We start from the raw sequence: 57,671 nt of genomic DNA, 5'->3' as shown, positions 1-57,671 counted from the left end.
CAGTGATTGTTACTACATTGGTGATAAATACCGTTACTATGTCGAGCTGAATTGAATAAGCAAAAAACGGGAAACTTTTCTGGTAATAAGCCTTACATTTCATCAGTTTTACCAGAAAAGTATACCGGAAATTAACAAATAGCAAGCATGATTATTTTTTAGAAATAAAAAATAGTTTGTAATGTCATAACATAATAACAATAGAGGAGTTGGAGAAAATGGCAATATCATTTATTAGAGTAGACGATCGAATTATTCATGGACAAGTGGTAACAAGATGGATGAGTGAAAGAAAATGTGACGGTGTCATCGCGGTCGATGATCCTTCAGCAAATAATCCAGTTTTATCTAAAGTACTGAAAGCAGCAGTCCCAAAACCGTTAAAAGGATTTGTCATGACTGTTGATAAAACAGGACAGAAATGGGAAGAGATCGCAAAAAGCAAGAAAAACTATTTCCTGATCGTCAAAACACCAGAAACACTTGTAAAACTTTATGAAAACGGTTCAGATTTTATTTCTCTTTGTCCACAGTTGAATGTTGGTCCAATGAGTGCCCGAGAAAATGCGCAAAAAATTGGTCCCAATGCAGCAGTGACGCCAGAAGAAATTGCTGCCTTTGAGAAATTAGATTCTTTAGGTATGGAAATTGAATTTAAGCTAGTCCCAGATTCAAAAGGAACATCATGGAAAGAAGTAAGTAAAGAAATAAACTAATAAATTTTGTAAACAGGGGGGAGAAATATGTTATTTTTTCAAGCATCAATGATTGCGATCCTATGTTATTTGGGCGCTTTGAGTACACCTTGGCTGTTCGGTGTTACCGGTGGTTGGTATACGTTGACACGACCATTGGTTTCAGGTTTCTTAGTTGGAATGATTTTAGGAGATGTTAAACAAGGAATTATTATTGGTATTGCTGTTCAAGCTGTTTATATCGCATTGGTTACACCAGGTGGGCAAATGCCAGCTGATTTAAATTTCGTGGCTTATCCAGCCATTGCGTTAGCGATTTTATCACGTTCTTCGACAGAAGTAGCAGTGACAATGGCAACCACAATTGGTGTAATTGGAACGATCGTTTTCAATTTTTATCAAGTAGCAAACTCTTTTTGGAACCACAGAGCGGAAAAAGCGATAGAAGAAAAAGATAATCGGGGCTTTTTTGTCAATACGGTTGTCGGACCACAAATTCTCAACTTTGCATTGCGAGCAATCCCATGTTTCTTAGTGGTTTACTTTGGTTCTTCCTTTGCTTCCCAACTGTTGGCAAGTATGCCACAATATTTGATCGATGTGATGAGTGTTCTAGGCGGAGCGCTACCAGCGATTGGGATCGTAATGCTTTTGACAGCTGTTGTAAAAGAAAACATCTTATTACTCTTCTTTGTATTCGGTTTCATCTGTGTTGTGTTTTTGAAATTGAATATGATTGCTTTGGCAGTGGTTGCGGGTGTCGTAGCGTATATCTATTATCAAGCAATTTCAAACAATAATGGCAGTGAAGCCATGGCAGCGGATGGCGGATATGAAGAGGAGGAATTTTAAATGGAAAAGCAGACCTATCAATTATTAGATAAAAAAACACTAAACAAAGCCTATGTAAGATGGATGATGTACAATCTGGTCGCAATGAGTTTCGAATTTCTGGCAGCTTTCGGGTTTGCTTATTCGATGGAGCCTATTGCAGAAAAACTATACAAAAATCATCCTGAAGAAAAGAAAGCATTACTTAAAAGACACTCTGCTTTTTATAATACAGAACCACAAGTAGGCGCATTGATCAATGGTGTGGTGTGTGGATTAGAGGAACAACGAGCGTTGGGAGCAGAAGAAATCGATGATGGATTTATTAACGGCTTGAAAGTCGGTTTGATGGGACCAGTCGCAGGTATTGGAGATTCCATGATTCCAGGAATGCTGATTCCCATTTTATTATCAATAGGAATGGGGCTAGGCGCTGGCGGAAATATCCTTGGTCCGATTTTCTACATTGTTTCTTTCAATGCAATTATTATCGCAGGAACACGCTTTTTATTTTTTAAAGGCTATGAATTAGGGGCCGAATCTGTCGATGTATTCGTAGGAAAAAAAGCCCAACAGATCACTCAAGCATTTTCTGTTCTTGGCGTAATCGTGATCGGTGGTGTTGCGGCTAGTTATGTGAAATTAGAGTTGCCGATCGTCATCAAAATGAGTGAAGCGTCTATTGACATTCAAAGTTTGATTGATGGGATCTTCCCAAGTCTGCTTCCATTATTACTAGTTATTCTTTCTTGGTTTTTGATGGCTAAAAAAGGAGTATCGCCACTGAAACTGATTGGCTTATACTTTTTAGTTTCTTTTATCGGCGTAGGCATCGCACAATTCTTTTAATACTTGGTAAAGGGATGATGAAATGAAAATCAATGTTTTATTAGTTAGCCATTCTGGACTTGCGGAAGGAATGAAAAAAGCAACCGAATTTATTGCGGGTGAACAAGCAAACTTTTATGCTGTGGAATTAAATGCAGATGGGATCGAGAATTACCGTAAATTAATCAAGAAGACAATCCATCAAGCAAAGAAAACAACAGAATGGATCATCATTAGTGATATACCTTCTGGATCGCCTGGAGCAAATGCATTAGACATTGCCGTGTCTGAAAATTTATTGTTCAAGATGTACTCTGGGATGAATTTAGCAATGGTTCTAGATACAATTTTGTCTAGGGAAAATAAAACCAGCGAAGAACTCGCTCAGGATGCGATCAAAACGGGGCAAGAAAGTATTGTCGATATGTTGGTCGAGGAAGAGAATGAGGAAGAGTTTTTCTGATTTAATGTTATGACAATATGACAAAAAGGAGAGACAACATGGCTTATAATTTGAAACCAGAAACAACGATTAAAAATTATTCAGACACTTGGGAAGGCTATGAGTCAATTTTTAAACAATTGCGAAAAAACAGTACAGACAATACAGAGCAACGGATAGTTATCGAGTGCTATCCAGGAGTTGATCTTGATGAAATAGAAGACGCTCTTAGAAAAGAATGTCATGATTATTTGCTGATCCGATCAGATGACTATGCTTATGATGCAGAAACAGTGACGGAAATGATTCAAAAGACATTAACTGAGGATCGCGTTTTTGGCGTGATGTCCCATGCAGAATTGACCGAGTTTTTCCCGAGCTATGAACGGGAAAAATTACAAAAAAAGATAGCAAACACAAAACAACCTGTGATTGTATATGGAACAGGAGCTTCTCTTTTAGTAGAAGAACCAACAACTTTAGTTTATGCAGATTTAACTAGATGGGAGATCCAACTGCGTTTCAGAAAAGGGATGCCCAACTGGCGAGGAGCCAATGAAGAAGAGGATGCATTGAGAAAATTCAAACGGGGTTATTTTTTTGAATGGAGAATGGCAGATCGGTTGAAACAAAAATTATACAATGATATTGATTTTCTTTTAGATACCAATAAAAAAAATGAACCAAAAATGGTTTCAGGAAAAGATTATCGTCAAGCCTTATCTGAGGTAGTCTCCCAGCCATTTCGGTTAGTTCCTTATTTTGATGCGAGCGTTTGGGGTGGCCAGTGGATGAAAGAGCAGTTTAATCTGGATCCTTCCGCTGAGAATTATGGATGGGCGTTTGACGGCGTTCCAGAAGAAAACAGTTTACTTTTGCGTTTTGGGGCTACGGTAATCGAGATACCTGCGATCAATGCAGTTCACCAATTTCCAGACGAATTGCTTGGGAAAAAGGTGCGGGCCCGTTTTGGAAAAGAATTTCCAATCCGCTTTGACTATCTAGATACTGTGGGTGGAGGAAATCTCAGTCTGCAAGTTCATCCAATGGTCGAGTACATCCAAGAAAAATTTGGAATGCATTATACTCAAAATGAAAGCTATTATATACTTGATGCCAATGAACGATCAACGATTTATTTAGGTGTCAAAGAAGGGATCAGTAAAAATGAATTATTTGCAGATCTTAAAAAAGCAGCAACAGGTGATTTTCGCTTTCCAGATGAAAAATATATCAATTGTTTCCCAGTAAAAAAACATGACCATTATTCGATTCCTTCTGGGACGATTCATTGTGGCGGACCAGAGACAGTTGTATTAGAAATTAGCCAAACACCCTATATCTTTACCTTTAAATTATGGGATTGGGAACGTGTCGGACTAGATGGGATACCACGTCCTGTCCATTTAAAACACGGGGAAAAAAATGTCCAAATTGATTATGACACTAATTGGGTAAAAGAAAACTTGATCAATCAAATCGAAGTGATCGAAGAAACCGACAATAGCATAATCGAAAAGACTGGGTTGAACGAGCTGGAATTGATTGAGACGCGAAGATATTGGTTTTCAGATATGGTAGAAGTTAAAACCAAGGAAAGTGTTAATATGCTGAACTTAGTGGAGGGAGAAAAAATTACCGTTGAAAGTCTGACGGGAGCCTTTGAACCTTTCAATGTCAATTATGGAGAAACATTTATTGTTCCAGAACAACTAAAAGAATACAAACTGGTCAATCAAGGAGACCCTACTAAAAAAGTGGCTGTGATCCAAGCATTTATCCGAGGATTATAAGAGGTGTTTTATGGAAAAACATGAGTTGAATGTCTTTTTTGATCAAAAAAAGAAACGTTTTGTTTACAGCGAGGACATGTTTGGACCAGTGGAAGTAGAACACAGATATTTAGCAGATATTCGTCATAGTTTATTGAATGATCATGTTTCCGGACCAGAAATCGTTTATACGATCGCAATGGATATAGGAAAAAAGAAAGATCAACATGCCCTTCAACAAAAAGGTTTGTTATATGGCATAGTCGAATATGCTGCTGGTAAACTTGGAAATGAACCGATCAAAAGTCAGGGACACCGACATGCAATTTCGAAAATAAGTCACATGTCCACCCCAGAAGTATTCGAGATCTTAGAGGGACAGGCTCTGATCTATATGCAAGAAAACCTCGAAAAAAACGCTGGAAAATGTTACGCCGTTGAAGCAAGAAAAGGGGACATCGTCATTGTTCCACCAGGATGGGGACACTGTACGATCAATGCTTCGACAGAACTAACTATGTGTTTCGGTGCTTGGTGTGTCCGAGATTATGCCTTCGATTATACAGATCTAAAAAAGCAACAAGGATTCGCTTTTGTGCCTATTTTTGACCATAGAAACAACCTGGTTTGGAAGAAAAATGATCATTACACTTCTGCGGAATGGCTCATCAAAAAGCCCAGAGAATATCACGAATTTGGTCTTAAAAAAAGGATACCCATCTATTATCAATATGAACAGAATCCAGATCTTTTCAACTTTGTTAGCCATCCAGAAAACTACAAACAACAGTGGGAAGACTTTATTCCATGAGCTAAATATCTGTTACTTTTTGGTGAAAACTATATATAGGCATTTATAGGGTTAGCGATTGTAGACTGATTCATTCATAAAATGTGCAAAGTAACAAAAATGGATGCGACTCCAAATAAAATAGCTTGAGTAAAACTCTTTTCGATAAATTGCTACGTGGTGACCAACTACATAGTAGATTGAAAAGAGTTTTTTGTCGAAGGACGATAAAAGTTTATACATAAGAGCTGGAACCGTAAGTAATCCATTGTTTTATACTGAGTCCATCTATTTAATGAAAAAGTCCTATTAAAGAAAATAGGAATCTTCTCTCTCGATCATTTTTAAAATAGGAAGTCAAAAAGAGAAACCTTACTGATGACTTTATCTATAGTCCCCAATCTACATATAGGTTGATGAATGAAAAAAAACTCATGCATAAAAATCATTTTTTTGTTAAGATAAATGTCAGCAAAGGATAATGGAGGAAAAAACATGATTTTTGCTTATAATAAAGCGTACGTGGGAGATACCTTGATGGTCATCGTCTCAAATGACAATGGAACCGAAAATACGGTCATCCGTAAATGGAATGTTGCTCAAATCAAAGATGAAACAGGACAAATCGTTGGCTGGAATTTTTTCCATATCTCCGACCATCTTACGATCGAAGGTAACGGACAAGTCAAACTAACAGAAGAACAAATTGCACAGTTGAACCGCTTGATCAAAGAAGCTGGTTTTGAAGAAACGTTAACAGAAGAAAATGAACCAAAAATCGTTGTTGGCTACGTCAAAACTTGCGTACCACATCCTGATTCTGATCACTTATCGATCACTGAAACACAAGTAGGTAAAGAGGAAGTCTTACAAATCGTTTGTGGCGCTCCGAACATTGAAGCAGGACAAAAAGTCGTTGTTGCCAAACCAGGAGCTATGATGCCTGATGGAATGATGATTTGGCCAGGAACATTACGTGGGGTTGAAAGTCACGGAATGATTTGTTCGGCAAAAGAATTACAATTACCAGATGCACCGAAAGAAAAAGGGATCCTTGTTTTACCAGAAGATGCAGTGATTGGCGAAGCATTTCCAAAATAAGCAAAAAACAGCACAGTTGCCGAGCAACCGTGCTGTTTTTGTATAGGAAATTAGTTATTAGTTACCAGAGTTCTCTGATTGGCTTTGTTTTAATGCGGATTGATCAATTGTTAATTGAATTGTTGTTGTTTTCTTTTCTTTTCCGCGATAGTAAGTGACCTTCACTGAATCGCCGACTTTTTTCTGATACAAGACAGATTGTAATTCTACACCAGAAGAAACATCAGTATCATCGATTTTTGTAATGACATCATATTGTTTCAAGCCAGCTTTTTCTGCAGGTGTCGCCGGTTGAACGCTGGTAACAATCACACCATTTGTCACAGATTCAGGAATTTTCAAGATTTGTTCTTGTTGTTGGGTTGAAACGGCTGAAAGGTCAACCATTGTGATCCCTAGAGCAGGACGGGTTACTTTTCCATCTTTTTCAAGTTGGTTGATAATATTTACTACATCGTTACTTGGGATCGCAAAGCCCATTCCTTCCACGCTTACACCTGATGAAGAAGCAGAAGTACTTGCAATTTTACTTGAATTGATCCCGATCACTTGACCTTCAATATTAACTAATGGACCACCAGAATTACCAGGGTTGATCGCAGCATCTGTTTGGATCGCATTGATATTGACCGTTTGATTTGACTCGTTCGTGCTGGTTACTTGGCGATTCAATGAAGAGATGATCCCCGAAGTCACAGAGTTGGCATATTCAGAACCTAGAGGAGAACCAATTGCGATCGCAGGTTCACCTACTTTCAATGAATTAGAGTCACCAAATGAAGCAACTTTGTTCACTTTATCTGCACTGATTTTCAAAACGGCTAAGTCAGAATAAGCATCCGTCCCGACTAATTCAGCTTTGACTTTTGTTCCATCTTTTAATAAAACTTCTAATCCTTGTTGTCCTTCCACTACGTGATTATTCGTTACGATATAAGCGGAATTACCACTTTTTTTGTAGATGACACCACTACCTTCACTAGAAGCCTCTAGATTGCTATCATCAGAACTTTCTTGTTGTTGTTGGCCAAACAGTTGCCCGAAGCCGTTGGTCCCTTGATTTTGGCTTTGAAGATTGATAACAGATACCACCGCATCTTGGACTTTATCGACCGCATTCGTAATATCTGAATCGACATTGACTTTGACATTCTCAACGACAGTTTCGCCCGCTGAATTTTGATGACCACCCGAATTTGATGCTGCGTTTCCAGAACCCATGACAGCATAAAAAATACCAGCCGTTACCAAGCCCCCAATAATTCCACCGACTAAGCCTAGACCCAGCTTACGCCAGATTCCATTATTCTTTTTCATTTTTGGTGTCACATCTTTTCTCTCCATGTGATCTGCCTCCATTTATCATTTTCTTCTATCTCTAAGTATAGACTTATTTGTTAAGATTAGTCTACTTGGAGACTATGAACTTTTTATGAAAAACTTTAGGAAAAATCATTGCGTTCAGATGAAAAAATAAGAAAAAAGTTTTCCACAAATCCTGTGTAGAAATCAGCGGAAAACTCGCAGAAAAACAATACCCTTTTTTATCCACAAGATGTGGACAACGTGGATAAATCGGTGCAAAACATATGTTTGCTTAAGAAATACTTATAAAATAAGCCAGAATCATCGTCTTTTCTGTGGATAAACCTGTGGATGATGTGTATAACTATGTGGGAATCTTTAAATAAATAAAAAATAACTCGCTTTTTCTTTTAGCAAACATTTCGTTATAATAGAAAAGAAGGAAATACGAACAACGAACAATGAAGAGGAAAAATGAAGGAGTAAAGCAATTGAATATCAAAATCATTTCAGTCGGTAAACTAAAAGAGAAATACTTGATCCAAGGAATCAATGAATACGTCAAAAGGCTGCAAGCATACGCTAAAATCGAACGAATCGAAGTCCCCGATGAAAAAGCACCTGAGAACTTGAGTGAAGCTCAAATGCGCCAAGTCAAAGAAAAAGAAGGCGAGCGGATCTTGAGCAAAATCAAAGAACAAGAATACGTCTACGCACTAGCGATCGAAGGGAAAAATCCAACCAGTGAAGCTTTCGCCAAAGAAATCGACCAACTAGGAATCCAAGGGAAAAGCCAGATCACTTTTGTCATCGGTGGCTCACTCGGCTTAAGTGAAGCCGTCATGAAACGCAGCAACGCCCAAATCTCATTTGGTAAAATGACCTACCCCCACCAACTCATGCGCTTGATCCTCGTCGAACAAATCTACCGTGCTTTTCGAATCAATGCGGGTGCGCCTTATCATAAGTGAGGAGATATTTAAAAGGAAAAATCACTAGTGAAATTAGCTTATATTTTCATAAATTTATTCGAGATAGAGGTATATAATATGTTCATCGGAAATAGAAACTGAATCTGATATACAAAGATATGTTTATCTAAGAACTGTTTATAAATGAGAGGAAGGAATAGGTTTGGAAAATAATGAAAGTTTGGCATTAAGAGTAGTAAATGAATCGCTAAAATTGCCTATCGTAAAAGTGAATCGTTCAGAATTTTTAGTTAAAGTATTTGGTGACAAGGTAGAAGATGTTAATCAATTAATTGAAGAGGGCCCACAAGCATTTTTATCTATAGATGATTTAGATCGAGCTGCAAATAATCGAATCTATTCTATCGTTGCCCAATCTAGTACATTGTCATTTGCTACAGGATTACCTGGAGGAATAGCTATGGCAGCAACAATACCAGCAGATATCACACAGTTTTACGGATATTCTTTAAAATTGGCACAAGAAGTTTCTTACATCTATGGTTATGAAGATATTTGGAATCAACAAGGTGAATTGACTAAAGAAGCTAAGGAAACGCTGATTTTATATCTAGGTATCATGTTAGGCGTATCAACTGCTAGCTCTGCTGTTAGGGTATTATCAGGAAAACTATCTGTACAGGCTTTGAAAAAGATCCCGCAAAAAGCATTAACAAAAACCATCTATTATCCAGTAATAAAGAAAGTACTTGCAGTATTTGGGACCAAACTAACAAAAGCAACATTTGCAAAAGGTGTTTCCAAAATGGTGCCTGTTGTAGGTGGTGTAGTATCAGGAGGTTTGAACTATTTTTCAATGAAACCAATGGCTACAAAACTAAAAAATGAATTGAGAAAAGGCATCAATTATTCTGAAGAAAATTTGAAACAAGATTTGAAAATTCTAAACGTTGAAGACATCATCGTCAATGAATCTAATTCATCAGAAAATAGCATGAAAGGTGAATTTGTCATCAAACAAATAGAAAAGGCACATAGTCTATTGGAACAAAAAATTATTACTGAAGAAGAATTTATATCACTTAAACAAAACATACTTTCGAAATAGGATTAATTGTATGTCACAGAAAAGTATTTAGCACTCAATAAATTTCAGAAAATAAGCACGGTATCTTTAATTTATTAGTTATAAAAGTAATAAATTTAATAGATTATATTCGTAAAGCCCAATCATTTTGATACAGATGAATGGGCTATTTTTGTGTTAGAGACATCCCTCACGTGTCCTATTAACAAGAACAAGATTATTCCTTTATTTTTTGGGTTTTCTAAAAGCGAGTATGCTAAAATAGGAGGGTATATAGCTATAGTATAGATACTTTAATCAAGAGATAGGAGTGTATCTTTTTGGGTGCAGAATTAAATCAAAAATTATTTAGTGCGGCAGATAATCTCCGCAGCAAAATGGATGCGTCAGAATATAAAAATTATTTGTTGGGGTTGATTTTCTATAAATATTTATCCGATCGTTTGTTGGAGCAAGTAGTCCTTTTAGCAGATGAATCCTTAAAAGAATATGACACCGTAACCAAACAAACCAAGTTGTACCGTGAGTTACTCTCAGATGAGGAGTCAAAGGAAGATTTGATCGCTACGATCGTGGATATTTTAGGTTACGCGATCTCACCAGAGTATCTTTTCAATGTGTTAGCAGATCAAGCAAAACAAGCAATTTTTCAATTGAATGATTTAAATAAAGCATTCGTACAACTTTCAACGACCTATGACCAATTCAATGGGTTATTTGATGATGTGGATCTCCAATCAAAAAAACTAGGAACAGATGAGCAACAACGAAACGTGACGATTACCGAAGTCATTAAGAAATTGAATGACGTGGAAGTTTTAGGTCACGATGGGGACGTGATCGGGGATGCGTATGAATTTCTGATCAGTCAATTTGCTTCAGAAGCAGGGAAGAAAGCCGGAGAATTTTACACGCCTCATATGGTTTCTGATATGATGGCACAAATTGTGACGTTGGACCAAAAAGAACGACGATTCTTTAGTGTTTTTGATCCAACGATGGGTTCAGGTTCATTGATGTTAAACGTACGTAACTACTTAACTCACCAAGATAACGTTAAATATCATGGGCAAGAATTAAATACAACGACATACAATCTAGCAAAAATGAACTTGATTTTACATGGGGTAGATGGCGAAGATATGAATCTCCGCAATGGGGATACGTTGAATAAGGACTGGCCAACAGATGAACCTTACACATTTGATGCAGTAGTAATGAACCCACCTTATTCGGCTAACTGGTCAGCAGATACGACCTTCTTAGATGATTCTCGGTTTAATCGCTATGGGAAATTAGCGCCAAAATCCAAAGCAGATTTTGCGTTTCTTCTTCATGGTTTCTATCATTTGAAGGAAACAGGGACTATGGCCATCGTCTTGCCACACGGAGTTTTATTCCGTGGCGCTGCAGAAGGGGTCATTCGTCAAAAATTATTAGAAGACGGCAGTATTTATGCTGTGATCGGTATGCCTGCGAACTTGTTCTTTGGTACATCGATTCCAACGACGGTGATTGTATTGAAGAAGAATCGTCAAACTCGAGATGTATTATTCATTGATGCTAGTCGTGAATTTGTTAAAGGGAAAAATCAGAATAAATTATCGGAAGAAAACATTCAAAAAATCCTCGAAACCTACGCTGAAAGAAAAGATGTCGAGAAATACGCTCATTTGGCAACCTTTGATGAAATCAAAGAAAATGACTATAACTTAAATATCCCACGCTATGTAGATACGTTTGAAGAAGAAGAACCAATTGATATGGTTCATGTCGGAAATGACATCAAGAAGATACGACAAGAACAGCAAGTGCTAGAAAAAGAACTTTTGGAAGCTATCTCTTCCCTGCAAACAACACCTGAAAATGAAGCGTGGTTACAAGGCGCGTTGGAGGTGTTCAAACATGAGCAATAATAGACAACCAGAAATTCGGTTTCCAGGATTTATGGAAGATTGGGAAGAGCGTAAGTTAGATGAATTGGTGGAGCAAATTATTAGAGAAGTTCCTAAACCTAATAAACCTTATTACAGAATGTCTGTAAGGTCTCATGCTAAAGGCACTTTTAGACAATTTGTAGATAACCCAGATAACGTTGCTATGGATAAATTATTTATTGTAAAAAAAGATGACCTAGTCGTAAATATTACATTTGCATGGGAACACGCAATAGCAGTGGTAAAGGAAGAAAATGATGGTTTATTAGTATCGCATAGATTCCCAACCTATAGAGCGGATGGAAAATCAGATATAAAATTTTTAAACTATGTAGTATCTAAAGAAGATTTTAGAAGGAAATTAGAATTTATATCTCCAGGAGGCGCGGGAAGAAATAGAGTTCTTAATAAAAAAGACTTTTTAAAATTAAAAATCTTTGTTCCAAAAATTGAAGAACAGCAAAAAATCGGTAACTTCTTCAAACAACTCGACGATACTATCGCTCTTCATCAACGTAAGCTAGATTTATTAAAGGAAACGAAAAAAGGCTTCTTACAAAAAATGTTCCCTAAAAACGGAGCAAAAGTGCCAGAAATTCGGTTTCCTGGATTTACGGGAGATTGGGAACAGCGTAAGTTAGAAAATCTAACCAATTTTTTCTCTGGGTTAACTTATTCACCTAATAATGTTCAAAATAATGGAACTCTCGTTTTACGATCATCAAACGTCAAAAATAACGTAATAGTTTCAGCTGACAACGTTTATGTTAGCAACGAGGTAGCAACCTCTGAACATGTTCAAGTTGGCGATGTAATTGTTGTTGTTCGAAATGGATCACGTTCTCTGATTGGAAAACATGCCTATATCAAACATGAAATGATAAACACAGTTATTGGAGCTTTCATGACTGGACTTCGTTCCCCATCACCAAAGTTTTTGAATGCACTACTTGATACACAACAATTCAATGTAGAAATTCAGAAAAATCTTGGAGCGACAATAAATCAAATTACAACTGGCGAATTTAAGAAGATGCAATTCACAGTACCAACAGATGAAGACGAAAAGGAAAAAATTGGTAGTTTTTTCCAAGAACTCGACGACACCATCGCTCTTCACCAGCGCAAATTAGATTTACTAAAAGAAACGAAAAAAGGCTTCTTGCAAAAGATGTTTGTTTAGGAGGGAAGAAAAATGAAAATTAGTCACCGTGAGGAAGCGGAAGTCGAAGAACAGTTGATTCGTGTACTTGGAGAAGGGCATAATCAGTGGGCGTATCGTCCAGATCTAAAATCAGAAGCGGATCTGTGGCAGAATCTTCGAGAAAAAATTGTTTTTAACAATCAAGCAGAGTTGAATGATTTTCCTTTGACCGATCGGGAATTTCAAACGATCAAAACGGAATTATTACTACGAACGCAAACACCTTTTGATGCTGCCAAATGGTTGAAAGGTGAAAATGGCATGGCACGAATCACGATTGAACGGGAAGATTCGCAGTTAGGCTCTATCTCACTGGTTCTTTATTCGAACCAAGATATTGGTGGGGGGATCTCTACCTATGAAGTGGTGCATCAAATTGCGAAACAAGGAAGTAGTGCAGATGCACGGGATCGCCGTTTTGATGTCACGCTACTGATCAATGGCTTGCCGATCGTACAAGTTGAGTTGAAGCAAGTGACCGCTAAAGATGGCGTTTATCAGGCATTTAACCAAATCAAAAAATATGCAGAAGAAGGAATGTTTCGGAACAATATCTTTTCGACTTTACAGTTGTTCGTTGTGTCAAATGAACAAACGACTCGTTATTTTGCGAATGCATTACCGAAAGACTTACATCGTAAGTTTTTATTTAGTTGGCGAACGAAAGATAATGAAAAAGTAGAGAACTTGTATGAATTTTGTAAGCAAGTATTAAATATTCCAGATGCTCATCGGTTGATTGCGGATTACACGATCGTTAGTGAAGATCAAGACAATAAAACGCTCATGGTGTTACATCCTTATCAAGTCCATGCGATCCAAGCATTGTTTATTGCTGCAAATAAACATCAATCAGGTTATGTTTGGCATGCGACTGGTTCAGGAAAGACATTGACTAGCTTTGTATCTACTAAGCTTTTAGCACGAAAATCGGGGATTGATCGGACGATTATGTTAGTGGACCGCAAAGATTTAGATAATCAAACCACCACAGAGTTTACAAAATTTGCTTCCGAATTTAATACGGGGATTTCTTCGGGAAATGCCAAAGCGAATAGCTTGATTGTAGGAACGGGGAGCGCCAAAGAATTAAGTGAGACGTTACTAGCAGATGCCAATGCGAATGTCGTGATCATTACCACTCGTCAAAAACTGGATGCGGCATTGAAATATGCGAAGAAACAAGAAGAGAAAAAAGGAACCAATCGCTTCCAAAAATTGATGAGTCAACACATCGTTTTTGTGGTCGATGAGTGCCATCGGGCGTTAAGTGCTGAAAATATGGAAGAAATCAAAAAAATGTTTCCGAACTCTACTTGGTTTGGATTTACAGGTACGCCAATTTTTCCTGAAAATCGGAAGCAAGCCAAAGGGCAGCTGGCACGTACGACCCATGACCAATATGGAGAAGTGCTGCATACTTACACCATCAAGAATGCTCTAGAAGATGGTTCCGTTTTAGGATTTCAAGTAGAGCATGAAGATACAGTTGAGCCAACTTCGCTAGCGAATAAAATTTACCGTAAATTAAAAGAAGTAGATAAATATGTGGACTATTCACCAGAACAGATCAATCAGATGATTGATCAAATGGAACCTATCAAGAAAGAAAGTTACTTGGAACCAGCTACTTTTGAAGTAGAGGAACATATCCAGAAAGTGATCCATAAAATATTTCGTCCAGATAACGCCTATACGAAATTCGATTTTCGAAATGGTCGTCCGACAAAGTCTGCAATCTTAACCACAAGCTCTATTGACATGGCTAAAAAATATTATCGAGCGATCAAAGAAATGACGAAAGAACCTGACTGGTTAACAAAAGAATTTCCAGATCAGCCCATTCGTGAAGGACGAACGATGGAAGATCTTGATTTTCCACGTATCGCTATTACGTATTCTTTAGAGGAAAATAACCAAGATTCTAGTGCGCAACAAAAGGAAATGCAGAAAATTATCGAGGAATACAATCAGTATTACCATACCGCATGGTCATTAGCGGATATTGAACGTTATAACGGGGATATCAATAATCGTTTAGCAAGAAAAAGAGCGGAGTTCAAACAATTTGGGAAACAAATTGATTTAGTGATCGTGGTAGATCGGTTACTGACGGGATTTGATGCGCCAACGATTCAAACATTATTTGTGGATCGTAATTTAGAGTATGCTGGATTGATTCAAGCCTTTTCGCGTACTAACCGTACGTACCCGGAAAAAACAAAAGGATTAATCGTTACATTCCGCAAGCCAGCGACAATGGAGAAGAATGTCGCAGATGCAACAAAATTGTATTCAGAAGCAAAAGAAGAATCAGGCTTGATTTATCCAAATTATCAAGAATCGAAAAAAAGATTTAAAAAAGCGTATAGTAAGTTAAAAGAATTTTCGCCGATTGAATCAATTGATGAGCATTCGCCGATTGAAACACGTGTAGAATATGTCAAAGCATTTCAGGAATTAAATCGAGCCTATGAAGCATTAGTAACCTATGATGATTACAATGATGATATGGCAACCTCTCCGACTTTGAATAATCAGACCCAACTCTTAGAAGAACAAATCGGTGTATACGAGACTATAAAGGGCTCTTTAATGGAAGAAAAGGTAGTACCTGATGGCAAGGACCAAGATTTTTCTACGATTGAATTCTATAATGAACATACGATTAAGTTGTACGATATTGATTCTACTTATATTGATCAATTGCTAGGGACTTACGCAGCAAACAGCACCGATGCCAGGGAAGAAATTGAGAAAGCTTTGACGAAATTGAATAAAACTGAAGGTGTGAAAGAAGTTTATCGTCAAATTTTAAATGCGTTTGACCTAGGAACATTAGATAGTAAAGATGATATTTTTGTTATCAAACGTCACTACTTTACACAAGCGAGAGATCAGTTGATTCATACTTTCTCTAATGAATGGTTCGTTTCAGAGAAAGAGTTACATGCTTCGAATATGCAATATATGATTGGGGAGACTAAAATACCTAATATGAAAGCAATTATCAACAGTATGAATTACGAAGGATACAAAGCTAATCACCCAGAAGCGAAGCCTTTTAAATATCCACAAGAAATGAAACGAGCATGGCGTAAAATGTTAGATGATGAATTGATTCCTCTTGAGAATGAGTTGAGGTAAAAGGAAAGAGTAAAAGAAACTGGATGACAACAAATAGATGTTATGATGAAAGTTGTTAAAATTTCAACTAAAAAATATAATAAACTAAAGCGAAGCTATTGATGATGAGGTGAATGCATTGACACAACAGAATAACTTGCTTGAAGAAGTAAATTTAGATAATTTCTCTAAATGGTATCTTGAGAATAAAGAAGAATTATTGAAAAACGCCGAATCATGGAAAAAAAAGAATGATGTGTTAGCAAATGAGTTCCTCAATGAATGGCCACTTGAAAGACTTAGCACGATGACTCTTGATGAATATGTAAGTGGGAAAGGGCCTCAAAACAAATCACTATGTTATGAGTTAGAGCATGGAAAATATGCGAAGCTCTACCTTGGAATAAAAGGTGGAAGTGCGGGGAAATTCGGTATTTATTGGAGTAAAAAAAATCAAGCATATTGTGACCAGAATAAGGAAATTATTTTGGCAGATGTTCTTGATGATAAATTTGCCAAGTTAAAAAATGATTTAATTACAATAATAAAAGCAGGAATAGCAAGATCTTTTGATGATGATGCGTTTACCTATAATAATTCTTTTTATAGTAGACCATCTATGGTAATGAAACTATTATGTGCTTACTCAAAGGGTCCGATTTTTTCTGGTATCAATATGAATAAGGACAAGAAAGAAGTTTGGGAGAAGCTTGTCTCATCAGAACAAAATGGTGGTGCATATAAACGAAACTTTGATATTACTACTATGATCTCAAATAAGCATCCTGAACTAGATGGAGATTTGTTAAGTACTATTCTTTGGAGTTATAGAAATGTAGTAATGGATGACGCTAAACTTCCATCACATTCTAAAGAAGGCGTTAGAAGGATGAGTACTTATCAAAACCATTATTCTAATCAATTGGTAATGGCTAAAAACCTTATTCTACGTGGAGCTCCTGGAACAGGGAAAACATTCCTTGCAAATGAAATGGCAGCTGATGTTGTTTCAAATGGTAGAACGACACAAATCAATGAATTAAGTATCGATGAAAAAAGTCAAATTGGGTTTGTCCAGTTTCATCCTAGTTATGATTATACGGATTTTATTGAAGGGTTACGTCCCACAACTTCAGATGATGGCGTTGTCAGTTTTACTTTAAAAGATGGAAGCTTTAAAAGTTTTGTTGAAAAAGCAAAGAAAACAAAGAGCGTAAATGGACAAGATAATTTTGAAGAAGCTTGGGCTAATTTTTTTGATGCAGTGATGGAAGCTAGTATAGAGGGAGAGGGATATAATAAACTTGAAACATTGTCTGGTAAACCGGTACGTAATCTACTAGCTTATGAAAGAAATGCAATTCAAGGAGTTTATCCTGCTAAAACTACTATTTATTTAAACCATGACCAAATATATAATGTTTATCGTGGATTACCGGGTACGCCAAAAGGTGGATTTGATGCATATCGAAAAGCGATTGTAAAACACTTAAAAGAAGAATTTGGCTTAAAAAACTATACGGCATCAACGGTAGATTCTACGAATAACCAAAACTATGTGTTTATCATCGACGAAATCAATCGAGGTGAAATTTCCAAGATTTTTGGTGAACTATTTTTCTCAATTGATCCAAGTTATCGTGGATATGAAGAAGGTGTTTACACACAGTATGCGAATCTCCATGCAAATCCTGAAGAAAAGTTCTATATTCCTAACAATGTTTATATTATTGGAACGATGAATGATATTGATCGTTCTGTTGATACGTTTGATTTTGCTATGCGCCGGCGATTTACTTTCTTAGAAATATCAGCAGAGATGTCAGCAAAAAATATGCTGATTCAAGAGAAAACGAAAAAGCTTATGAAGCGTTTAAATGATGCGATCATTGCCGAAGAAATAGGTGGATTATCCACTGATTACCAAATTGGTGCTAGTTATTTTTTAGGTGTTGATAATGGTAAGGAAACAATGAAAGAATTGTGGAATACTAAGTTATATCCATTGTTGAAAGACTATTTCCGTGGGGAACATCAGGCTGCAGAAAAATTATTAATGATAGAAGAGGTCTATTTTAATGACGGTGATTCAGATGAAGCTGAAACCCATACTTGATAATCAAGAAATCAATGACTCAGTTGCAAAGCATCCAATCATTGCGAATTTGGTAAATCGTGATCTCAATAGTTTATCAAAAGAAAACTTTATTATTTTTCCACAACAGTTAAAACAATCCAAGGATCTAAGCGAAGATAACTTGATATTCCAATCCAGAAATGGAAAAATTTGGACTTGTAATATTGTTGGTATCTTAAGTGATTCAACGGATGAATTAAAAATTCATTCCAGATTCAGCAATCAAGCGAATCAAGAGGATTACTTTTTACGTTATATGCTTCAACGTGTTTTGAATTATAATGTCATTAATTATCATTTTAGCTCATCTAAAAAGATGTCCTACTATGATTTGTTAGTGTTTCTTTTCCCTTATTATTTGAATGAAGCAATGCGTAAAGGGTTATACAAAGAATATGTTAAACGAGAATACAATAATGCTAATATCAAGGGGAACATTGACATTGCAAGACATATTCGATCGAATGTCCCTTTCGTTGGGAAAGTTGCTTATCGAACACGAGAGTTTAGTTACAATAATCGTCTAACCCAGCTCATTCGCCATACCATCGAAAAAATCATAAATGAATACGATTTTTTGCTGAGTGGAAATAAGGATACAAAAGAAAACGTAACTCTAATCAAACAAGCCACACCTGATTATGCCAAAATCAATCGTTCTGATATCCTTCAAGAGAATATTATTCATAAAGTCAAACACAGCTATTACGAGGAGTATTCGGCTCTTCAACAACTCTGTATCCAAATTTTATCCGAAGAGAAATCAGGATTTGGAAGTGACAAACATCAGATACATGGGATCATTATCGATGTGTCTTGGCTATGGGAAGAATATATTGGGAAAGTCACTGGGTGGAAACATTATGGCAGAGATAAAGGGTTAGCAACAATGCATTTATTTCAAGAGCCCAACCGTTCCCCACGATATCCAGATTTTACATTTAATAATATACTAATTGATACAAAATACAAAAAACATCTTGATACTAGAAATGACTATAATCAGTTAGTCACATATATTCATATTATGAATTCAGATCAAGCAGATATAATGAAAGGCGGCTTTCTGCAACCTACCTCTGATCCTCGTCCAGAAAAACAAGGATATGAAAAAATAGGTATGTTACATGGATTAGGGGGAGAAGTATTTACGTACCGATTTTTTATCCCTCAAGCAGTTTCAAGTTATTCTGAATTTGTAAAACAGATCAAAGAGGTGGAAACAGCATTAAAAACTACTTTTCAATAAGTAGAAGCCATAGCAATTTTTCTCAAAAAATTCAGTAAAATAATTAATAGGTGTGATCGGATCCTGATTATCTAAAATAGAAAGAAAGTTATGCTAAGTAAACTGAGAAGATAAAATACATCTATTCCCACATTCGAAGTGGTTTATAAATACCATTTATTTACGATACCCACACCATAACCACCCCACCCACCAAACCAGGTTAACTCATGAACGAGTTAACCTGGTTTTTTACTCATATTCCAACATCTTAATAAATGTTTTTTACGTTTTTTTGAAAGAAAGTACGTTACTTAATGAAATTTGGCACGATAAAGTTTATCAATGGATGTCTAGAGATAGGGATCTATTTTTTGTTGGTTTCGGCTTATTTCAAGGGGCTACTGCTTAAACAGCGCTTTAGAATGAATGATAAGCTTGAGGTTCCAAATAAATCTTTAAATAAAAATAACGATATTTTTAATCATCAACTTGATAAAGCCTTTGCATGTCTATGTTGTAGGTTATTAAATGACAAAACTAGTTGTTTTTTGATAAAATCACATACGTTATAAATTGAAATCTGTCAGTCGTTTAGAAGGGAGAAGGGATCAATGAAACCATCTATTCGTCAATGGATAGCTTAGGATTTAATAATGGATTTTGAGGTAACTAACTCATATGTTGAAAATAATCACACCTTTTCATTATTCAAAAGATGAAAAAAATAATGAATGAGTGAGAGAATAGAAAAAATATTTTCTTGCTGATTAGGTATAGTGTATTTCATGTTAGTTAAGAAAAATAAGTATGTCATAAACATAACTAGCAAGCTCTTTTAATATGAAATGATAAAAATGAGAGTGATTCACCCAATGAATAATCACTGAGTCATTTCAAATAGAGTGACGTATGAAAGGAGAAATAAAAATTGTTATGAGATTCAATCGAAAAATCATTTTGTTTGTTCTGCTAATAGCTATTGCAAGCACTTATTCCTTTATCTTTTTTAATAATACAGAAAAGATCGCAACGACAGGAGATATTGCTTTTCATTTTTCCAGAATCAAAGGATTGGCTTCTGTATTTTCGGGTCCGATCAATTTTACTACATTCAATAGTTATGGTGGTGGGGTCAACTTTTTTTATCCTTATCTAACCCTATTTCCAGCTGTAATCTTTTACTGGATTACCCATAATTTGATCTTAAGTTATATGTTATATGTTTGGGTACTGAATGTGTGTACCATCCTCATCACCTTCTATTACGGACGGAAATTTTTTAAACGTGTAGATGCGGCATTTTTATTTAGTTGTTTCTATACTTTTTACGGGTATCGAATGATCGATATTTACCAACGTTCAGCGATTTCAGAATCAATTGCTCTGACGATTATGCCAGTAGTCCTCTACTACACGTATAGACTTCTTTTTGAAAAGAAGAATTGTGTGATTCCTTTAGCTGTTAGTATGAGTTTGCTTATTTATACGCATGCTCTTTTTACGTTTATGGGCGTAATAGTTATTGGGCTTTTGTTTATCGGTTCACTTTTGGCTAAACGAAAAAAGAAAGAAAATGTTTTGGACTTGTTTGTTGGAATGGCAAAAGCTGTCGGCTGGACGATTCTCTTAACAGCGTATGTTTGGTACCCAATGCTGCAGCAAGTCCTGCATCAAAGTATCAATCGTCCTTTCCGCACAAACCTTCAGGAGCGGGGAGTGAACATTTTTGAAAGTTTGTTTGGTGCGATGACTAATGATTTGACGACATTTACAATGGGAACGATTGGTGTCGTGTCATTAGTCCTTCCGCTTTTCTTTTTGAAAAGATTTGAACGAAGAGAAAGAGTCATTTATTTTTGTGCAGTAGCTACGTGGTTTTTATCGACGAATGTTTTTCCATGGTTTCTTTTCCAAAATACACCTATCCAATTGATTCAATTTCCTTGGAGAATCTTAGGGTTTCAAGTGCTTTTCGGATCATTGATCTTGGTGATGGTCTTTTTGAAATGCAGACCAGATCAGAAAAAAAGTATATGGCGGACTGGCGGAATCGTCCTCCTGCTTTTGACGCTAACAGTAGTAACGAAAATAAATTATACGCAAAAAATCCAATCCTATAACGGTCGTCTGATTATGACAAAAAAAGAGATTAAGCATTACACGACTTCAGGGACAGGGGGACTTTATGATTATGCACCGTCTGATGCACTGAAATACAAAAAACAGTTGAAAAAACATGAAGTAAAAGTTGGGAATGAATGGAAAAGTAGTTCTCATAAAGCGTATGATTCAAAAATCATTTATACAGTGGAAGATGCGCAAGGGCAAAAAATCACGTTACCTGTGTTTGATTATTGGGGAACCGTTGCGAAAGTAAATGGTCAAACGACTAGCATAGAAAATGATGACGGGTTAGTAGCGGTTAAAGGAAAAGAAGGAACGACTACGATTGAGGTTTCCTCTACCTATCCGCCAACGATGATTCTTGCATTACTAACAAGCGTTGGAACTTTTTTATTTATCTTTATTCGATATTTGCTGAGAAGAAAAAATTTAGTAAAAAGTAAAATGGTCCTCTGATGAAGGGATCTAAAGTGAATGGCAGTGCAGAACAAACGTGAAATTGAATAAAGAAAATTTATAGAGTTGCCTTTTATTTTATGGGTGAATAAGTTGTCTATTAGAGACACCATTTTCAGCCATTTTTGAAATAGCAACCAATGATCGTATTCCTCAACAATACCGCTAGAAACAAGGCGGGCGTTGAGGATTTTTTTGTTAATTGTATCAGTCTATTTGTTTTAGCTGTTTCTCTTGTGCCTAATGGTTTAAGTTTTGTATATTTACAGCAATTACGGAGAATATCTGAACAAAGAGTTAGATGTATTTGATACTAGTCATAATTGATAAATGAGGGATTGCGTTTTTCCGTGTCTCTTTATAGTTGATCAGTATTTTCTATGGCGAACTACTCCTTAGAAACCTACATAAAACTTTTCTTGAGTATCTGATTCTGATTTCGTAACAGTTAAACCAATTTTCTAGTTTGCAGATGAGGGATTGGTTAGAAATAATTTTTCAAATTTTCGGCATAATCTCAAGTTTGGTTTGTTAGAATGAGTGAAACAATCAAGGAGGAGTTTTATTAATGAAAAAGGGGATATTGTTGGCTGTGGGGTTGTTGTTTGTGCTAGCTGGTTGTGGAACGGATCAGGCAAAAGATGCTTCAAGTAAATCGACAGACACTATTGTTACAAAAACAAGTAAGACAGGTTCAACAACGACGAAAGAATCTGATAAGACTGAATCATCCAGCTCATCAGAAACAAAGGGAAAAACAGAGTCCACGGCGACGAGTACATCAGAGTCAACTCAAACTACAACGGCTGAGTCTACGACACCAAGTAGTCAGCCAGTAGAAAAAAATAGCTGGGATGCGAGTAAAGCGACTGAATTAGCTACGTTTATGTCAACTTGGGGTCAGGAAATGGGACAACAGTATAGAAGCTACAATGATCATGTGAATGCTAATTATTATGGATTGCAAGTACCACAATACATTTTTGATGGGCAATGGTCTATGGTGATTGATCAAACACCGGTCACCGTAGAATGGTCAGAAAATGGCAGAGGACAAGCGGGATTTGAATTAGTGGCGATCTACTCTGATATCGATCATCCAAAACCGTCTGGAGCTCATTTGTATTTCTTTGGTTTCCAACAAAATCAACCTAAGGTAATGGTGACTCAGCAAAACCAAGGAAACCCAAACAATTATTTGTATTTCAAAGAAACTGAGAATAATGAATTGAAGAACGGTTTCGAGCGGATTGTGAATAGCTAGAGGAGATGTCCTTCCAAACTTAGAAAGAAAATTTCTTGGAAAAGAGGTTGTGAAAGCATTGGTTAGCTCCGATAATAATAAGAAAGAATTTTTAGAAACAGTTTCTCGTGTTTTTGAAAAATTTAGGCTTATTTCAAGGAGCTGATGCTTGAACACCATGGAACAGAGGTTGTGAAAGCATCGGTTAGCTCCGATGCCAATAAGAAAGAATTTTTTGAAACAGCTCCTCATGTTTTGAAAAATTCAGGCTTATTGCAAGGAGTTGATGCTTGAACACCATTTATCTGTTTCCAGAGTAAAGAGTGAGATGGATGTCTCAGTCTTTTTTTTGTTTCTGAAAGGATAATTTGCTAAATAAAACAGAAAAATTTATGAAAAATTCCAATAATTACGTTATACTTATTATGATTTTTTGAAAGGAGTTACTAATGAAAACAAAGAAAAAATTGCTCTTATTTGTTATATTAATACTTATTGCGGGTCTTTATTCTGTGAATTATTTTAGGCATGCACAAACGATTTCTACGACAGGAGATATCGCATTTCATCTTTCCAGAATTAAAGGATTATCCTCTATATTCTCAGGACCAATCAATTTTACGACTTTTAATAGTTATGGCAGCGGTGTGAACTATTTTTACCCCTACTTGACCCTTTTTCCAACGGTAATTTTTTATTGGATTACCAATAATTTGATCGTAAGTTATATTTTATACGTATGGGTGTTGAATGTTTGTACCATCCTATTGATGTTTTATTATGGTCAAAAATTTTTAAAGCGAGTAGATGCTGCCTTTTTATCTAGCTGTCTGTATACATTTTATAGCTATCGAACGATTGATATTTACCATCGTTCAGCGATTGCAGAAGCGATTGCACTGACGATTATGCCTGTAGTTTTGTATTATGCTTACAAAATGATCTATGAGAAAGCAACAGCTGCGATCCCGTTAGCAATCAGTATGAGTTTGCTTGTTTATACGCATGTTCTCTCTACTTTCATGTGTGCGTTTTTCATTGGAATGATGATCATAGGCAAACTGATTGTGAATAAACTAAATAAGGAAGAAACCATTCGCTTGGTGTTGGAGATGTCAAAAGCTGTGGGAATGACGATTCTTTTAACAGCCTATTTTTGGTATCCTATGTTCAAGCAAACCATGTATCAATCCATCAATCAGCCAGGAAAAACAGATCTGCAAAATCAAGCGATCAATGTATCTGATAGTTTGATTGGGGCCATGAATAATGATTTGGCCTCCTTTACAATCGGGATTATCGGGATTGTTTCCTTGATTCTTCCGCTTGTGTATTTTAAAAAGCTAACGAGCAAGGAAAAAGTGATTTACCTGATTGCAGTAGCTACCTGGTTATTATCAACTAAGCTGGTCCCATGGGCACTATTGCAAAATACACCCGTTCGATTGCTTCAGTTTCCTTGGCGGATATTAGGGTTTCAGGTACTTTTTGGCTCATTAATTTTATCCATTGTTTTTAATAGGATGGTATTTGGACAGAAAAAAAGAATTCTTAGTATCGCAGCAATTGTTTGTTTTATGTTTGTTGTTTCGGCAGCCACTAAAGCCAATTATAATCACAAAGTGCCAACACTAGGTGACCATTTAGAGGTGAATAAAGACACTCTAGGTAGTTACATCACTGTAGGTGTTGGAGGGGTCCTTGACTATGCACCATTAGAAGCCATGAAATATAAGGAGCATTTGCAAAAGCATGAAATAAGAGTAGACAATGAATGGCAAACAGCAGCATATAAAGCTTCTGATTCCAAAATAGTCTATACAGTCAAAGGTGCTAAAGATAAAAAAATCACGTTACCCGTGTTTGATTACTGGGGAACTACAGCAAAAGTGAATGGGAAAAATACCAAGATTGAAAACAATGAAGGATTAGCAACATTTGAAGGAAAAGCAGGAACAACGGTAATTGAAGTTTCTTCTAAGTATCCCTTTACAATGATTCTTGCTTTTATTGTCAGTCTAGGAAGCTATCTTTTTGTTTTTATTCGTTTCTTGATCGGCAAATGTTTTGTTTCGAAAAAAATTGCGTAACATAAATATTCGTACTAGGACAAAAAACTGAAAGATTCATTTTTATTTGTAAAAGACGGGACACCGAAACATCTAGTGAGATCACTAGGTGTTTTTTTATTCTTATTTAGTTCATGATGAATGACAGTAGAAAAAATAGACAACATCGAGTGATTGATTTTTAGAATAAAGTTGAACGATTATGATGGCAAAAGAACTTTTTATGAGTTTAAAGTTATTTAATAGTATTTTTCTAGTATTTTTATAGTGGGTTGCATTATATAAATATGTGGAAAAAGTATATACATAGCTTTTTGTTTATTGATAAAAATAAACAATTTAGCTGTTGGAAATCCGATTTTAGCGAATGATGTTTATTGTTTAAGTATATAAAGAAGGAGAAAATATGATGTTTGAAATATTTAAAGGGAAAACTATTTCTCTAAGTAATCCGACTGTCTTATTAAGTCATAGTTCTAAAAATAAAAATTATGGTGATCTCATCCGAGACCTATTGGTAAGCTGTGGAGTTCCTAATGATATGTTATTGTATTCTTCTCATAAAATGAATGAAATACCAGTTGGCAATAACATTTTTGACTATCTCGAAAAAACTATAAAAGTAAAAAAACATGCAGTTTTTTTACTTTCTGATGACTATTTCGAAAGTACTGCTTGTTTAAATGAAATGGGAGCTATTTGGCTCAATCAAAATCAGTACACACAATTATTTTTACCTGATTTTGATTTAAAGCATCATAGCTATTTAAGCTGTTGTATAAATAGTAAAGACAAAGGGATATTTTTAACTGGAGATGACCGTTGTCAAAAGGGTTTAACAGATTTTGTAAGAAATATTCTAAGGGATAGCTTTTTATCATTTAATGAGACAGAACTGGCTTATAATGCGGAGATATGTTGTAAGAATTTAAGAGATTTAATCCCCAGAGATAAAGTATGGAAATCAAGAATTAGTGAAATAACGGAGAACAAAGGATATGTTTTCGCTAAAATTGAAAATTTAATTCCTACAGGAGAAGTTTTTAAAGAAGGTGAAAATCACTGGTTACAATTAAACACGAACTATTTTCCTGAAGCAGAATTAATGAAAGTGGGAGATAGGATAGCATTTAAAGTGAAGGATTTTACAGAGTGCAAAAGTTTTCAAGAGTTAAAAAATTATAGAAATATATATGCTTATAGAGAAACACTTGAGATTATTGATTAGTATAAGCTATATTAGGAAATTTTATGCTATTTTGTAGAATATATGTGTAATAGAAAATACAAGAATGACTTTTATTTATTAGAATATTAATGAATAAATTGGTTTGGCTATCCAACCGTATTAAATAAGAATAACGCATATTAGTGAACAGAAAAGGAGTCGCTTTCTGTTCATTTTTTATAAATTTCAAAAAGCTATCAAGTGATAACAGGTGAGACGTCCATTTAACTGTCAGTTATTTTTTCACAGTTGCCAGTGCCTATCAGTCTCATAAATGACATATAAGTCGTTAATCATATTCATAAAATTGAATATTCTTTAATGAAAAAACGGTTTGATATTTTTAGAGAGAAATCCAGTTTTTTTTAATTTGTTTCATCAATGATTATTGGATAAGGCAATCTTTCAGATTCGACAGAGATCCTACGCTTATAAGCATTTTTTTTCACCCAGTCAATGGTTAATACAGAATTTGAATAGATCATTATCTAGCAGTCTTGCTTTTAATGCATTGATTAACACTTAACAAGCAGAACCCCAGATTCAACATTCATTTGTTCGTTTATTAATTTTTTTTCATAACTAAGTTATTGCTAGTCAATTTATTGTAAAGTAACGTATGAAATAAATGGACTGATAACGTAGCTTCTGAAATTGCCGTTTGAGCTAGTGTAGCAATGAGGGATTTCAGCGTTAGATTGTTGCTAACAGAAGATGAATGGGGTGGGGGAACATGAAGAAACATTATTTGGCTTGTTTGTTGTGTCTGTTCTTTTTATTGGCTTTGCCAGTACAGGGCTTTGCAGTAGCGGGTGGACATGGAGGTGGCTCAACGAGAAGCGGTGGATCTGGCGGAAGTTTTAGTGGTAGCTCGGTCGGACATCATTTTTATGACGATCGACCAATCATCGGACGATCACGAGGGTATTATCGATCGAGTTCATACGGTGACGCAGAGGACTATGTATTAATGGGGGCGTCTGTTGGTGGTTTTGCGGCGTTTGCATTATTTAAAAGGAAGAAAGAAGAGCGCAATGTGACCAGAGAGTTATTTTCTCGTATTCCGGGGAAAAAGAAAGCGAAGAAAAGATTGCTTTCAGAGATCGAAACCAGCTTCTTTGCGATTCAAAACGCTTGGGAACATGAAAAAATGGAAAAAGCCTCGCGCTATTATACGAAAAAATTATTTTTGGAGCATCAACAGGTCTTACAAAAGAACCAAGAAGAGGGTATTAAAAATCATACTAAGAAAATCGTCCTGCAACAGTTGGGGAACTATCGTCAAATAGAGGAAGACAGTTTCTCGATCCGAATTGATTTTAGTTGCTATGATTATACGATTGATCGAAAAAATAACCTGCTCTTATCAGGGTACAAGCATCAGCGACAATATTTTTCTCAGATCTGGTATTTCAATTATTCAGACAAAGAACAAAAATGGCAGGTAGATTATATCCAACCGATTTCATTGGGTTAAGGTAACGGTAGGAATGATTAGTGGATGCTGAGTTTATGGATAACAAAGCATAAATCAAAAAATGGCATAGAGGGGGGAGCCGTGATCAGAATGAATCTGGTCGGCTCTCTTTTTTTGTGGGAATGTTTTTCTTTTTTAGTGAAGTACGGGGATACTCATAGGAATGTTAGCCAACTGATGATATGAGCCTAACTATCAGGATTCGTTTTTCAACAGAACTGGTGGAGTAACTAAGAGGAGTGTACCCTATAATAGCTAAAAGAGAATCTCACGTTAATTAATTTCCGCTACCTAGGAAAAAAGTAAGTTTGAAAGCGCATACCTTGGTAGCTAAACTAAACGTGTAAGAAAAAAAGGGGAGATGGTAAAGATGGCAAAAAATATTTTGTTGATTTGTGGTTCTGGTGCTTCTAGTGGATTTATGGCGGCTGCTATTCGAAAAGCAGCGAAAAAAAGAGGGGAAGAAGTAACTGTGAAAGCGGCTAGTGAGTCGCAATTGGATGAACGGATCAATGAGATCAATTATCTGTTGATTGGTCCGCATTTGTCTTATATGTTGGCAGACCTCAAAGCACAAATTGAAGGAAAGAACGTGAAAGTAGCAGTCATTCCACAAGCAACCTATGGCACTTTAAATGGAGATAAAGCACTAGATCTGATTTTAAGTATGGAGGGCTAACGAATGATGAATAAAATTATGGACTTCATGACGAACAAATTTGCGCCAAAAGTAAATAAAATTGTCAAGAATCCTTGGGTCTCGGCGATCCAAGATTCGATCATGGCGGCTTTGCCGTTAGTTTTTGTTGGTTCTTTAGTTACAGTGGTTTCTCTGCTAAAAAATCTTTTTGCAGGTTTACCTGATTTTTCAATGATTAGTAATTTTTCTTTTGGGATGTTTGGTCTGATTGTTTCTTTTTTGATTCCTTATTATCTCATGGAAAAAAAGGGAAACAGCGGTCAAAAGCTGATTTCAGGTGCTACCGGATTAGTGTTATTCATGATGTTACTATTTCCCACAGTATCTGCTGAAGGAAATGCTACGTTTATTCTTTCTCGGTTTGGCGCTACAGGCATGTTTCTTGCGATTATTTCTGGTCTTTTTGTTGCCTGTGTGATGAATTTTGCTGCTAAAAGATCATTTTTCGATGAAGATACACCGATTCCTGATTTCGTGGTGGGGTGGTTTAATAGTTTATTGCCGATTACGTTTATCTTGATCGTTGGTTGGTTTATCACGGTACAAATGAATGTTGATTTCTTTGAAGTGGTCGTTTGGGCATTCAGTCCATTGGCAAATATCGTGCAATCTTACCCAGGTTTTGTCTTATCCGTTTTTATCCCAGTCTTTTTATATACGTTCGGTATTTCAGGTTGGGTGATGATGCCGGCTATCTATCCTGTATATATGGCTGGATTAGCTGCTAATGCTGAGGCTGTTGCAAATGGTGGACAAGCAATGAACATTGCTACTCAAGAAACTTGTTATGCTTTTTCATCAATGGGTGGTGTGGGGACTACCTTGGCCTTGTCTGTGATGATGTTGCTGTTAAGTAAATCAGCACAATTAAAAGCGATTGGTAAAGCGGTCTTTATCCCTTCGATCTTTAATATTAATGAACCATTGGTTTTTGGGGCACCGATTGCTTTTAATCCTTACTTGATGATTCCTATGTGGATCAACGCACTGATCGTACCAACGATTTCTTATGTTGTGATGAATATGGGCTTCGTGAATATTCCTAGTCAATCATTCTTGTTGTGGTACATGCCATATCCATTTACATCTTATTTAGCCACTCAAGATTTCCGTGCGGTCATCGTCTGTCTGTTGATCTTTGTTATTACATGGTTTATCTTCTTACCATTTTTTAAAGCATATGATAGTTCATTATTAAAACAAGAAAAAATTGCTGAAGAACAGGAAGCAGCGCAAGCGAAAGCAATGCAAGCTTCAACTGCTCAATAATTGGAGGTAGTAGTATGTCACAACAGTTTGTGGAAGAAACAGATAGCCTAAACGAATTATCGATGAATATTTTGATTCATGCAGGTAATGCTCGTGAATTACTGGTAAAAGGTCTGAATGCACTGGAGGAAATGGCGTTCGATGAAGCAGAAAAATTGATTCAATCGGCACATAAAGAAGTGGTGATTGCTCACGGCTTGCAAACAGATACGTTACAAATGGAAGCTTCAGGAGAGCAGATCCGTTATTCTACGTTGTTCTGTCATGCGCAAGATACGCTGATGACAGCGCAAAGTGAGATATTGATCGGTGAACATATGGTGCGGTTATTTCGGAACTTTTCAAAAAAATTAACTAAATAGGAGGTATTCCATGTTTAAAGAATACAAAATGCCAAAAGATTTTCTTTGGGGAGGGGCGATTGCTGCCAACCAAGCAGAAGGGGCGTATCAAGTTGATGGTAAGGGCATCAGTCTCGCTGATTTACATGTTTTCCATGCGGATAAAACAAATGCAGAAATTGCGGAAGAGCAACATAAAGGAATGTCTTTGGCTCAGTTGAAGGCGAATATGACAGATGAACAAGGCTATTATCCTAAACGCCATGGGATCGATTTTTATCATACCTATCCTGAAGATTTAGCGCTATTAGCAGAGATGGGCTTTAAAACGTTTCGGACGTCGATTGATTGGTCGAGGATTTTTCCTACGGGCGATGAAACGGAACCGAATGAAGCGGGTTTGGCTTATTATGATGCGTTGATTGATAAAATCCATGAGTTAGGGATGGAGCCGATTATTACGATGCTTCATTATGAAACACCAGTAGATATTACTTTAAACTACGGTGGTTGGCATAATCGGAAAGTGATCGATCTATTTGTAAACTATGGAAAAACAATTTTAGATCGTTACAAAGATAAAGTGAAGTATTGGATCGTCATCAATCAGATCAACTTGATCCAATTTGAACCATTCAATTCAACTGCTATACCTTATGATACGGTGGATCATTACGAAGAAGCTAGTTATCAAGCGATCCATAATCAGTTCGTTGCCAGTGCTAAAATCTATGAATATGGGAAAAAGCTCAACCCTGAAATGCAAATTGGAACGATGGTTGCAGATTGCACCGCCTATCCATTTTCTTGCGATCCAGATGATATCATTTTGGCTTTACGTCGTAATCGGATGGAGTATTTCTATACAGATGTGCAATTTCGAGGGGAATATCCTCAGTATGCGTTGAATTATTTTGCTGAAAATAATATCCATCTCGAGATCACTGAAGAAGATAAAGCTATTTTACAAGCGAATACGATGGATTATCTGGCTATTTCTTATTATTATTCGCAAATGGTCGACTCCAAGAAAAACGATATGAACCCTGCATCGGTGACACCTAACCCGAACTTGAAAGCTAATCCATGGGGGTGGGCAGTGGATCCTAAAGGGTTGTATCATTCACTTTCGCAATATTGGGATCGTTATGGTAAAGCGATTATTATTGCAGAAAATGGCTTTGGAATGTATGACCAGTTGGAAAACGGCAAGATTCATGATGATTATCGGATCGATTATCTGGCTAGTCACATTGAAGAAATGAAACGTGCGATGTATGATGGAGTCAATGTGATTGCTTATTGTGCATGGGGGCCGATTGACATTATCAGCTGTTCATCTGCTCAAATGGAAAAACGTTATGGTTTTATCTATGTGGATCTGGATAATGAAGGAAAAGGTAGTGGTGATCGGATCAAAAAAGATAGTTTTTACTGGTACAAAAATGTGATTGAATCGAATGGAGAAAATTTGTAAAGTCGCCAGTTTAAAGAATAGGTGTGATGCGAGACATGGATTTCGTATCCACCTTTTTTTGAGATAGTGTGGCAAATCAATGGATAGCAACACATGTGTGGGGGAGATAGAAAGTGGCAACGAAAAGGCAAAGAGAGATTATCGCGTATCTTGCAAAACGACAGCAGCATTGGGTCACTGCGACGGAACTAGCAACATTTTGTAACTGTACGACTCGAACCATTCGTAATCAAATCACAAAGATCAATGAGACAGAGCAACAAATTATTTCTAGTAATCAAGGGTATCGGATCAAACAACCTACCCAGGATAAGCAAGTGATCCAAACAACGAATGACCGACAATCACAGTTGTTTTTGACGTTGTTAAAAAGCAATCATGGCATTGATCTCTATGATTTGGCAGACACGATGTTTCTCTCTGAGTCAACGTTAAAAAATGACATCCAGCTTTTACGTAACGAGATTCAAAACAAACAATTGAAATTAACGATCAAAGCCAATCAAATTTATTTAGAAGGATCAGAAAGTGATAAAAGGCGTTACATGATTTCGCTATTGTATGAGGAAGGCGATTACCAGGAAAAACTAAAGTATCATGTCCAAGATATGATTGGCACGCTTTCGCTTATTGATCTAGAGCAAACCATCCATGATGTCTTAGCTTCACACAAAATCAAAATCAATCGCTATTCGATGAACAATATTGTGCTTCATTTTGCGATTAGTATTGAACGGATCCGCCAAGGAAATGATTTGAAAAGTGTGAAGGACTTTCCATTAAGAAATGATGCAACGGAATTTCAATTGTGTGTGGAGATTACTGAACTTCTTTCGAACACTTATCACATTCATTTTTCTGATGCTGAAGTCAAGCAGTTATCCTTACTTTTTATTGGATTACAAAATGAATATCTTACGAATCGCAAAGAGCTATCCTTGTCCAAAATTGTTGAAGCTCGAGTGATCGAAACACTAAATGAAGTTTTAGAGAAAGTCAAAGAAACCTATTTGATTGATTTACAAGATGAAGCTTTTTTCAATAAATTAGCTATCCATCTGCAAAATCTTTATGATCGCTCTCAATATGAACGGTTCACCCGGAATAGCAGCCTTTTAGATATTAAAACAGCCTATCCGTTAACGTATGACATTGCGGTTTACTTGTCGATGTTGGTACAGGAAAAATTAGCGATTTGGTTTAATGAGGATGAGATTTCTTTTATTGCGTTACACATCGGGGCTTACTTAGAAAGCAAAAAAGAAAAAAGGCCGAAGCTGCGAGTGCTAGTTGATCACAACAATTACCATGATTTTGAAGAAACAAACGTTCAAAATATTCGTAGTATGCTAGGGGAAGATGTGGAGATCGTGGCGGTTGATCATCATGAGGTAAGCGTACAAGAAAATGACGTGTATGTCTCTTCTGATCGTGACAGAGTGACTGAAATCAATGGCGCAGTATATGTCCATCCTATTTTGACACGTAAAGATTTTGCAAAGATCCAAAAACGGGTGACTGCCAAGCGAAAAAGTAATTGGCGAAAACAGATGTTTCATTTGATCGATCGGTTTATTATTGAAGATCTCTATTTTAATCAATTTGATCCGACCGATCAGACACCTAAAATGATTCGGGAAAAATTGTTTGATCGATTGTTAGTGACAGGGTATGTGGAGGAAGAATTTTCCCAGAGGATGGAAAAACGAGAAGCGATGTCATCGACCAGTTTCCCATCAGGTATCGCAGTACCCCACTCGCTGGAACAACAGGCGAAAAAAAGTGCCCTTTCGATTATGACCTTGCAAGAAACCCTAAAATGGGACGAATATCCTGTTCAAATCGTAGCTTTAGTTGCCATTTCACAAGATGAAGCCAAAGAATTTAATGATTTTTTTGAAATGTTTATCGAAATCGTTTCTGATCCGATCAATGTGCGATTGTTAGCGGGTGCAGAAAATTTTACAGAATTCATCTTAAAAATGAAAATGTTGGTCGAAACGGAAGAATGATCCGTGAATGTTGAGGGCGTTGGTTTTATTCTTGTATGAGAGGAACGCTCGCTTTTGTCTTAGGGATCACTGCTAATCGATCATTGCCAAAGTAGCCGAAAGCTTTCTATTGATTTTTGGTTACTTTGTTTTTTTGTGCTTGCAGTGATTGAAGGAAGTAATTTAAAACATCTTTCTGCTAACTTCCAATTGAACGGAGGAGTTTAGGATTGCCCGTTTTTCTCTTAGGCAAGCTGATTTCACGTAAAGTAGTGTAAAAAGAAGGCTAAGCTATAGAATAAAATTGTGTAATAAATCTTAGATAGGTATAATGTAAGGCAAAAGGGAGGAATAAAACATGAAAATTGCAATTGCAGGAGCTGGAGCGATGGGAAGTCGTTTCGGTCTGATGTTACATCAAGGTGGAAACGAAGTACTATTGATCGACGGCTGGGCAGATCATGTCCAACAAATCAAAGAGCATGGGTTAAAAGCAGATTTCAATGGCAAAGAAGTAGTTGAGAAGTTACCAGTCGTTCTTCAATCAGAAGTAGGCGAAGAAGATCAGGTAGATTTGATCATCTTATTTACTAAAGCGATGCAATTAGAAAAAATGCTAACAGATATCCGTCCATTGATCAAAGAAGAAACGGAAGTATTATGCTTATTGAATGGTATCGGACATGAAGATATCATTGAAAAATTTGTTCCAATGGCAAACATTTATATTGGTAACACCATGTGGACGGCGGGCTTAGAAGGACCTGGAAAAGTCAAACTGTTTGGAAGTGGTTCAATTGAGCTGCAAAATCTTGGAGAAGGCAAAGAAGAACAAGCGAAAGCACTAGCTGAAAAATTATCAGAATCAGGCTTACATGCGAAATTCTCTGATAACATCCATTATTCCATTTACCGTAAAGCTTGTGTGAATGGCACGATGAATGGATTATGCACGATTTTGGATGTGAACATGGCAGGGTTAGGTCAAACTTCGACTGCGCATAAGATGGTGGAAACGATTGTTCGTGAATTTGCGGCAGTGGCAGAAGCTGAAAATATCCACTTAGATATCCCAGAAGTGATCGCTCATTGTGAATCTTGTTTCGATCCAGAAACGATCGGATTACATTATCCATCCATGTATCAAGATTTGATCAAGAATCACCGCTTGACGGAAATCGACTACATCAACGGTGCGGTTTCAAGAAAAGGGAAGAAATATGGTATTGCAACACCTTATTGTGACTTCTTAACAGAATTGATCCATGCGAAAGAAGATAGCTTGCAGGTAAAATAAAGGGGGATAATTGATGGAACAGACACAAAGCATGTCACCAAAGATTTTTCTGAACAAAGTACTAGCTGGTACAGCAACGGGGATTATCATCGGATTGATTCCTAACGCAGTATTAGGGGCGATTTTAAGATACTTTAGTGGTTCTTCTTTTGCGATGGCTGTTGCTCAAATGGCGGTCATCTTCCAATTAGCGACACCGTTGATTATCGGTGGATTGATTGCTTTGCAATTTGGTTTTGCACCGATGAAGATGATGGTGGTGGCTGGTGCTGCATTTGTCGGGTCAGGGGTGGTGAAGTTTACTCCTGATCTTGGTGAAACAGGTGTGTACGTTGGTGCTGGTACAGGCGATATCATCAATACGATGATCACTGCTTCTATCGCAGTTGGGTTGATTTATCTGATTGGTGAACGGTTTGGTTCGGTAGCGATTGTGTTGACTCCGATCGTTGTTGGTGTCGGCGCAGGGGTGATCGGGTTTTATCTCTATCCTTATGTGGCAGATATTACCTCAGCTATCGGAACGGTTATCAATAATTTCACGACACTACAACCTTTACTGATGTCGATCTTGATTGGCTGTTCTTTTGCCTTCTTGATCATTTCACCGATTTCCACCGTAGCAATCGGAGTTGCGATCCAACTAGATGGTGTTTCAGCAGGAGCGGCAGCAATGGGTGTCGCAGCAACGACTTTCGTTTTGATCGTGAACTCGTGGAAAGTCAATAAATCAGGAGTGACGATCGCCATTACGTTAGGAGCGATGAAGATGATGATGCCTAATCTGTTTCGCAGACCGGTTATTCTCGTTCCTTGTCTGATCAGTGCTGTGATTACAGCTATTCCAGTTGCTTTGTTGTCTATTTCAGGAACCCCTGCCTCGGCTGGTTTTGGGATCGTTGGCTTAGTTGGTCCTTTAGCTTCTTTAGATGCAGGTCTAAATCCGGCTCTTGTTGTTTTGAGCTGGTTAGTCGTCCCAGTTGCGGCAGCATTGTTCACTCAGTTTTTATGTGAGAAAGTATTGAAACTATATGATCGAGCAGATGTGTTTGAATTCTTAGGCTAGTGAAACGGCTGATTTTTTGGCTGAGTCTGCTCCTTTGATAGTGAGACAAATCATCTCAATAAAAAAAGCTTGAATTTTTAATTCCTTTTTTTTAAAGGAGATTAAAAGTTCAGGCTTTTTTAGTAAGTGATATTTTTCTAAGACCAACCAGATTTTCATTGATCAACTATTCTTTCTTTTCCAGTGCGCGCTGTCTCATTTTGATTACATAAGCTCCGATTTCATAGTTGGCCATCTGAAAAGCGTTGTTAAAATCAATGGCGAGCAATTGCTCTACTTTATGCAAACGATAGCGAATAGTTTTAGAATGGAGAAACATTTTTTCAGCAGTTTGTTTATAGTTACGATTATTTTGTAAAAAACAGTAAAAGGTTTCAAAGAGATCAAAGTTTGTTTGAGCGAGTGCCACTAAGTTTTGAGGAAGACTTTCTTCGATGGATTGAAGTTGTTCTTCTTGAATAAAATGTTTGAAGATACCGATATCTGCTAATGTCACAATCGGACCATTGTAAAAATCTCGATTGAAATTCAGAATATCAAGACATTCAAATAACAGTTCTTTGATTCCTTGTTTGGGTTTCAAGCTACTGATCGCAAAAGTTAAGTAGGGATTTTCTAAGAGAAAGTCTTGGACGACCCGTTGCAAATAAGCTTTTGTGATCGGTCCATCCGCCTGATCGAAATTATATAAGACAGCCGAATAGTGATGCTGATCAAAGAAGATTGCTTCTTTCTTTAAGGTTCGCAGTAGTGAAATGATCCGGGTTTTCATTAATTGTGTTTGGGTATCTTTTGTCGGAAATACAATAGTTTGATAAGAATCTTTTGACAACATATGGACTTCATGAAGTAAACTATTTAATTCATCAGGATTTTTAGGCGTATTTTGTAAAATGGCATCTGCTAAATTGTTCAACCGGGTGTAACGTTCTTTTTTTAAGAGACTTTCGGTATTGAATTTTTCTTGGAGGGCATCAATTGCATTTTCGATAATCACTAAATCAGTTTCTTTGACGACATCATCTGGAAGATAGACTAAAAGTAAACAGTTTGCTGAATAATTATTGAAAATCGCTACTTCAAGCGCATAGTGTTTTTGAGGGTTGGTATGGGCATATAGTGTTAACAAGGAATAATCATTTTTGGTGAAATCAGTGTTGCGCAAAGTTTCTCGTGCTAAAACAATTGCATCTCGAGGAATCTTCCCATCGCTGATTTCGATTCCTTTGTCGATCAATTTTAATGAAAAGGGTAATTTTATAATTCGATAAAATTCCTCCATAATCGTTTCAATAGAGGAAGACTGGCGTTCTAATTGGTTGAAACGTTGACGAACTTCATAATACGTTCGGAGTATATGGGACTGGGTATTTAACAAAGGTTCATAAATCGTCAAAAGGATTTTTTCATAACTGACCTCTTGCTTAATCTTGATCAAAGGAATACGGTACTTGAAACATAGATGGATAAATCGGTCAGGAATCGTTTTGATAAAACGGTCTGTCTTTAAAATCAACCCACTGATTTCGATTTGGCACATTTTAACAAAAAAATCTTCTAACTCTGCTTCCGTTAAATCATTTAAAGCGTAAAAAGAAGTGAGAATCAATTGATTTTTTTTACTCCAATTCTCAATATCGATCGCTTCTAAGATCATCGCTGTTGTTACTTCATTGTCTAAACCGATGTCTTTCGTTAGGATCTCGCCTTTTTTTAATTCACCTAGTGTCAAAAGCTCTTTTAGTTTCATCGTTTCCTCCTTTTTCCCCTTTATGGATAAAAATTATAGCATTTTTTTAGAAATACGTCCGATGAAAACACTTTCTTAATGTCCTACAATAATAGTGTCAAAAGAAAGAGGAGGAGAAGGATGTTAAACACAGTCATTTTAAAAAATAATTACCAAGATTCAATCAATCTGATGCTTTTAACAAACAAAATCAACTCACTTGAACAAGTGGTCATGAGTCAAATCATGATGGGAACAGATGCGAATAAAGATATTTTAAATAATACCGATTTGTTAACAGATGAAGCAAAAACTGCCTCTCCAAATGATCTGATGATCGTGGTTTCAAGTGAAGACCCAGAAATAATGGATCAAGTACTACCGCTAGTCGACACGTTTTTAGCTGATTTGTCTGCAAAAAGTACTACGAAAGATAACCAAACAGTGACTTCTTGGCAAGAAGCATTGGATCTTTTACCAGAGGCAAATGTTGCTTTGTTCAGTATTCCAGGAGAATATGGGGCAGCAGAAATGGAACGTGCGTTGAAAAATAATTTACACGTTTTTTCTTTTACAGATAATATTGCGATTGAAGATGAAGTACGTTTGAAAAAACTAGCGCATCAAAAAGGGTTATTAATGATGGGACCAGATTGTGGTACGGGGATTCTTTCTGGCATTCCAATTGCTTTTACCAATGTGGTCGCACCTGGAAATATTGGAGTAGTAGGCGCATCTGGCACCGGCATCCAAGAAGTGACGACGATCATTGATCGACTAGGTGGCGGCGTGGTCCATGCCATCGGTACGGGGGGGCGAGATCTCAGTGACAAAGTCGGAGCAACTACCGTTAAAGATGCCATTATTGCTTTGGAACATCATGAACCTACCGATGTGATCTGTGTCATTTCCAAGCCACCTGCAAAAGCTGTGCGCGATGAAGTCGTACAATTATTACAGAGCATCACAAAACCGGTTGTTGCGATTTTCCTAGGTGAAAAGCCAACAAACCATGAAGGAAAAGTTTATTTAGCCCATACCTTAGAAGAAACTGCTCAAATCGCTGTTGATTTAGCAAATGAGCAAGCAATCAAGAAAAACTACTTTCAATCAATAGAAAAACCCGATGTGCCAGTTTTACCACAAGAAAAAGTGGTCAAAGGATTATATTCTGGTGGGACTTTAGCTGCAGAGGCAGGAATGCTGATCTCTGAAGCGTTGGATCTTGGTGGCTTAGTGAAAACGGAAGGCTATGTTTTAAAATCGCAAGGGTATGAAGTGATTGACTTAGGCGATGATCGCTATACTCAAGGAAAACCTCATCCAATGATCGATCCCGAAGTGCGGATTCAAAAGATTCAGGAATATGCTTCGGTACAAGATACGGGCGTTATCTTACTTGATGTCGTTTTGGGCTACGGAGCGCATGAAGACATGGTTGGTGCGCTACTACCAGCGATCCAAGAAGCACAAATGCAGGCTGAAAAAGCAGGGCGATTGCTTTATTTTGTGGCGACAGTTTGTGGCACGGCCAATGATCCGCAAGATCGTCAATCAGCTGTAGATCGGTTGCAAGAGGCAGGAGTATTTGTGACTGAAAGCAATGCGAAAGCTGTTCAGTTAGCTCTCCTATTAAAGGGTGTCACGTTATCTGAAGTAGATAAAGAACTACTTCCTTATACTGGGAGAACGGTAGAAGTTCCTCAACCGAGTGAACGTGTCATGGAATTACTGACGACAAAACCAAGAATCATAAACGTTGGTCTGCCAAGTTTTACTGAATCGATCCTTGCTTATGGTGGACAAACCGTTCAATTTAATTGGCGACCAAGAGCAAGTGGTAATCAAAAAATGATCAAACTTTTGGATAGCTTAGAAGAATACAACGAAAAAATAGAAGAAGAAAATCAACAAGTAACAGAAAAAATCAAAAATGCGCAACCATTCTTGATTGATGTAGTACCAGCAAAATCAGTGATTCCAGAGTTAAATGAGCCAGCAAAGAAAACGTTACTCCACGCTGGACCGCCCATTACTTGGGAAGGAATGACCGGTCCGATGAAAGGAGCTTGTCTTGGAGCAGCACTCTTTGAGCGTTGGGCAGAAGACGAAGAAGAAGCCAAAAAATTATTTGAGGCGAATGAAGTCCGCTTCATACCTTGTCATCATGTACAAGCTGTTGGACCGATGGGAGGAATCACTTCTGGTAATATGCCGGTTTTTGTTGTAGAAAATCGATTAGCAGGAAATCGAGCATTTTGTATTTTGAATGAAGGAATCGGCAAGGTACTTCGTTTCGGTGCCTATTCGCAAGAAGTAGTGGATCGCCTTGATTGGATCAAAGAGGTATTAGGACCAACAATTGCTGAAGCGCTGGCGCTGACCGACAATGGGTTGAATCTAAATGTGTTGATTGCACGTTCTATCACGATGGGGGATGAATTTCATCAACGCAATATTGCTGCCTCGTTGAACTTTTTGAAAGAGCTGGCACCATTGATTATCCAAACGACTATTGCAGAAAAACAAAAATACGAAGTCATCAAGTTCTTGGCGGACACGGATCAATTTTTCTTGAATATCATGATGGCAACAGGGAAAGCCATGGTTGATGGTGCACGGCAAGGCAGTAAAGGGACAATTGTAACCACCATGACACGTAATGGGGTTGACTTTGGTATTCGAATCGCGGAAACAGGAGATACATGGCATAAAGCACCGGTAAATACCCCTAAAGGACTGTACTTTACAGGTTTCAGTGAAGCAGACGGGAATCCTGATATTGGTGACAGTGCCATCACGGAAACGGTCGGGGTTGGCGGAATGGCGATGGTTGCAGCTCCTGGCGTGACACGATTTGTCGGTGCTGGAGGGTTTGCGGATGCACTTGCCACTTCTAATGAAATGGCTAAGATCTGCGCCACCCATAATGCTACTTTTTCTATTCCAACTTGGGATTTTCAAGGGACTTGTTTAGGAATTGATATCCGAAAAGTGGTAGAAACTGGAATCACTCCTGTCATCAATACTGGAATCGCTCATAAAAATCCAGGAGTCGGTCAAATTGGTGCAGGAACAGTTAGAGCCCCACTTGCTTGTTTTGAAAAAGCGTTAGAAGCCTATGCTGAGAAACTAGGGATTATCATTGACTAGAGAAAATTGTAAAATCAGTGATTATTTGATTCCGTTGCATCAGTTTGGGAAAATCGGGAAAATCCACAGTATCTTTAATCGGTCATTTAATATTGAGATTGGCGGACAGTTGATCAATCTAGCGGATTACTATGATTATCTTTCTAGCTTTGGTATTAATTTACCTCACTCCCTATTTCAGGAGTTGTTACCATTTATCCAACAAGGAAATCAAGTAAGGATCAGTGAAGAGGAATTGCTGATTTATAGTCGAGCAGGCGTCAAAAAAATACATTTGATCTCCTCTACGATCGTTTCCTTGGATCTTACCCAATTAACGTTGACGAAAGCGCAACAGGTAACCTTGAAAACAAGGTTAGAAGAACAACACTTAACAAATAAAATCGGTCTTCCGCTTGATAATCGAACTCGTCATTTTTTTGAGAAAATGAGTCAAAAAAATCATTACTGGCGTTCGGAAGAATGGCAGGAGTTGATTCACTATTTAATTGGAAGAGGACAAGGATTAACGCCAAGTGGTGATGACATTTTAATCGCCTACCTGCTCATGTTGACAATTTGTTCAGATGCTCGAGGAGACGCTTTGATGCGTTCCCTTGAGCTGACTGAATTAGCTACAACTGATGTCAGTAAGGCCTATATCATTAGTTCTATGAAAGGTTATAGCAATTCTTTCTTTTATCAACTAATTTTCGCACTTTCCCAAACGGACTATGGAAAACTAGATCAATTGATCGCAAAATTGATGGCTATTGGTCACACATCGGGCAAAGATTTATGTTTTGGGCTGTTATTAGCTTTACAAGGAATAGAAAACGAAAAGTGAGGGAAGAGACATGGAGAATAGCAAACAACAGCAAGCAGTCAGGGTAGGAAATAGCTACTGGATCAAAGTAGTCGCTATTTTTTTCATCGGTTGGATTCTCATGTATGCAACACGAACCATTTTCAATCCGATCATGGGAGTGGTTGGTGAGCAGTTTGGTCTGAGTAATACTCAACTAGGTTTAGCAAATAGTATTTTTTTCTTAACTTATGCGATCGCACAGATTCCTTTTGGGATAATCGGGGACAAAATCGGTCGAAAAATGATTATTACGGTTGGTTTTCTTTTGTTAGCTGTAGCTACTTATTTTAGTGGTTTAGCGACTACTTTCGTATTGTTTTTAACTATTCGAGCAATTGCAGGAATTGGACAAGGGGCTTACTATGGCCCACAATTTGCGTTATCTACTGAAGCAATCCCCAAAAGTAAACGAACGATTGGAAATGCCATTATTAATAGCGGCATGGCTTTTGGTACTTCTGGGGGTTATCTGTTATCCAGTAAATTAGTATTAGAAAATGGTGAATCTTGGAGTAAACCGTTCTTTATTATGGCATTACCCACGTTGATTGTGGGGCTTTTGTTCTATACAGTCTTAAAAGAAAAAGTGATTCGTCCAGGAGAAGAACCAGAAGAAGAAACAGGTCCTAAAGAGAAAATTTCATTAAAACAAATTTTTAGCAATCGTAATTTAGTGGCTGCGTTCATTCTCTGTTTTACCAGTATTTATGCCAATTTTGTGATTCTTACTTGGTTACCACAGTTTTTAATCGCTGAGCGTGGTTTTACTGGAGCAAGTGTTGGTTTTATTTCTTCTTTGGTACCTTGGGCATCGATTCCTGGAGCGCTCCTTTTTGCACGGATCAATGATAAAACCGGTGCTACAAAAAAATTAGTTTTTCTTTTAGTTCCTTTGGCAATTCTTTCAGTCTTTGCGATTGCTTTTGTCACCAATCGAACGTTGTTGATCTCGGTCTTGATCTTGTATGGATTGACTGGCAAATTAGCCTTAGATCCTATTATGGTAACTTTCGTAACGAAGCATGCACCTAAATCGGCATTAGGAACGTCCCTTAGTGCATACAACTTCATCGGGATGTCTGGCTCGATTCTAGCACCTTATGTAACGGGGTATCTAGCAGATACTTCAGGATCAATGCAAGTTGGCTTTTACTTATCCTGTGTATTGTTAGCCATTGGTTTGTTTCTCTTTGCATTTTTAGCAAAAGAAGAAACGTTACCTAGTGAATCATAAAAAGGGAGAAGTTGAGCTAAGTCTGTCGTGGTTGAAAAATACTCATTTGTGTTTTCAACGCAGATGGGACAGTAGCTCTAAAATAGCTCTAAAGTAACTCTTAGGATAAGTCACATCAAGAATCGGTTGTTCTTAGATAAATAGGAGAATTTGTAGTTCATTACACGATATAGATAGTAGGTAAATGAGAAATGAGCTACTAGGAGAGTTCTTTAATGCCAGTGATTCGACAAATGAGGTAGAAGACGATGAAAAAATTATCCATGATCACGCAAATTAGTCTAGCTTTATTCATTGGGATCATTGTGGGGATTATTTTTCCTGAAAGTAACGTTGTATTGAAACCAATCGGTGAAATCTTTTTAAGACTGATGCAGATGGCAATCCCCTTATTGATTTTAGGACAGATCATTCAAGCACTCGGAGGTATTCAGCTCAAAGAATTAACAAGCATTGGAGCAAGGACCATGGCTGCATTTGCAGTTTCTTCCTTTTTAGCAGCTGCTTGGGGGATAGTAATTGCTGTTTTCTTTCATCCGGGACAAGGAATCAGCTTAAGGGAATCGCAGGAAAGGATTCAAGTCCAAGAGATTTCGCTTCAAGATACGCTCATCAATTTTGTACCTAAAAATATTTTTGAGTCACTCGCACAAGGAACAATTATCCAGCTCATTGTTTTTGCGCTATTTTTTGGCTTAGCGTTAAATCATTATTTACAAAAGCACCCTGAATCACAGCTTTTCCAACTGGTGATTGATTTTAACGAAGTAATTATTACAGTAATCAATTATGTGATGCGCTTGGCTCCAATCGGGATTTTTGCACTGGTCACGTCAAGTATTAGTCAACTAGGGATCCAAGTGATTGTACCGTTGTTGAAGTATTTACTGGTTTATAGTGTAGGCACGATCTTGTTTTTAGGTTTTTGGCTGTTGATCATTACTCTTTTTTGCCATTTAAACCCGTTACGAGTCATTCGTAACATGAAAAACATGTCGCTAGTGGCTTTAGCAACCACTTCTTCAGCGATCACTTTGCCTGTGGAACTAGAAGAAGCACAATACAAACTTGGATTAAGCAAACGAATCACTCATCTGGTGTTACCTTTAGGGATGTCATTAAATAGTAATGGTTCAGCACTACACATGACTGTGACGGTAATGACGATCGCTCAAATGTACCAAGTAGATTTTGATTTAACGAAGTTGATTTATTTAGCAGTTGTCGCTACCTTTGTTTCGTTGGCAAATGCTGTGGTACCGGGTGCTGGACTTGTATCATTAGCAATCATCGTTCCACAAATGGGTTTACCCATTGAAAGCATTGCAATTTTTGGGGGAGTTGAATGGCTGGTTGGTATGTTGCGTACGATCTTAAATGTTCATTCAGATGTCTATTCAGCAATCTTGGTTGCTAAATCTGTCAATGAAATCAATCATGAGATTTTTAATGAAGAGTAAGAACGATCACAAAAAACATCCTTTGAGAGGTGCTTATTCTCAAAGGATGTTTTTATTATTGTCAGTAGGAGGTAGGGCATACTTGTCTAACATCCGCCAAAGGATTGAAACCTCACTTTTTCTGTTTATTCCCACCAATGAAAACTAGACTACTGATTCTTCGTTTTCAGAAAAAATTAGAGTTATACATTCGCCTCCGATAAGGAGTAAGGTAGATCTGATTTTGAACGTGTCTTATTAGGAGGAACAATCCCCAACTGATAAGCAATCATGCCACCAGTCAGCAAGTCTTCATGTGTAAAGAAGAGTTTGCGATAGCTAGTTTCATTTCTTGTTATCTCATGGATAAATTGTTGTTGTGGGTGATTAGGGCTTGTTTCGATTGTTAAATGTTCACCATTAGACAACGTAAGCACAGCTTTGTCGACTAAAGGCATCCCGATGACATATTCACCTGTTCCTGGCGTGACAGGATAAAAGCCTAAACTATTAAAGATATACCAACCTGCCATGCTCCCATTGTCTTCATCTCCTGGATAACCAGTCGGGGTATCATCGAATGTTTGTGTCAGCAATTGTTTGATCAATGGTTGTGCCATTTCGGGTTTACCAATATAACTGAATAAATAAGGATAGTGGAAGCTTGGTTGATTGGAGATGGCAACTTGTCCAAACTCGATCGCTGCCATTTCACTCATTTCATGGATCTCAAAACCATAACCGCCAACTTCAAAAGTCGGTGCTTGGTTACATAATTCAATCAGTTTTTCTTCAAATTGATCTGGTCCACCGTGAGCATTGATCAAACCAGCAAAATCATGGTAAACAGCAAAACTACTTTGCCAAGCGCTACCTTCTGCATAATCCTGACCCCAACGTGTGGAAGAAAACGGAGTACGGAATCTTCCTTCGGGATCTTTGGAACGCATGAAGCCGGTTTCCGGATCAAAGACATTTTGATAATTGAAAGATTGCTTTTGATAGTGTTGTGCGGTTGCTGCTTCATTCAAACCGGTGGCTACTTGGCTGATACAAAAGTCACTATAAGCGTAATCAAGGGTGTGGTTGATTGATTCGTGGTAAGTATTTGGTACATAACCATATTTTAGATAATCAGTCGTTCCTTGACGTCCGTAATTTTGTTTTTCACTTTGGATCGTAGCACCTTTTTTCATTGCTTCGAGAAATTCAGCCATTAAATCTTTACGGATTCCCTTAACCGAGGCATCAGCGATCACTGCATCAATCAATGTTCCTGGCATGAGTCCACGCTCATCTGGCGAAAGCCATTTTGGTAAAAAGCCAGTTTCACGATAGCTGTTCAAAAAGCCTTCAAGCATCTCTTCATATTTTTCGACAGCAATCAAAGAGTAAAGTGGATACACTGTTTTATAAGTATCCCAAAAACCATTATTGGTATAAAGTACACCTGGTTTTACACTTCGACTAGTGGTATCATAATGGATTTTTTGTCCGGTCGAGTCGATTTCATAGAACGTTTGTGGGAATAAAAATACACGGTAGAGATTGTGGTAAAACGTCCGTAACTGTTGCGGATCATGATGCTCGACTTTGATTCGGTCAAAATAGTTTTGCCATTGTTGTGAACTATTCAGCAAATAGTCATCAGGTGTTTGATGTAACTCTTGTTCTAGATTAAATAAAGCTTGTTCAGAACTGATGAAGGAAGTACCGAAACGAATGACTTGTTTTTTTACATCGCCAAAATAAATCGGAACCGATCCAGCATCATCGGCTGTTAACTGTGACAAATCCTTTGATTGGATTGGCTGTTCAAAATGTAAGACAAAATAGAACGTGAAATCAGGATCTTCGGCGCCTGCAAAATGAGTGACTTGTCCTTCAATCGTATAGGGATCTTTTAGAACTAATTGATGTTTACCAGGAAACGACAAAAGTAGACCGCTCTCATTTTTGTGGTAATCAATGGTTAGGACACCACCGTACATGCTAGGGATCAACGTGGAGCGAATACCATCACGTAATTGGTTGATCGTTAAATGAGTCGGACAGAATGTGCTTTCTTCTGGACGATACGAACTTTGTGCATGGAACAGGGTATTCTCAGGTAATAACCCATTGATCGGAGTGAAGACAAAATAGCTGAAGTCACCCATCCATGGACTTGGCTGATGAGTCAAACGGTAGCCTTGGAAGGTGTGATCATCAGGATGGAACCACCAGCTACCTTTTTGATCAGTTGTCTGTGGGGCAAAGTAATTCATCCCAAAAGGAACACCAGTATAAGGCTGGCAGTTCCCATTTGAGAAGTTCGCTTGATTGGCTGTACCGTGACGAGTATCAATATGTTGAATGTTCATGTTAAATCTCCTTTGTTGAATGTCGTTTAATAAATGAGACTGGTTGGCTCGTATCTTCGGGAATGTTATTTGTTTTGAGCCAAGTGATCAAAGCATTTCCTGCAAGTTCTCCTAGTTGGTGGAAATCTTGAGCAATCGTTGTTAATGGTGGATCAACTAAAGCGGCTGCTTGGATATCATCGAATCCAACGATCGAAAAATCATCTGGGATACGATAGCCTTGTTGTTTTAAATGATTCATCGTTTGAATAGCTACCAGATCGTTTTCGCAGACAAACGCAGTGACCTGATGTTCATTGATGTAGGTCAGTAACGTTTCAATCGTAGTGCCTTTTGCATCTAAAGTTGTATGAAACGGCAAATTGGCTTTGTCCAAAGCTTCCAGGTAACCCAAGTATCGTTGTCGGACAGATTGTGGATGCGCCTGTTCACCAAAAAGATAGGCAATCTTTTTATGCCCTTTTGAAATCAAATGAGCCGTAGCCAAAGAACCACCTTGGAAATTATCTGAAAGGACAGTTGGAAAAGGAAGTTCATAGATTTTTTTATCTAAAACAACAACTGGGAATTGTTTCAATGATAATTCAAAGAGCAGATCCAGATGTTGATCGGTCGCAAACGCATAATAAATCATTCCGTCAAATTCTTGCATGATTTCCTTCGCCGTTTTGTTTGCCAGAAAATCAACAGTCGTCATCATGACTTCTAACTGATTTTCTTGCATCAATGGATTTAGTCCTTTTGTAAAATCTCCGACAGAAAGGTCAGATAAAAAGGGAAGTAGGAACAGGATGCGACTATTTTTAATCACATCGTTTCTATTAAGGTCACTAGTCGTTGCTTTGACAAAACTGCCTTTTCCTCTGACACGATAAATCAGACCTAATTGTTCTAATTCAGTTAATGCACGTTTAGAAGTGATTCGACTCACTTGATACTTGGTGGACAATTCCTTTTCGGTAGGTACCTGGCTGTCAACAGGTAACGATCCATCAGCAATTGCTTGTTGTAAGTCATGAAAGATTTGTTGGTATAGTGGTTGATTCATAAAAGCACCTTCTTATAAGATATATCATATAAAGATCATAGCATAAAACCACTAAAAGTAAATAAGAAAAATCTCATTTTGAAAGCGTAGACAATTGTAAAACGACGAGGTATAATCCTCTTATGATATATCAATAATGAAAAGAGGAAAATAAATGGCATATAAAGATATACCAAAGTCAGTTCAACAGTTTATGGATGAAATTACTGCAAAATGTGGGGAAGAGCATGCAGATTGGGCCGCGAATTTCTCTGCTGCCTTTGCCAATACATTGTTAACGACAGTCAAAAGACATGAAGACGGGACGACTTTTTTATTAACTGGTGATATTCCAGCGATGTGGTTGCGTGACTCCACCGCTCAAGTCCGTCCATATTTAGTCATTGCAAAAGAAGATGAAGACTTAGCTTCGATGATTAGTGGGCTTGTCAAAAAACAATTTGAATATATCAACATCGATCCATACGCAAACGCATTTAATGAAGAAGCAAATGGAGCGGGGCATCAAAGTGACCATACTGAAATGAATGATTGGATCTGGGAGCGTAAATATGAAATCGATTCCTTATGTTATCCTATCCAATTAGCTTACTTATTATATAAGAACACTGGTCGAACGGACCAATTGAATGATTCGTTTGTTGAAGGAATCAAAAAAGCCTTACATGTCTTCAAAACCGAACAAGATCACAATCAATCTCCTTATACTTTCGAAAGAGATACGACGAGGAAAGAAGATACCTTAGTCAACGATGGGCGTGGAAGTGCAGTTGCACCAACTGGAATGACTTGGTCTGGTTTTCGTCCAAGCGATGATGCGTGTCAATATGGCTACCTCGTTCCTTCAAATATGTTTGCTGTAGTAGTGCTGGGTTATATTGAAGAAATCTTTACGAACATTCTCACGGAAGAAACAAGTAGTAAAGCAATCCTTGAAGAAGCCAAACGTTTAAAAGAAGATATCCAAAAAGGAATCGAAGACTATGCGTTGACTAAAAACCAACAAGGAGAAACCATCTATGCTTATGAAGTTGATGGATTAGGAAACGCTTCTATTATGGATGACAGTAATGTACCTAATTTGATTGCTGCTCCGTATTTAGGTTACTGTTCTACCACAGATGAACAATATTTGGCAACGAGAAAAACGTTACTAAGTAAAGAGAACCCTTACTTCTATGAAGGGAAATATGCAAAAGGGATCGGATCATCTCACACTCCAGAAAATTACATCTGGCCGATTGCATTAGCGATGGAAGGGATGACCACTGAAGATAAAGAAGAGAAAAAGCGGATTTTAGACTTATTAGTTGCGACAGATGCTGGTACACATTTGATGCACGAGGGGTTTGATGTCGATGATCCAAACAACTACACCAGAGAATGGTTCTCTTGGGCGAACATGATGTTTTGTGAATTAGTGATGGATTACTTTGATATTCGAGTAGCGAAATAGGAGGAATAAAATGAAAAAGAAAGTATATATCATTTCACACAGTCATTGGGATCGTGAATGGTACATGGCTTATGAACAGCATCATATGCGTTTAGTCGAATTGATGGATGATCTTTTGGAATTATTTGAAACCGATCCAGATTTCAATAGTTTCCATTTAGATGGACAAACGATTATTTTAGATGATTATTTACAAGTACGTCCAGAAAAGAAAGAAGCGGTGCAACGAGCAATTGATGCGGGTAAATTAAGGATCGGTCCTTTTTATATTTTACAAGATGATTTCTTGATCAGTTCAGAAGCGAATGTCCGTAATATGTTGATTGGAATGGAAGAAAGTAAGAAGTGGGGAACGCCTGTGATGCTCGGTTATTTCCCGGATACTTTTGGAAATATGGGGCAAACACCACAAATGATGAAACAAGCAGGACTTTCAGCTGCTGCTTTTGGACGAGGCGTAAAACCAATTGGCTTTGATAATCAAGTCTTGGAAGCAGAAAATTATTCTTCTCAATATTCTGAAATGTGGTGGAAAGGACCAGATAGCACAGAAATCTTTGGGTTACTGTTTGCCAATTGGTACAGTAATGGAAATGAGATCCCGGCTGAAAAAGAGAAAGCAAGAGCCTTTTGGGATCAAAAGCTGGCAGATGCAGAGCAATACGCATCAACCGATCATCTGTTGATGATGAATGGAGTGGATCATCAACCGGTTCAAAAGGATGTAACAGCAGCAATCAAATTAGCGAATGAATTATATCCAGAGTATGAATTTATCCATTCCAATTTTGTCGATTATCTTGCAGCGGTGCAAAAGGACTTGCCAGAAGAACTTGGTTCCGTTGAGGGAGAGTTGACCAGTCAGGAAACAGATGGCTGGTATACGTTAGCGAATACTGCTTCAGCACGTGTCTATTTAAAACAATGGAATACTAAAGTTCAAAGACAAATTGAAAATATTGCTGAGCCATTAGCAACGATGGCTTATGAAGTTACTGGTAAATATCCCCATGATCAATTAGATTATGCGTGGAAAACGTTGATGCAAAATCATCCACATGACAGTATTTGCGGGTGCTCGGTTGATTCTGTCCATCGAGAAATGATGACACGTTTTGAAAAAGCAGATGAAGTAGGGAAGTATTTAGCAGAAGAAGCGATCAGGCAACTTGCTCAAGCGATCGACACTAGCAGCTTACCAGCAAAAAGCTATCCTTTCTTAGTTATGAACACGGCTGGATCAGCAAAGACTGGTGAAGCAGAAATAACGATTGAGTTAGAAAGAAAATGTTTTGCAGAAGGAATACCTGAGAAATTATATGAAGAACTAGAAAAGCAACCACCAAAAAGCTACCATGTAGAAACATCCAATGGTGAAGAAGTCCCTGCGTCACTATCAGAAACATTTGTGACGTTTGATTATGATCTGCCCAAAGATCGGTTTAGGATTCCTTACATGGCGAGAAAAATCACGGTCACTTTACCAGTGAGCGAAATGCCAGCTTTTTCTTGGAACACGTACTTATTAATAGAAGGAAAAGCTAAAGAAGAAAAAGAGACGATGATCCAAAACGATGGACGAGTATTAGAAAATCAACAAGTTCGGCTAGAAATCAAATCGAATGGCACCTTGACGTTGAAAGACAAAACGACGGGCAAACAACTAGATGAATTATTGACATTCGAAAATGTTGGGGATATTGGAAATGAATATATCTTCAAACAGCCTGAAAATGACCAACCTATTTTATCAAAGGAAAATGATCAAAGTACCGTAGAAGTCGTAACTGATACGAGTGAATTAGCACAAGTAAAAGTTACCCAGGAATTATTGATCCCAGTAGCTGCTGATGAACGTTTAGCAAAAGAACAACAGATGGTCATTGAGTTTCGTCACCGTAAAGCAGGTCGTTCAAAAGAAAAGCGTGTGTTAGAAGTAACAACTGTTATCACTTTAAGAAAAGACAGCAAAAAAATCGACTTTGAAACAAAAGTGAATAATCAAATGGATGATCATCGCTTACGTGTGTTGTTCCCAACAAAGTTACATGTGAAACAACATCAAGCTGATAGTATTTTTGAAGTGGTTACCCGTCCCAATGATGTATCAAGTAGTTGGGAAAATCCAACAAATCCACAGCATCAACAGGCGTTCGTTCATTTAGAAGGAAACGATTATGGAGTAACAGTTGGCAATTATGGATTAAATGAATATGAAGTAATCGATGACAGTGTGATTGCGGTGACTTTACTACGTTGTGTAGGGGAATTAGGAGATTGGGGATATTTTCCAACACCAGAAGCCCAATGTCATGGGGTACATTGCTTTAACTACAGTATCGAAGTGCATCAGCCAGAAGAAAAATTTGCTAGTTACCATCATGCTTATAGCGCACAGATTCCTTTTTCTACCACGCAAATGGCGATTCAAACAGGAACCTTGCCAGCTGAAAACAGCTATTTAACTTGCGAAGGGGAAACGTTTGCAATTACTGCTTTGAAACGAAGTAAATTTAGTGATAAAGTAGTGGTGCGTGGGTTTAATCTGTCCGGTCTTGATTCACCATTACAAATCACTAAAAATGGGAAACAAGGGGAATTATTGAATCTGCTAGAAGAAACAGTTGAGCAAACGATTGCTCCGACCGTTAGACCTTATGAAATTCGGACAATCGGATTCGAGGAGGAATAAGCAATGTATGGTGGAATAGAAGCAGGGGGAACAAAATTCATCTGTGCCGTTTCAAATGAAGGCGTTATCGTAGAAAGAGTAAGTATTCCTACAACTACACCTGAAGAAACACTAAAGCAAGTATTTGATTTTTTTGATCAATATGAACTAGAGGCGTTAGGGATCGGTTCATTTGGTCCGATCGGTATTGATAAAAATGCCGATAATTATGGGTATGTTTTGGCAACACCTAAACCTGGATGGGGAAACTACAATTTTTTAGGCAGCATCCAAGAACGTTACGGGATTCCGATGGCTTGGACGACAGATGTGAATGCAGCAGCTTACGGCGAATTGCTAAAAGGAGCCGCACAAGGGAAAAAGAGTTGTATTTATTTGACTGTCGGTACAGGGATTGGTGCCGGTGTGGTCCTTGAAGGAGATATCTTTTCTGGACTTGCCCACCCAGAAATGGGGCATATCTGGGTAAAACGTCATCCAGAGGATACCTATGAAGGAACATGTCCTTACCACAAAGATTGTTTGGAGGGATTAGCGGCTGGACCTTCAATTGAGGCACGAACTGGAATCAAAGGCCAAGAACTTCCTCAAGATCATCCAATATGGGACATCCAAGCCTATTATATTGCTCAAGCATTGATCAATTATACGTTGACGTTAGCTCCTGAAAAAATCATTTTAGGCGGCGGAGTGATGAATCAAGACCACTTGTTGCATAAAATTCGACAACAATTCGTTGAGTTAATGGGTGGGTACATGGAAACGCCACAAGTAGATGAGTACATTGTACGCTGGGGTCTGCCGAATGAGAGTGGAATTATTGGCAGCTTGCTTTTAGCAGAAAAAGAACATGGTAAACAATAAGGTGTATATATTCTATATATAGTAATAAAAAACGGCTAGAGGTGTGTCCCTAGCCGTTTTTTTGATTGTGATCAGTAGTGGATCGCTCCTCACAATAGTGTCTTTACCATAGACCAGGGAGGGCTTTTGCGACAATGGTTTCTTGCGTGAAAGGATGAGACATGTGTAATTCTAACGCATGGAGCATGAGACGGTTCGCAGACCGTGTTTGGTAAAGTGGATCACCGACAATGGGATGACCAATGTGAGAGAGATGGACCCTGATTTGATGAGTACGTCCGGTTTCCAAGACACAGTAAACCTGAGTCTGACCATTTACTACTTGATCAACGGAAACATGTGTGAGAGCCGTTTGACCTTTATGAGGATCTACCACCCGTTTTCTGCGATCGTGCCGATCACGACCGATTTTATCTTTTAAAATCAAATCCTCTTTGATTGTTCCCCAGACAAGTGCTTGGTATCGTCGATAAATCTTCTTTTGTTCCAACATTCTGCCTAGGATAGGTAAAACAAAGGGATTTTTAGCAAATAAAATTGCACCACTTGTTTCTTTGTCCAATCGATGCACGACATAAGGGCGTTGCTCTTTTTTCTTTAAATACGCAGCTAAGTGATTCAATAAAGTATCATTTTCAGTTGGTTCATTCGGATGAGTTTTCATGCCGGCGGGTTTATTGACAATGAGTAAATGATCGTCTTCATATAATGGTTGGACGAAGGAAGATTTACCCAATTGGACTTCTTGGTATTGATAATCAGTTTCTTCAAAACGTAACGTAATATGGTCACCAGCGTGGACTTCAAAATGAAATAAGGCAGGTTCTTGATTGATCCACACATTTTTTCTTATACGTAAAAAGTGGCGGACTTTTCTTGGAACGAGCCATTCTTGTTCTAATAATTCTCGAATGGTGGTTGTTGGCTGAGTGTCAGGTAACGTGATCGTGATTTCCATAAAAATACTCCTTTTAGCAAAAATGCAGCTCTATTGTACCATTTTTAAAACTTATTTAAGAAAAAAGTGACTAATTTCTGATACTTCTTATGCTAAACTATCGTCAAAACTTAAAAAAACAGTTTGCCTACATCTCAAGCAGGAAGAATGAAGAACGTACCTGTGGTAGAATAAGGCGATTCAATCAAATAGACAGGAGAAGAATAAATGGATTTTCAAAGCATTTTAAGTAAAATAAAAGCTGCTTTGATCAGTTTTTGGCATTGGATTAAACCTTATTTAGGGCGATTCCATCGATGGCGAAAACGTATATGGAAAAAGTATCATATCAATAAACTGATCCTATTGATTGGCTTGATCTGTGTATTGATCGTCAGTATCTATCTTTTTATTTTAGCAAAACAGGCAAATGTCTCCACGTTAAAATCGGGGCTAAGTCAGTCTACCGTTATCTATGATAAAAAGAATGAAGAAGCAGGCACCCTGTATGCTCAAAAAGGGACTTATGTGGAATTGAATGCAATCTCTCCAGATATCCAAAATGCGGTTATCTCAACCGAAGATCGTAATTTTTATCAGCATCATGGATTTGATATCAAAGGGATCGCTCGGGCAGCAGTTCGGATGGTCCTTTCAGGTGGCACTTCTGGTGGAGGTGGGAGTACAATTACCCAACAATTAGCTAAAAATGCTTATTTGACACTTGATCAAACTTTTGACCGTAAAGCAAAAGAATTATTTTTAGCCATTGAAATTGAAAAGAAATACAGCAAAGAAGAGATTTTGACCATGTATCTCAACAATGCTTATTTTGGAAATGGGGTATGGGGCGTACAAGATGCTTCAAGGAAATACTTTGGGGTAGATGCTAATCAGGTTAATTTAGCAGAAGCCGCAACGTTAGCTGGGATGCTTAAAGGTCCGGGTATCTATAATCCGATCGATCATCCAGAAAATGCAAACAATCGAAAAAACACCGTATTGAGTGTCATGGAAGAAAACGGCAAGATCACGAAACAACAATACCAAACGGAAAGCAAAGTGGATATCAAACAATACGTGAAAGATACGTATGATAATTCGGAATCAGGCTATCGCTATCCTTATTACTTTGATGCCGTGATTGATGAAGCAGTCAATGATTATGGTTTAGATGAAGAAGATGTGATGAACAAAGGATACAAAATCTATACATCACTTGATCAAAATTATCAAAAACAATTAGAAACAACGTATCAAAACAATGCACTATTTCCGGCAAATGCTGCGGATGGGGCAATGGTTCAATCCGCATCAGTCGCATTAGATCCTAAAACTGGTGGAGTTGAGGCGCTGGTAGGGCGACGTGGGGAACATGTTTTCCGGGGATTCAGTTTTGCAACACAAATGAAACGTTCTCCTGGCTCAACGATCAAACCTTTGAGTGTGTATGCACCAGCGTTAGAAGCGGGATACACCCCAGCAAGTATTTTGAAAGATGAACCATTATCTTATTATAAAGCTCATAATTACGACGGAACGTACCGTGGTGAAGTACCGATGTATCAGGCGGTTGCTGAAAGTTTGAATCTTCCTGCTGTATGGTTGCTTCATGAAATCGGTCTTCAAAAAGGTTATGATAAAGCAGAAGAATTTGGATTACCTCTATCGAAATCAGATAAGTATTATGGTTTAGCATTAGGTGGTTTAGCTAAGGGAGTTTCGCCGTTAACGATGGCTGGAGCATACAGTGCATTTGCTAACGCTGGTAAAATGTACAAACCACATCTGATTACTAAAATCGTGGATTCAACGGGTGCAGTAATTGTTGACAAGACCAATGAAAAACCTAAACAAGTCATTTCAGAAGAAACGGCTAATCAAATGACTTCAATGCTGCTTGGGACTTTTTCTAATGGGACAGCCGTTGCAGCTAAACCGGCTGGTTACACAGTCGCAGGGAAAACAGGAACGACTGAAACCAATTTTGATCCTACCAAAGCTAACGATCAATGGATTGTTGGCTATACACCTAATGTCGTGATTTCAACTTGGATGGGATATGAAGAGTCTAGTGAATTGCATTATTTAGCAGGAACAAGTGGGAATGTGGTTGGTAAAGTCTTCAAATCGGCCGCAGAAGGCATTCTTCCTTATACCGAGCAAGAGCCTTTCCCTGTAGCAGATGCATATGCGACTGGCGGAAAAGTAGTCCCTGCTGATCAAGTCAATAATAATACGCAAACCAATGAGAACTCAGAACAATGGAAAGAAAATCTGAATAAATACGGGGAACAAGCTAAAGATGGGCTGAAAAATATCGGTGATATGGTAAAAGAAGGCGTAAGAGGTTTAGGTGAAGCTGCGAAAGATCTCTGGCGGAAATATCAAGGACAGTAATCCTATGAAAAACGATAAACAAATGGTACAATAAAACTAAACGATCTATAGAAAAGAGGCTAACTATGTCAAATATTTATGATAGCGCAAATCAAATCGAACGCGAGATTCGCGAATTGCAAGAATTCAAAGCTTTAGAAGAAGCCTATGCAAAAGTTAAAGCAAATGAAGAAGCACATCGTCTATTCAAAGATTTTCAAGCGATGCAAATCGAATTGCAGGAAAAACAAATGAGCGGGCAAGAATTTAGCGATGAAGATGCAATGAAAGCGCAAGAAATGGCAATGAAAATTCAATCAGAAGAAGTGATCAATGATTTGATGCAAAAAGAACAACAATTCAGCACGATCATCAATGACTTGAATCGCATCATCATGACACCAGTTAGAGATTTATACAGCGAGTAATTAACGTTGTAGAAAATAATTTAGCCAGAACAAGCAAAAGCAACGTAAAACAAAATTGTTTTGCGTTGCTTTTTTAGTATGAAGAAATCAGACGGGGATAACTCATAGAAAATTAGCTTATTTTTCATTGTTTAATAAATAATTATTGTTAACCTAGCTATAATAGCTGATTTTGTCTATTATAGAAGCGTAGAAATGTCTATTCAAGTAGTGAATTTCTCTCATATAAAGCAAGGAGGTGGAGCGATGAAACACAAAAAATTTTCTTGGAAAGATTTTTGGGAAATCAGTGGCTCGTATCTTTTCACGATTATTTTGCTACCCGCATTTTATTCTTTAACTACAAATCAGCCATTAACAAATGTTTTTAGCGACCAATATCTGATCGATATTCTTCTCTTGTTTCTTTTTGTGATCTTGCCATTAGCTATTTATAAAGGTGTGCGGTATCGAAAGTAAGATATGAGAGATATTTGATGTTTGAGCATGAAAATAGTTAGTCATTGCAGTAATCGTCTGAAGTACCGATGAGTCTAAATAAGAAGATAGGCAACTAAAGTAGGTTAGACCAATAGAGAGAAATAAAGTAAGGTGCTGCTAAAATTAATTTTTAGCTTGACCATTCTTTTTTTTAATGGTAAAGTAATTGACGTTGCTGAAAAAGAGAAAAAGATCGTGAAATTTATTTAGAAAAATTCATTGACATTTACTTTTTAAGGTGATAAGATAACTAAGTCGTAAAAAATCAATAGCTTATGAAGGTTGATTTCATCGAAAAAAACTTCAAAAAAGTTGTTGACAAATAACAAACGACGAGTTATGATAAATGAGTTGCTGAAACACTTCTAAAAAACGAAGTCGAAAAAACTTTTAAAAAAGAGTTGACAAACAAATGTCACTCTGATATGATATAAAAGTTGCTACGGCAATCTCAACTGATTAGCTT

Annotated in this window: 42 protein-coding genes (1 of these 42 running past the window's edge); 37 read left to right on the top strand and 5 right to left on the bottom strand. The window is 37.5% G+C overall.

Annotated elements, in window-relative coordinates; translation table 11 throughout:
- From AB3I12_RS09295 to ytpR, 8 genes are all read left to right on the top strand, one after another.
- Positions 1-55, top strand: the 3' portion of a protein-coding gene (locus AB3I12_RS09295; protein ID WP_053766227.1) for a GntR family transcriptional regulator. Its footprint begins 686 nt before the window's first position; the window shows 55 of its 741 coding nt (coding positions 687-741); its start codon lies off the left edge, out of view; the stop codon is at positions 53-55.
- A 163-nt stretch (positions 56-218) separates the two neighbouring features.
- The gene (locus tag AB3I12_RS09290; protein ID WP_063627581.1) at positions 219-716 is read left to right on the top strand and encodes a PTS sugar transporter subunit IIB; all 498 of its coding nucleotides are present in this window, start codon (positions 219-221) and stop codon (positions 714-716) included.
- Between the two features lie 27 nt (positions 717-743).
- Complete coding sequence (locus AB3I12_RS09285) at positions 744-1,547, top strand: PTS sugar transporter subunit IIC (protein ID WP_053766229.1); 804 nt, start codon at positions 744-746, stop codon at positions 1,545-1,547.
- Positions 1,548-2,375: a PTS system mannose/fructose/sorbose family transporter subunit IID gene (locus tag AB3I12_RS09280; protein ID WP_053766230.1), complete on the top strand. Its 828-nt coding sequence runs from the start codon at positions 1,548-1,550 to the stop codon at positions 2,373-2,375.
- 22 nt (positions 2,376-2,397) lie between these two features.
- Positions 2,398-2,817, top strand: coding sequence for a PTS sugar transporter subunit IIA (locus AB3I12_RS09275; RefSeq protein ID WP_053766231.1), 420 nt, complete (start codon positions 2,398-2,400; stop codon positions 2,815-2,817).
- Positions 2,818-2,855: 38 nt separating this feature from the next.
- Positions 2,856-4,589, top strand: coding sequence for a class I mannose-6-phosphate isomerase (locus AB3I12_RS09270; protein WP_063627580.1), 1,734 nt, complete (start codon positions 2,856-2,858; stop codon positions 4,587-4,589).
- A 10-nt stretch (positions 4,590-4,599) separates the two neighbouring features.
- A complete protein-coding gene (locus tag AB3I12_RS09265; protein WP_063627579.1) occupies positions 4,600-5,379 on the top strand; it encodes a glucose-6-phosphate isomerase family protein in 780 nt (259 codons plus the stop codon).
- Positions 5,380-5,853: 474 nt separating this feature from the next.
- Positions 5,854-6,459, top strand: coding sequence for a YtpR family tRNA-binding protein (gene ytpR, locus AB3I12_RS09260; protein ID WP_063627578.1), 606 nt, complete (start codon positions 5,854-5,856; stop codon positions 6,457-6,459).
- A gap of 57 nt (positions 6,460-6,516) precedes the next feature.
- Here the strand turns inward: ytpR and AB3I12_RS09255 are convergent, their stop codons facing one another.
- Positions 6,517-7,803, bottom strand: coding sequence for a S1C family serine protease (locus AB3I12_RS09255; protein ID WP_010737045.1), 1,287 nt, complete (start codon positions 7,801-7,803; stop codon positions 6,517-6,519).
- A gap of 452 nt (positions 7,804-8,255) precedes the next feature.
- Between AB3I12_RS09255 and rlmH the strand changes: the two genes are divergently transcribed.
- The 19 genes from rlmH (at position 8,256) to AB3I12_RS09160 (ending at position 36,156) form a co-directional block, all read left to right on the top strand.
- A complete protein-coding gene (gene rlmH, locus AB3I12_RS09250) occupies positions 8,256-8,735 on the top strand; it encodes a 23S rRNA (pseudouridine(1915)-N(3))-methyltransferase RlmH (protein WP_002317110.1) in 480 nt (159 codons plus the stop codon).
- 163 nt (positions 8,736-8,898) lie between these two features.
- A complete protein-coding gene (locus AB3I12_RS09245) occupies positions 8,899-9,804 on the top strand; it encodes an EcsC family protein (RefSeq protein ID WP_063627577.1) in 906 nt (301 codons plus the stop codon).
- Between the two features lie 299 nt (positions 9,805-10,103).
- Positions 10,104-11,699, top strand: a complete 1,596-nt coding sequence (locus AB3I12_RS09240) for a type I restriction-modification system subunit M (RefSeq protein ID WP_063627576.1) — start codon at positions 10,104-10,106, stop codon at positions 11,697-11,699.
- Positions 11,689-12,903, top strand: a complete 1,215-nt coding sequence (locus AB3I12_RS09235; protein WP_063627575.1) for a restriction endonuclease subunit S — start codon at positions 11,689-11,691, stop codon at positions 12,901-12,903. The genes AB3I12_RS09240 and AB3I12_RS09235 overlap by 11 nt, the downstream gene beginning before the upstream one ends.
- A gap of 12 nt (positions 12,904-12,915) precedes the next feature.
- Positions 12,916-16,071, top strand: a complete 3,156-nt coding sequence (locus AB3I12_RS09230) for a type I restriction endonuclease subunit R (protein WP_063627574.1) — start codon at positions 12,916-12,918, stop codon at positions 16,069-16,071.
- Positions 16,072-16,189: 118 nt separating this feature from the next.
- Complete coding sequence (locus tag AB3I12_RS09225; RefSeq protein WP_231105518.1) at positions 16,190-18,166, top strand: McrB family protein; 1,977 nt, start codon at positions 16,190-16,192, stop codon at positions 18,164-18,166.
- Positions 18,144-19,436, top strand: a complete 1,293-nt coding sequence (locus tag AB3I12_RS09220; protein WP_063627730.1) for a guanosine 5'-monophosphate oxidoreductase — start codon at positions 18,144-18,146, stop codon at positions 19,434-19,436. The genes AB3I12_RS09225 and AB3I12_RS09220 overlap by 23 nt, the downstream gene beginning before the upstream one ends.
- A gap of 915 nt (positions 19,437-20,351) precedes the next feature.
- Positions 20,352-21,998: a hypothetical protein gene (locus AB3I12_RS09215; protein ID WP_063627573.1), complete on the top strand. Its 1,647-nt coding sequence runs from the start codon at positions 20,352-20,354 to the stop codon at positions 21,996-21,998.
- Between the two features lie 568 nt (positions 21,999-22,566).
- Positions 22,567-23,262 carry a DUF4767 domain-containing protein gene (locus AB3I12_RS09210; protein WP_053766239.1) on the top strand — a complete coding sequence of 232 codons (696 nt, stop codon included), beginning with the start codon at positions 22,567-22,569 and terminating at the stop codon, positions 23,260-23,262.
- A gap of 428 nt (positions 23,263-23,690) precedes the next feature.
- Positions 23,691-25,331, top strand: coding sequence for a hypothetical protein (locus tag AB3I12_RS09205; protein ID WP_063627572.1), 1,641 nt, complete (start codon positions 23,691-23,693; stop codon positions 25,329-25,331).
- Positions 25,332-25,719: 388 nt separating this feature from the next.
- A complete protein-coding gene (locus AB3I12_RS09200; RefSeq protein WP_063627571.1) occupies positions 25,720-26,538 on the top strand; it encodes a toll/interleukin-1 receptor domain-containing protein in 819 nt (272 codons plus the stop codon).
- A gap of 733 nt (positions 26,539-27,271) precedes the next feature.
- Positions 27,272-28,015, top strand: coding sequence for a hypothetical protein (locus AB3I12_RS09195; RefSeq protein WP_063627570.1), 744 nt, complete (start codon positions 27,272-27,274; stop codon positions 28,013-28,015).
- A gap of 361 nt (positions 28,016-28,376) precedes the next feature.
- Positions 28,377-28,694 carry a PTS sugar transporter subunit IIB gene (locus AB3I12_RS09190; RefSeq protein ID WP_196763502.1) on the top strand — a complete coding sequence of 106 codons (318 nt, stop codon included), beginning with the start codon at positions 28,377-28,379 and terminating at the stop codon, positions 28,692-28,694.
- Positions 28,695-28,700: 6 nt separating this feature from the next.
- A complete protein-coding gene (locus tag AB3I12_RS09185; protein ID WP_231105553.1) occupies positions 28,701-29,984 on the top strand; it encodes a PTS sugar transporter subunit IIC in 1,284 nt (427 codons plus the stop codon).
- 14 nt (positions 29,985-29,998) lie between these two features.
- Complete coding sequence (locus AB3I12_RS09180; protein WP_063627568.1) at positions 29,999-30,346, top strand: PTS lactose/cellobiose transporter subunit IIA; 348 nt, start codon at positions 29,999-30,001, stop codon at positions 30,344-30,346.
- A 10-nt stretch (positions 30,347-30,356) separates the two neighbouring features.
- Positions 30,357-31,802 (top strand): glycoside hydrolase family 1 protein, encoded by a 1,446-nt coding sequence (locus AB3I12_RS09175; protein WP_063627567.1) that lies wholly within the window; start codon positions 30,357-30,359, stop codon positions 31,800-31,802.
- 113 nt (positions 31,803-31,915) lie between these two features.
- Positions 31,916-33,814, top strand: a complete 1,899-nt coding sequence (locus tag AB3I12_RS09170; protein WP_063627566.1) for a BglG family transcription antiterminator — start codon at positions 31,916-31,918, stop codon at positions 33,812-33,814.
- 337 nt (positions 33,815-34,151) lie between these two features.
- Entirely contained in the window at positions 34,152-35,090 is a 939-nt protein-coding gene (locus AB3I12_RS09165; RefSeq protein WP_034700421.1) for a 2-dehydropantoate 2-reductase, read from the top strand.
- A gap of 13 nt (positions 35,091-35,103) precedes the next feature.
- Positions 35,104-36,156, top strand: coding sequence for a PTS sugar transporter subunit IIC (locus AB3I12_RS09160; RefSeq protein WP_063627565.1), 1,053 nt, complete (start codon positions 35,104-35,106; stop codon positions 36,154-36,156).
- A 166-nt stretch (positions 36,157-36,322) separates the two neighbouring features.
- Here AB3I12_RS09160 and AB3I12_RS09155 read toward each other — a convergent pair whose 3' ends face one another.
- On the bottom strand, positions 36,323-37,906 hold the full coding sequence (locus AB3I12_RS09155) for a PucR family transcriptional regulator (protein ID WP_010720926.1): 1,584 nt from the start codon (positions 37,904-37,906) through the stop codon (positions 36,323-36,325).
- 120 nt (positions 37,907-38,026) lie between these two features.
- On the opposite strand from AB3I12_RS09155, the gene fdrA reads away from it, so the two are divergent.
- The 4 genes from fdrA to AB3I12_RS09135 all read left to right on the top strand — a co-directional run bounded on the left by fdrA (position 38,027) and on the right by AB3I12_RS09135 (position 44,579).
- Positions 38,027-41,038 carry a DUF1116 domain-containing protein gene (gene fdrA, locus AB3I12_RS09150; protein ID WP_081248845.1) on the top strand — a complete coding sequence of 1,004 codons (3,012 nt, stop codon included), beginning with the start codon at positions 38,027-38,029 and terminating at the stop codon, positions 41,036-41,038.
- A complete protein-coding gene (locus tag AB3I12_RS09145) occupies positions 41,031-41,864 on the top strand; it encodes a DUF2877 domain-containing protein (RefSeq protein ID WP_063627564.1) in 834 nt (277 codons plus the stop codon). Before fdrA ends, AB3I12_RS09145 begins: the two co-directional genes overlap by 8 nt.
- Before the next feature lie 10 nt (positions 41,865-41,874).
- Positions 41,875-43,119, top strand: coding sequence for an MFS transporter (locus AB3I12_RS09140; protein WP_063627563.1), 1,245 nt, complete (start codon positions 41,875-41,877; stop codon positions 43,117-43,119).
- Positions 43,120-43,367: 248 nt separating this feature from the next.
- Positions 43,368-44,579, top strand: coding sequence for a dicarboxylate/amino acid:cation symporter (locus tag AB3I12_RS09135; RefSeq protein WP_063627562.1), 1,212 nt, complete (start codon positions 43,368-43,370; stop codon positions 44,577-44,579).
- 182 nt (positions 44,580-44,761) lie between these two features.
- Here AB3I12_RS09135 and AB3I12_RS09130 read toward each other — a convergent pair whose 3' ends face one another.
- Together AB3I12_RS09130 and AB3I12_RS09125 are read right to left on the bottom strand one after the other, a co-directional pair.
- Positions 44,762-46,921 (bottom strand): GH92 family glycosyl hydrolase, encoded by a 2,160-nt coding sequence (locus AB3I12_RS09130; protein ID WP_063627561.1) that lies wholly within the window; start codon positions 46,919-46,921, stop codon positions 44,762-44,764.
- 1 nt (position 46,922) lies between these two features.
- Positions 46,923-47,969, bottom strand: a complete 1,047-nt coding sequence (locus tag AB3I12_RS09125) for a substrate-binding domain-containing protein (protein ID WP_063627560.1) — start codon at positions 47,967-47,969, stop codon at positions 46,923-46,925.
- Between the two features lie 154 nt (positions 47,970-48,123).
- Between AB3I12_RS09125 and AB3I12_RS09120 the strand changes: the two genes are divergently transcribed.
- From AB3I12_RS09120 to AB3I12_RS09110, 3 genes are read left to right on the top strand one after another with little or no spacing between them, the layout of a single operon-like run.
- Positions 48,124-49,425, top strand: a complete 1,302-nt coding sequence (locus AB3I12_RS09120; RefSeq protein ID WP_063627559.1) for a glycoside hydrolase family 125 protein — start codon at positions 48,124-48,126, stop codon at positions 49,423-49,425.
- A 10-nt stretch (positions 49,426-49,435) separates the two neighbouring features.
- Complete coding sequence (locus tag AB3I12_RS09115; protein WP_063627558.1) at positions 49,436-52,117, top strand: alpha-mannosidase; 2,682 nt, start codon at positions 49,436-49,438, stop codon at positions 52,115-52,117.
- Positions 52,118-52,120: 3 nt separating this feature from the next.
- Positions 52,121-52,981, top strand: coding sequence for an ROK family protein (locus tag AB3I12_RS09110; protein ID WP_034700407.1), 861 nt, complete (start codon positions 52,121-52,123; stop codon positions 52,979-52,981).
- A gap of 103 nt (positions 52,982-53,084) precedes the next feature.
- Here AB3I12_RS09110 and AB3I12_RS09105 read toward each other — a convergent pair whose 3' ends face one another.
- The gene (locus AB3I12_RS09105; protein ID WP_063627557.1) at positions 53,085-53,939 is read right to left on the bottom strand and encodes an RluA family pseudouridine synthase; all 855 of its coding nucleotides are present in this window, start codon (positions 53,937-53,939) and stop codon (positions 53,085-53,087) included.
- Between the two features lie 207 nt (positions 53,940-54,146).
- Between AB3I12_RS09105 and AB3I12_RS09100 the strand changes: the two genes are divergently transcribed.
- From AB3I12_RS09100 to AB3I12_RS09090, 3 genes are all read left to right on the top strand, one after another.
- Positions 54,147-56,318, top strand: coding sequence for a PBP1A family penicillin-binding protein (locus AB3I12_RS09100; protein WP_034867921.1), 2,172 nt, complete (start codon positions 54,147-54,149; stop codon positions 56,316-56,318).
- A 65-nt stretch (positions 56,319-56,383) separates the two neighbouring features.
- A complete protein-coding gene (locus tag AB3I12_RS09095; RefSeq protein ID WP_010720913.1) occupies positions 56,384-56,725 on the top strand; it encodes a YlbF family regulator in 342 nt (113 codons plus the stop codon).
- A 246-nt stretch (positions 56,726-56,971) separates the two neighbouring features.
- Positions 56,972-57,184, top strand: a complete 213-nt coding sequence (locus tag AB3I12_RS09090) for a hypothetical protein (protein ID WP_010720912.1) — start codon at positions 56,972-56,974, stop codon at positions 57,182-57,184.
- Positions 57,185-57,671 lie beyond the last annotated feature (487 nt).

Origin of the sequence: Enterococcus sp. C65 (genome assembly GCF_040887165.1) — a bacterium.
In the GTDB taxonomy this organism is placed as follows: Bacteria; Bacillota; Bacilli; order Lactobacillales; family Enterococcaceae; genus Enterococcus_B; species Enterococcus_B hirae.
Note: the sequence above shows the minus strand (reverse complement) of the source record. Positions and strands in the feature narration are given on the sequence as shown.

Bases quoted from the DNA above. Each gene is read 5' to 3' on its own strand.
- AB3I12_RS09205 (WP_063627572.1), top strand. From the start codon at position 23,691: ATGAAAACAAAGAAAAAATTGCTCTTATTTGTTATATTAATACTTATT.
- AB3I12_RS09095 (WP_010720913.1), top strand. From the start codon at position 56,384: ATGTCAAATATTTATGATAGCGCAAATCAAATCGAACGCGAGATTCGC.
- AB3I12_RS09275 (WP_053766231.1), top strand. From the start codon at position 2,398: ATGAAAATCAATGTTTTATTAGTTAGCCATTCTGGACTTGCGGAAGGA.
- AB3I12_RS09135 (WP_063627562.1), top strand. From the start codon at position 43,368: ATGAAAAAATTATCCATGATCACGCAAATTAGTCTAGCTTTATTCATT.
- AB3I12_RS09280 (WP_053766230.1), top strand. From the start codon at position 1,548: ATGGAAAAGCAGACCTATCAATTATTAGATAAAAAAACACTAAACAAA.
- AB3I12_RS09090 (WP_010720912.1), top strand. From the start codon at position 56,972: ATGAAACACAAAAAATTTTCTTGGAAAGATTTTTGGGAAATCAGTGGC.
- AB3I12_RS09265 (WP_063627579.1), top strand. From the start codon at position 4,600: ATGGAAAAACATGAGTTGAATGTCTTTTTTGATCAAAAAAAGAAACGT.
- fdrA (WP_081248845.1), top strand. From the start codon at position 38,027: ATGTTAAACACAGTCATTTTAAAAAATAATTACCAAGATTCAATCAAT.
- AB3I12_RS09155 (WP_010720926.1), bottom strand. From the start codon at position 37,906: ATGAAACTAAAAGAGCTTTTGACACTAGGTGAATTAAAAAAAGGCGAG.
- AB3I12_RS09270 (WP_063627580.1), top strand. From the start codon at position 2,856: ATGGCTTATAATTTGAAACCAGAAACAACGATTAAAAATTATTCAGAC.
- AB3I12_RS09215 (WP_063627573.1), top strand. From the start codon at position 20,352: ATGAGATTCAATCGAAAAATCATTTTGTTTGTTCTGCTAATAGCTATT.
- AB3I12_RS09175 (WP_063627567.1), top strand. From the start codon at position 30,357: ATGTTTAAAGAATACAAAATGCCAAAAGATTTTCTTTGGGGAGGGGCG.
- AB3I12_RS09195 (WP_063627570.1), top strand. From the start codon at position 27,272: ATGAAGAAACATTATTTGGCTTGTTTGTTGTGTCTGTTCTTTTTATTG.
- AB3I12_RS09120 (WP_063627559.1), top strand. From the start codon at position 48,124: ATGGCATATAAAGATATACCAAAGTCAGTTCAACAGTTTATGGATGAA.
- AB3I12_RS09130 (WP_063627561.1), bottom strand. From the start codon at position 46,921: ATGAACATTCAACATATTGATACTCGTCACGGTACAGCCAATCAAGCG.
- AB3I12_RS09230 (WP_063627574.1), top strand. From the start codon at position 12,916: ATGAAAATTAGTCACCGTGAGGAAGCGGAAGTCGAAGAACAGTTGATT.
- AB3I12_RS09105 (WP_063627557.1), bottom strand. From the start codon at position 53,939: ATGGAAATCACGATCACGTTACCTGACACTCAGCCAACAACCACCATT.
- ytpR (WP_063627578.1), top strand. From the start codon at position 5,854: ATGATTTTTGCTTATAATAAAGCGTACGTGGGAGATACCTTGATGGTC.
- AB3I12_RS09140 (WP_063627563.1), top strand. From the start codon at position 41,875: ATGGAGAATAGCAAACAACAGCAAGCAGTCAGGGTAGGAAATAGCTAC.
- AB3I12_RS09190 (WP_196763502.1), top strand. From the start codon at position 28,377: ATGGTAAAGATGGCAAAAAATATTTTGTTGATTTGTGGTTCTGGTGCT.
- AB3I12_RS09110 (WP_034700407.1), top strand. From the start codon at position 52,121: ATGTATGGTGGAATAGAAGCAGGGGGAACAAAATTCATCTGTGCCGTT.
- AB3I12_RS09200 (WP_063627571.1), top strand. From the start codon at position 25,720: ATGTTTGAAATATTTAAAGGGAAAACTATTTCTCTAAGTAATCCGACT.
- AB3I12_RS09180 (WP_063627568.1), top strand. From the start codon at position 29,999: ATGTCACAACAGTTTGTGGAAGAAACAGATAGCCTAAACGAATTATCG.
- AB3I12_RS09185 (WP_231105553.1), top strand. From the start codon at position 28,701: ATGAATAAAATTATGGACTTCATGACGAACAAATTTGCGCCAAAAGTA.
- AB3I12_RS09210 (WP_053766239.1), top strand. From the start codon at position 22,567: ATGAAAAAGGGGATATTGTTGGCTGTGGGGTTGTTGTTTGTGCTAGCT.
- AB3I12_RS09160 (WP_063627565.1), top strand. From the start codon at position 35,104: ATGGAACAGACACAAAGCATGTCACCAAAGATTTTTCTGAACAAAGTA.
- AB3I12_RS09290 (WP_063627581.1), top strand. From the start codon at position 219: ATGGCAATATCATTTATTAGAGTAGACGATCGAATTATTCATGGACAA.
- AB3I12_RS09100 (WP_034867921.1), top strand. From the start codon at position 54,147: ATGGATTTTCAAAGCATTTTAAGTAAAATAAAAGCTGCTTTGATCAGT.
- AB3I12_RS09220 (WP_063627730.1), top strand. From the start codon at position 18,144: ATGAAGCTGAAACCCATACTTGATAATCAAGAAATCAATGACTCAGTT.
- AB3I12_RS09285 (WP_053766229.1), top strand. From the start codon at position 744: ATGTTATTTTTTCAAGCATCAATGATTGCGATCCTATGTTATTTGGGC.
- AB3I12_RS09235 (WP_063627575.1), top strand. From the start codon at position 11,689: ATGAGCAATAATAGACAACCAGAAATTCGGTTTCCAGGATTTATGGAA.
- AB3I12_RS09115 (WP_063627558.1), top strand. From the start codon at position 49,436: ATGAAAAAGAAAGTATATATCATTTCACACAGTCATTGGGATCGTGAA.
- AB3I12_RS09255 (WP_010737045.1), bottom strand. From the start codon at position 7,803: ATGGAGAGAAAAGATGTGACACCAAAAATGAAAAAGAATAATGGAATC.
- AB3I12_RS09165 (WP_034700421.1), top strand. From the start codon at position 34,152: ATGAAAATTGCAATTGCAGGAGCTGGAGCGATGGGAAGTCGTTTCGGT.
- AB3I12_RS09125 (WP_063627560.1), bottom strand. From the start codon at position 47,969: ATGAATCAACCACTATACCAACAAATCTTTCATGACTTACAACAAGCA.